This is a genomic window from Cohnella hongkongensis, from assembly GCF_042654645.1.
GTDB lineage: Bacteria > Bacillota > Bacilli > Paenibacillales > Paenibacillaceae > Cohnella > Cohnella hongkongensis.
The window spans coordinates 1-57671 of the sequence record NZ_JBHSEP010000010.1 but is presented as its reverse complement, the minus strand read 5'-3'; the positions used below and the strand labels follow the sequence as shown (position 1 = coordinate 57671).

The following is a 57671-nucleotide window of genomic DNA, read 5'->3' as shown; positions in this document are numbered from 1 at the left end:
TTCCGAAATTATGACCAACGAAGAGAAGCGGCAAGCTGTGCTGGCGATTCAGCGCCAGCTCATCCAGCTCAAGTCGATGAGCCAATATATTGCCGATACGAGCGCCTACCTGCCCGATCTGGGCACGGTGATTACGGCCAACCAGACGTACCGCGACATCACGGCCTCCGAGCGGGAATCGCTGGAGCGGTTCGTCCGGCCTTCCGCCGCGGCGGTGATCGAGGAGAAGGGGCGTCTTTATATTTGCTATTCCAACTCCTATCTGTTCGGCGTGGCGATTCCGTCCTTCGTGCTGACGATCGAGCTTGACCGGGAGCGCCTGGCGGCGGCCATGGACCGATTCAAGTACAACGGCGTCGGCATCGCCGCGCTGCTTGGCTCCGAGGACGGCTGGCGAATCGCTTCGGACGGAAGCGGGGAGGAGCGCGAGAGCCTGCTGCGGGCGGCGGACGCCGCCGGAGGCGCCGGGCCGACCGGCGTCGAGACGCTGCGCACCGCACAAGGCGACTACCTTCATTACAGCGAACGCTCGGCGTTTCTGGGCGCGACGTTCGCCGTGCTCGTTCCGGAGAAGGAGGTGCTGGGCAAGCTCAAGGCGAACCGCGACCGCATCCGCTACGTCTCCCTCGTCTCCCTTCTGATTATCGCCGTCGTATCCTACGTCGTTTACCGGCTTGTCCATCATCCTCTGCGCAAATTGATCGTCGCTTTCCGCCAGGTGGGCAACGGCAACTTCGCCGTCTCGATCGAGCGAAGCAGCAAGGACGAATTCGCTTATTTGTACCGCCATTTCAACCAGACGATCCGCAAGCTGCAGGAGCTCGTATACGAGGTGTACGAGCAGAAATACCGGACCCAGACCGCAGAGCTGAAGCAGCTGCAATCCCAGATCAACCCGCACTTTCTTTACAACAGCTTTTTTACGATCTACCGGATGGCGAAATTCGGGGAGAACGACAACGTCGCTCAGTTCTCGAAGTATTTGGGCGAATATTACCGCTTCATTACGCGCGACGGCGCCGAGGAGGTAACCGTGCGGGACGAGTTCGTTCATGCGCGGACGTATACGGACATCCAATTATTCCGGTTCCACGACCGGATTTCCGTGCGTTTCGCGGACGTGCCGGAGGAGCTGGCGCGGATGTCCGTTCCGAGGCTGACTCTTCAACCGGTCATCGAGAACGCGTTCGTGCACGCTTTGGAAAAACGGGCCGAAGGCGGGCTGCTGGAAGTCGCGTTCTTCCTGTCGGAGGAGGAGGCGGTTATCGCGGTCGAGGACAACGGAACGGGGCTCGGCGACGCCGCTCTGGAGGCGCTGCGGCGCAAGCTGCAGACGGCCGGTCAGAGCGGGGAAACGACGGGCCTCGGCAACGTGCACCGCCGCTTGCGGCTTCGCTTCGGAGAGAAAGCCGGGCTGAGGCTCTCGCGCGGGGCACTCGGAGGCCTGAGGGTGGAGGTTGTGTTCCCTCCGCCAAAGCCGGCAAACCCTCCCTTTCGGAAAGCAACGGACTCCTGCGATCGCTAGTTCAACCTATATAGTAGAGATCGGAACAGAAAGTAGAAAGATTGCGATTTAACGGCGTCCGCCGCGATTCTACAATAGAAACAGATGATCATCTAGACTATAACGCAATCAAGGGGGACGCACATGAAACGCAAAATGGGATACGGCCTGATCGCCGTCATGCTGCTGCTGAGCGCATGCAGCTCCAACGGCAGCGGAGGAGAGGCGACGGGAAGCGCGGCGCCGTCCGGCTCCGAAGCTCCGGCTCCAAGCGGGTCCGGGGCATCGGCCGCGACGGGAGAGGCGCAGGATCCGCTGGGCAAATACGAAACGCCGATCGAGGTGACGACGGCCCGGAGCCTCGGGAGCACCGTAACGTTCGCCGAAGGCGAGTCGCTGGACAACAACGTATGGTATCGGGGCTATCAAGAAGATCTCGGCATCGTGTTGAAAAACGAATGGACCGTTCCGGAAGGCCAGTACGGACAGAAAATGAACGTCTCCATCGCTTCAGGCAACATTCCCGACATCGTGGCGGTCGATCTGACCCAGCTTCAGAAGCTGATCGAGTCGGACATGATCATGGATCTGACCGACGTCTTCGAGCAATACGCGTCCGAGCTGACGAAGACGACGCTCTCGATGGACGGCGGCGTAGGCTGGACGGCGGCGACGTTCGGCGGCAAGAAGATGGCGCTGCCTTCGACGGCTTCGGTCATCGACGGCACCCAGATGATCTGGATTCGCGAGGATTGGCTGAAGAAGGTCGGCATGGATGCGCCGAAGACGATCGACGACGTATGGAGCATCGCCGAGGCGTTCGTCAAGCAAAAACCGGGAGGCCAGGCGAAAACGTACGGGCTCGGACTCGGAAAGGACATTTATTCCGGTTACGGCGGCATCGGCGGGTTGGCGTACGGCTTCAAGGCTTATCCGAAGGCATGGGTGGCGGGAGCGGACGGCAAGCTGGCTTACGGCTCCGTCCAGCCGGAGATGAAGGCGGCGCTCGCTAAGCTGCAGGAGATGTTCAAGGCCGGGCTGATCGATCCCGAGTTCGGCGTCTACGATGCCAACAAGGTGAACGAGCTGATCACCTCCGGACAGATCGGCATGTTCTACGGACAGCACTGGAACGCGTTCTGGCCGCTGCCGGACAGCTTCAAGAACGACCCGGAGGCGAACTGGATGCCTTACCCGATCGTCTCCGCCGATGGCTCGCCGGCCAGCTCGCTCGCGGGCAACGGCGCCGTCTTCTTCTATGCGGTGAAGAAAGGGGCCAAAAACCCCGAAGCGCTCGTCAAGCTGATGAACTACAGTCTGGAAAAGCAGTACGGTCCGAACGGACGCGACAAGCGGTTTTTCAATAACGAGGACACGAATATGAACTTGTACGCTTACGCCGCGGTTACCGCTCAGGACCCGCTGCAGAACATCAACATCTACCGCGGAGTCAAGCAGGCGATGGAAACCAAGAGCGATGCCGGCCTGTCGTTCGACGCCAAGGACAACTACGAAAGCATTAACAAGTATTTGGCCGGGGACGAAGCGTTCTGGGGCAGCTACAAATGGGCGGGCCCGGAAGGGGCGCTCAGCGTGGAGGACGGATACGACAACGACGGGCTGGTCACGTTGAACGGCTTCCTTGGAGCGCCGACGGAGACGATGCTGAAGAAGGGGTCTACGCTCGATACGCTGGAGCTGGAGACGTTCACGAAGATCATCTTGAACGCCGCTCCGATCGATTCGTTCGATACGTTCGTCGCCAATTGGAACAAGCTCGGCGGGGAAGAGATGACCAACGAAGTGAACGAGTGGGCGGCGTCCAAATAAGCCGAAGGGAGGGGGCGATCCCCTCCTCTTTCTTTCCCTCGCGACGATAGGAGGTACGGAATTTGAAAATCCGCGAAAAGCAAGGCGGCGAAGCTTCGCTGCACCTGATGCTGCTGCCCGGCGTCCTGTTCGTGCTCGCGTTCTGCTATTATCCGATGATGGGCATCGCGATCGCTTTCGAGCATTTTATCCCGACCAAGGGCTTCTTCCGTTCGGAATGGGTCGGTCTGGAGCATTTCCGCTATTTATTTCAACTGCCGAACTTCGGGCCGGTTCTGCGCAACACCGTCTGGATTGCGACGATGAAGATCGTCCTCGGGCTGGTCGTGCCGATTCTCTTCGCTTTGCTTCTGAACGAAGTGCGCCGGACGGCGTTTAAGCGCTCGGTCCAAACGATGGTCTATTTGCCCCATTTTCTCTCCTGGGTCATTCTGGGCGGCGTGCTGATCGACATATTGTCGCCGTCTTCGGGCATCGTCAACTCCTTTCTCGGGTATTTCGGCATCGAACCGATCTTTTTCCTGGGGGACGAGAGATGGTTCCCTTACGTGCTGGTCGTCTCCGACGTCTGGAAGGAGTTCGGCTTCTCGACGATCGTGTTTCTCGCCGCCATCACCTCGATCAATCCGACCTTGTACGAGGCCGCGGTCATGGACGGGGCGGGCCGGATCAAGCAGACGATCCACGTCACCCTGCCCGGGATGATGCCGATCATCGTGCTGATGCTGACGCTCAGCCTCGGCAACGTTCTGAACGCGGGCTTCGACCAGGTGTTCAACTTGTATAGTCCTCAAGTGTACAGCACGGGGGACATTATCGACACGCTCGTCTATCGGATCGGGCTGGTCGACGCGCAATACAGCCTGGCGACAGCGGTCGGCCTGTTCAAGTCGGTCATTTCGTTGATCCTGATCGCGATTTCCTACACGCTCGCCTATCGGTTGGCGAACTACCGAATTTTCTAAACGAAGAAGGGATACGGATGATCTACAAAAACACATTCGGAAGACGAGCGTTCGATTGGGCGAACTGCGTCTTCCTCGGCGGAGCCGCGCTGCTGTGCCTGCTGCCGCTCATCCACGTGCTCGCGGTCTCGTTCAGCGCCAGCTCCGCGGCCACGGCCGGCTTCGTGAAGCTGTGGCCGGTCGATTTTACGCTGGCCTCGTACCGGTACGCCTTGAACAAGCCGCAGTTCATCGACAGCTTCCTCGTCTCGCTGCAGAGGGTCGCGCTGGGGGCGCTCATCAACATGACGCTGACGGTGCTTATCGCTTACCCGCTGTCCAAGGAAAGGCGACAGTTCCGGTGGCGTTCGGTATACGCTTGGTTTTTCGTCGTGACGATTCTGTTCTCCGGCGGTCTGATCCCCGTATTCATGGTCGTCAAGCAGCTCGGCTTGCTCGACTCGATCTGGGCGCTCGTCCTGCCGGGAGCCGTCCCCGTCTTTAACGTCATTCTGCTGCTTAACTTCATGCGCTCGCAGCCGAAGGAGCTGTACGAGGCGGCCTTCGTGGACGGAGCCGGGCATTGGTCGGTGCTGTGGCGCATCGCCGTTCCGCTGGCGAAGCCCGCGCTGGCGACGCTGCTGCTGTTCATCTGCGTCGGCCACTGGAATTCCTGGTTCGACGGACTGATCTATATGAACAAGCCGGAGCATTTTCCGCTGCAGACGTATTTGCAGTCGGTCGTCATTAACCGCGATCCGAGCCTGATGACGACGACCGAGGAGCTGAAGACGCTGTCGCAAATTTCCGACCAGACGACGAAGGCGGCCCAGATTTTCCTGGCCGCGCTGCCGATTCTGCTGCTGTATCCGTTTCTTCAGAAGCATTTTATTCAGGGGATTACGCTGGGCAGCGTGAAGGAGTAAGGCTGGACGGTCAAAGGGAAGGACGAGAAATCGTTAATCTAGAAAGGGGAATCCCGAGTGCAAGCGAAAACGGAAGTGGCCGTTTATTATTTTCCGAACTATCATCCCGATGCGCGTAACGACAAGTGGCATGGCCGGGGATGGACCGAATGGGAGCTGGTGAAGCGGGCGGAGCCCCGGTTCGAGGGCCATGCGCAGCCGAAGGTGCCCCTGTGGGGCTACGAGGACGAATCCGATCCGCGGGCGATGGCGCGCAAAATCGACGCCGCGGCGGACCATGGCATCGATTGCTTTATTTTCGACTGGTATTGGTACGAGGACGGTCCGTACTTGCAGCGGGGGCTGGAGGAAGGCTTTCTGCAAGCGGACAACGCGGACCGGCTGAAGTTTTCGATCATGTGGGCGAATCACGACTGGATCGACATTCACCCGCTGACCCGGGCGCTGCAGCCGGCGACGCTCGCTTCCGGCAAGGTGTCAGAGCAGGCGTTCGTCGCGGCGACCGAGCATATGATCGAGCGTTATTTTCGCCATCCGTCCTACTGGAGGGTCGGGGGCGGGCTGTACTTCTCGATTTACGAGCTGATGAACCTTGTCGAAGGTTTGGGCGGCTTGGAAGAGACGAAGCGGATTCTCGGCGAATTCCGCGAGCGCGTGCGCCGTGCCGGCCTGGGCGAGCTGCACCTGAACGCGGTCGTCTGGGGCGTGCAGATTTTGCCGGGCGAGAAGCGCATCGACAATCCGAACGAGCTGCTTGACCTGCTCGGCTTCGATTCGGTCACCTCGTATGTATGGCTTCATCACGTCGGACTTCCGGAGTTTCCGCAATCGGACTACGGGGCTTGGCGCGACGCGGCTGTCGACAAAATGTCGGAGCTGGCGGACGATTTCCGTTTGCCTTATTTTCCGAACGTGACGATGGGCTGGGACACGAGCCCGCGCACGGTGCAGTCGGACAAGTACGAGCCGATCGGATACCAATATATGGCCACGGTCGGGGGCAATACGCCCGCGGAATTCGAAACGGCGCTCAGACGGACCAAGGAGCTGGCGGAAGCGAAAAGCGACGGCTTGAACATCGTCACGATCAACGCCTGGAACGAATGGACGGAGGGCAGCTACCTGGAGCCGGACACGCTGAATGGCTTCGGCTATTTGGAGGCGATCAGAAGAGTCTTTGGATCCTCTAAGGGATAAGACCGCAGTTGTTGCTTACGGTGCCGGTTTCCGTTACTCTCTCTTCATGCCGCAATAGCATTCGTGGTTGGAGGAAATTCCCATGGAACGTCGAATTACATCCGAATGCGTCGAACTATTGCGGATGAAGAGGTTTGTGGAATGCGAAAGCGGACTCGTTCGGATGAGGATTTGAAGTCGATGTCGGAGTATGGGAGCAACTGGTTTTCTCTTATCATGTTGCAGGTTGGTTTTATCGGATTTTTCTGGCTATATCTATTCTTGTTGCGTATTGGCAATCTATCTTTGGTAAACGAATTGCAGTATTTACATCCATTGAAACTGACCGAAGATCCATGGAGATCTTTTGGTATTGCTGTTTTGGTGCTTTACTTTTATGTAGTGATGTCTGCCCTGAATATGCTGCTATTTAAAACGATAGATGTAAGGCCGATCTTGAAACAGTTCAAAATGTTCAAAAGCAGGGATTTGGGGATATGGTTTTTGTCATTTCTCTCTTTTTTAGGATGGGCAAAGCTTTCGGAAGTTTTAGATGAAACGAAAATCGTGTACGCCGTCGTTGCAACGATTATCATGTTGTGTTCTTCCTTCTTCTTTTGCCGATACATCATTAAATTAAAGGGATATTACAAATTTCTAGCGATTCTAATCCTCGCAGGTACATTTATATATTATATAACGATTGAGATTCGTGATAATCGATTAGGATCGGATTTTGACGTCCTCTTTTCTATTTTGAAAAGTCTCGCCTGGGTGCTTTTTGCGCAGTTTGTCATCATCTACGTATTGGTATTATTCAGTATGTTAATCTCCTCTGCAATTAACGAGTATCGGTCAGCGCAATTGGGGAAAGAGAGCCAATTCCGTAAATTAATGATGGAAAGCTTAGGGGATCTTTTCAATAAACAACATAGGCGTCTGAACAGCAACTTGACAGGAAAGCCTTTTTCTCGTCAGATGCTGCAGGATCTGTTCAAAGAGATCTTTAACCTCAAGGGTTTGGCTTTCTATGAGAGATTAACTCTCATCAAAAAGATCGTACAGACGGATGTATCCTTGAAATTTCCTGCTGTTAAAGCCAAATACCTTCAATTTAGGAACAAGCTTAACCTCTACGTCTCGATTGTTTTTTTGCTTAATATCATAGTAATCGTACTATTCGTGCTGCCTTATCTGGATCGGAAAAGCGATGCGTTGCTTATTCTGTTGATTATGATGGCGACCCGATTATTTCAGCGTACGATCGAGATTGGCTGGGCCTTTTATCAAGATATTACCTCGGAAAAGCCGAAGAGCTCAACGCTTACAGGCTCCAATCGTCTGATTCTTGCCGTTAAGAGCATTATTGAAATGATGATCACATCGGCTTTGTTTTATTTCTTGTTTGATTCATTGGGAAAACTGGAAGCGGTCAAAAAGCCGTTTCAAGAAGGGTATGCCGAATACGTATGGATGACGCTGGTGAAAATGGCGGAAACGTCTGTGGGGAGCGTAGCGGTTTCGTTTTTTAACGTATCCTTGCCCCTGGATTCCGACAATCCGTTTACTTTCAGGACGATTATCCATATTGTTCAGGTCGGCATTAGCATCATTCTCATTACGCTATCGATTGCCAACTACTTGAATATGAAGAAAAATGCGTATCAATATTCGGTCATTCGAGAGGAAGACCGCTACGTCGCCTATTACTATCTTCAATTGCCTGGCGAGGAGCCGATTAAACGGGAAATCGCGAGGGGAACCAGTAAAGTGGAACTCAAGGAAAAAGTTAAAGCGATGTGGCAGGAGCAGAAGATCGAAGATGCGGAGTTTGCGAGCGTGATCGCTTGTCTCGACAATGAAAAAAACGAATTAGAAAGCGGCAAGGCCGAGATCGAGAAGCTGCGCGACATGAATTATCAGCAATTGGATGGCTACGTGAGGCAAATGCTGAAAGATCATCCGCACAAGTCGAATAAATCGATAAGGCTAATCGAAGCGAAGGGGGAAACAGACCGACGAAAGCCCGGCTTCGGCAGTCTGTAGACACAAATCGCCGCGAACCCAGTCACGACAAGGCCGGTTCAATCGCGCGTCCGGCCGACATGCGGATGCCGACGAGCAGACTGCGGGAGATCAGACCGGCCATGCTCATAATGAGATGCAGCCGGGTGCTCTGCAGCGCCTGGTAGCCGAGAAGGCCTCCGACGTTCACGATGCCGGACACGTGAATGTGGCCGACCGGGGGCAGCTGCTTGTTGACGCCCGCGCCCGGGCGCAGCGGACCATCGCCGATCAGGACGGCTCCGATGCTGGCGGCCTGCCCAAGGCAGGCGTCGACGCCGATGACGAACGGATCGCGGTAACGGGACGAGAGCTTGTCCATCGTGTCCTCCAGGTTCATCGCGTGAACCGGAGTTTCCAGCGTGCCGATAATATCGAACTCGGGAGAGCGGTATTTGCCGAGCAGCGTGCCCGTCAGCGGACCGAGCGAGTCGCCTGTGCACCGATCGGTGCCGATGCAGACGACGACGATGCGGCGGCCCGGCGCAAGCGCGCCGAAATAAGCGGCGAACCGGCCCGCCAGCTGCACGGAGGCGGACGGATCGGTATGGACGACGTGGAAGGCTCTGGGCGGGATGGACATGTTTTCACCTCAAGTTTAGGCTGCCGTAATGTTCTCCGATCGAGAGGGGAACAAGATGATGATACGATATGTATCATAAAAAGGCTGTCGCAATTTCGCCCGGACGGGCAAGCAAGTTGCGCGATCGTTCGACATACCGTATTTCGGAAGAACGCCGCTTCGGCCGGAACTTTCGCCCGACCGGGCGAATACCCTGCTATCAGATCGATTGATGGAGGGTTGCTCGATGGTTCCCGGATATCCTTACTACGGACAGGAGACGAAGTGCGAGCAGGTGCCGATTACGTTCCCGCCGCAGCATCAGGAACGCCAGCCCGGGCTCGAATACAAGATGGCTCCCGCGCCGATCTCCGACAACCCGGCCTACCGGGGGAGCGGCAAGCTGGCCGGCAAGGTCGCGATCATTACCGGCGGCGACAGCGGCATCGGGAGAGCGGTGGCGATCGCCTTCGCCAAGGAAGGGGCGGACGTGACGATCGCCTACCTGTACGAGCGGGAGGACGCGATGGCAACGCAGCGCATGGTCGCCCAATACGGCAGAAGATGCTTGCTCGCAGAGGGAGATTTGCGCCGTCCGGCGTTTTGCCGCGAAGTCGTGCGCCGAACGGTCGAGTGCTACGGCCGACTCGATATTCTGATCAACAATCAGGCCGTGCAGTTTCCGCAAACCTGCATTGCGGACATATCGGACGCGCAGCTCGAGGATACGTTCCGGACGAACATCTTTCCGATGTTCTACCTGACGAAGGCCGCTCTTCCTCACCTGTGTCCGGGAAGCGCCATCGTGAACACGGCGTCCGTCACCGCTTATGCGGGGGCGCCGCTTCTGGTGGACTATTCCGCGACGAAGGGGGCGATCGTCTCCTTCACGCGCTCGCTGTCCCTCCAATTGGTAGGCGCGGGCATTCGCGTCAACGCCGTCGCGCCCGGTCCGATCTGGACGCCGCTCATCGTCTCGAGCTATTCGGCCGACTACGTAAAGACGTTCGGGCTGGAGACGCCGATGAAGCGGGCGGGCCAGCCGTTCGAGCTCGCGCCGACTTACGTTTATTTGGCTTCCGACGACTCCTCTTTCGTTACCGGCCAGGTGCTGCACGTCAACGGCGGCATTATGACGGAGACCTAACGTCCTGTCTTCGGCCGCTTTCCCCCAGCAAGCTCCGCAAGGGGCTTTTTTTTTTAGTGATTTAGAAAGTTGTAAATATTGAAAGCTGTATCCGAAAAAAACCAAAAGGATCGGGCCTCGCGACGCCGAATGTATACCGTTCAGCATTACGCCAACAGACAGAAGGAGCCTAACCCGGTGATAGCCAAATTCGCGCGCATGGCGCTGCACCGCCTGCTGAATCGGAAGAGCATCCAGTTCCAACTCTTCCTGACGTTTATGATCATCAACCTTGTCCCGATCGTCGTCATCGGCTATTTTACGTTCCGCGTATCGTCGGCGACGATCTCCGAGGAAGTAAAAAACAGCAACGAGCAGCTGATGGGGGAGATCGTCAGCAATTACGAGCTGTACTTCCGCAATATCGAGATCGACGCGAACAAGTTCGCTTCCCAGATGGTGAACAACAATATCCGCTTAAACGAAAAGGTGTATTTCTTCGATACGTTCATCGTGGAAAACATTATGGAGATTAACGACTACTTGCACAGCACGTTCGAGGCGACCGGCAACTTTCTGAGCATCCGCGTCTTTTCCGACAACGGCCATTTCATCAGCAGCGCGTTTAACCAGGAGACGTACGAGGTGTATTCGTACAATTCGGACGAGGATCTGGCCTGGCGCGAGGCGATGCTGAACAATCGGGAGAACAAGCTGATCTTCGACGTGCATCCGCTGAACCGGGAAGGTCTGCTCAGTCTTGTGGCGTCCAAGCCGGTCATCAATCCGTTCAGCGGCAAGCGGATGGGCTACGTCAGCTTCGACAAGGAGATGGATTCGTTCGCCTCTCTGTTCCAGCCGTTCGAGCAGAGAGCCGGCAGCACGATCCAGCTCGTGTCCACGGCCGGCAAAATCCTGTATCATACCGACATGAATCGGATCGGAACGACGGTCGACCCGATCTGGCTGTCCCGGATCACGGCATCGTTCGACGCTTCGAACGGGGAGATCGAGACGATCGACAAGGACAATATGGTGCTGGCCAGCCGAATGCCGAATCAGGACGCCTACATGATCAGCTCCGTCCCGCTTGCGCTCATCAACAGCCAGGTCGAATCGATCCGCAACCTGACGATCTTCGTCATGCTGCTCTCGGTCGTGCTCGTGTTCGGCTTGTCCTTCCTCCTGTCCGTCTACATCTCCAAGCCGATCAAGCAGCTGAGCAAAGCGATGCAGCAGGTGGAGAGGGGACGTCTGAACGCGCCGATTCCGCTCATGGAATCGAATCTGGAGACGTGGCGGCTGGGCAAAAGCTTCGAGTCGATGCTGGCGCGGATCAACGAGCTCGTCAAGACGCAGTACGAGATGGAGCTGCACAAGAAGGACGCCGAGCTAAAGGCGCTCATGATGCAGATCAATCCGCATTTTCTGTACAACACGCTGGAGGTGATCAGCGGCATCGCGGATTACGAGCAGGTGTCGCAAATTTCGGAAATTACGCAGTCGCTGAGCCGGATGCTGCGCTACAACATCGATCTGAAGACGGAGGAAGTGCGGATTCTGGAGGAGATCGACAACTGCAGCAACTTTTTTCTCATTCTGAAGAGCCGCTTTGGCGACAAGCTTCATGTGGAGCAGAGCATCGATCCCGAAGCGCTGCCGTACAAAATATTGAAGATCACGCTCCAGCCGCTGATCGAGAACGCCGTGAAGCACGGCGTGGAGAAGAAGCTCGGAGATGCGACGATCAGGCTCTCGGTCGCGAAGCAGGACGGCGAGATCGAAATCCGCATCTCGGACAACGGAACGGGCTTCGACGCCGACGCGTTGGAAGCGTTCGAGGCGTTCAAGCGGCAGTCGGCGTCCACGTTCTACGAGCCGGGCGACGCCAAAAAAGTCGGGCTGAAAAACGTCTATTTGCGGCTTCGGATTCTGTTCGGAGACCGGCTCGGCTTTGACATTGACAGCATAGAGGGGGAGGGCACGGATATTACGATCCGCTTTCCCGCCATACCCGCAAAATAATGGAGGTTGACGCCATGCGGCAGCAGACGTTCGCAGCAAGAATATTGGTCGTAGAGGACGAGATCGGAGTCAGGCGCAGCTTGATCGGCAAGCTTCGGGGCATCGAGCTTCCGATCGAGATCGCCGGAGAAGCGGAGAACGCCGAGCAGGCGCTGGAGATGATGGAGAAGGAGACGCCGGATATCGTACTGCTCGACATGCGCATGCCGGGCATGGGCGGCTACCGGTTTCTGCCGATTTTGCAGCGGCGGTTTCCCGGCGTCAAGACGATCATATTAAGCGGGTATTCCGACTTCGAGTACGTGCTGCAGTCGCTGCGCAGCGGCGCGGTCGACTACTTGACGAAGCCGGTAATCAAGGAAGAGCTGGAGAAGGCGCTTCAGAAGACGCTCCGGACGATCCGCGCCGAGCAGGAGAGGAGCGAGCGGGACATCGCCACCGGCCTGCTGCTGAATCAGGCCGTTCCGCTGCTGAAGCATCAGATCATGAACCGGCTGTTGAAGCCGATGTCGTCTCAGGCGGCCGCGGAGAAGCTGAGCCGGCTCGGCATCCGGCTGGAATTCCCGCGCTATGCGATGCTCGTCGTCCGCATCGCCGATTACGCGAACGTGAAAGCCCAGTTCATGCAGGACGCCGGGCTCGTCTTCTTCGTCTTCGAGAACATCGCCCGAGATACGCTGGATTGGCCGTTCTACGGCTTTCCCCGGGAAGGGAGGGAAGGCGAATATGTCAGTCTGCTCGGCCTGTCGTCTTCCGATGCCGCGTTCGAGCGGACGGCCTGGCGGCAGCCGATCGAGCGGCTGCTGGACAATCTCCGGCAATACGGCCGGTTCGGGGCGCGCATCCTCGTCACCCCGTCCTTCTCCGGCCTTCAGGCCGCCGGCATGGCTTACCGGCAAGCGGAGGAGCGGCTGAAGTTCGACGGCGATTCGGAGGAAGAAGCGGTTCACCTGCTGTCCGACGGGGACCAGTGGGGCTGGCAGGCCGGGGAAAGCGTCGAATTGGACGGGGAAGCGCTGGAGGAGGCGATCGTCGGCAGAAACGTCAAGGAGCTTCAGGAGACGATCAAGGCGTTCTTCGACAAGCCTGTGCCCGCTAGGCATGCGGCGTCGGCCGTCTATTACGCGCTTGATCAGACGCTCGACCGGCTGTTCGTGGAGCCGGAGCCGATGAGGAGAAAGCTGCCGGAGCTGGCGAGGCTGCTGGAACGGACGTCGGATGCCGCCGAGCTGAAGGAGGAGCTGCTCGTGCTGGCTGTCCAGATTGCGGAGGCGGCCTCGAAGCGCAACCAGGGAGAAGCGCGTCACATGATCCAGCAGGCTCAGAAGTATATCGACGAATGTTATTTCGAGGAGATTACGCTGGAGGCGCTGTCGAAGAAGTTTTACTTGAACCGGACGTACTTCAGCGAGCTGTTCAAGAACGAGACCGGCTGGACGTTCAAAAAATACTTAAACCACGTGCGCGTCGAGAAGGCGAAGCAGCTTCTCGTCGATCGCGAGCTGCGCCCGTCGGTCGTCGCCGAGCTCGTGGGAATGAAGGATCCGGTCTATTTCTCCGTCCTGTTCAAGAAGCTGACCGGCTGCCCGCCGGGCGAATATCAGAAAAAAATGGCGGGCATGGGCCTCTAGCGGATGTTGATGAAGTAATCGACATTTTCCTGCGTCACGAGCCGGTAAGGGATGAAATAGCTTTTCGCCACATGGCCGTTCTGGGCGATATTGATCGCCAGGTTCAGGGCCATTTTGGCTTGCCCGGTGGCGTCCTGGAAGACGGTCGCCGCCATTTTCCCGTCCTTCACCGCCTGGAGCGCGTCGGGGATGGCGTCGACGCCGATAATCGGGATGCGAAGGCCGGCTTCCTCCATATAATCGAGCGCCCCGAGCGCCATCCCGTCGTTATGGGAGACGACGGCGCCGATCTTAGAACCGTGCTTGGCGTGCCATTTTTTCATCAGTTCGTACGCTTCCGTCCGCGACCAGTTGGCCGTCTCTTCCTCCAGCACGCGAATGTTCGGGTACCTGTCCAGCACGTTCAGAATGCCTCTGGCCCGCTGAATCTGCGACGATTGCTCGACCAAACCTTTGAAAATGACGATGTTGCCCTCCCCGCCAAGCGTTTCCGCGATGTACTGCATTTGGATCTCTCCGGCCTGGATGTCGTTGGAGCCGACATAGGTCGTCAGCCGGTCGGTATCCGGAATCGTATTGATGCCGACGACCGGTATGCCCGCGCCGATCGCCAGCTGGACGGCTTCGTTGGACTTGGCCGCGTTCAGCGGATTCAGGATGATGACGTCCACCTTCTTGGCGATCATGTCCTTGACGTCCGCGATTTGCTGCTCCGCATCGACGTTCCCCTCATATGAAAACAACTCGATATTTTCCCTCAAAGCGGCTTCCGCTTCCAGCTTGATCTTGATCATATCCGTGAACTCGAAGCTTCCCAGCACGGTGAAGCCGAGCCGAATCGGCGCCTGCTTCGTTGCGGCCGCCGTCGGGGAAGACGAAGGCATCGCCGAGTAGCGAGGCTCGCCCGGGGCGCTTCCGAAGCAGCCGGTCAGCGCCAGGCTTAACAAGAGGAGGAGCAGAGACGCTTTTCGCATAAAGCCGGGCACCCCCGTTTACAATTTCGCACCTCATTAGATTACCACAGACGTCCCGGCTTTGCCGGGGGGAAGCGCCGTTCCCGAAAAAAACAAAGCCGATTCCCGAAGCGGGATAAAGCCGGGTCGACGGCGGCTCGCAGAGCAGAACGGATTACAAGCGGGATCTGAAGAAATCGAAATGTTTTCGCGGGGCATCCGCTATAGAATTCGGGTTAGGCAAGACGAAGAAGCCAATATCGAGCAGTCAGGGTGATGACATGAATGGCGATGCGGTCGTGCTGGAGATGCGCAACATCTCCAAATCTTTTCCGGGCGTTCATGCCTTGAAAAATGTAAGTCTCTCCGTCAAGAAAGGAACCGTGCACGCCCTGATGGGCGAGAACGGGGCCGGGAAGTCGACGCTGATGAAAATTTTGATCGGCATGTACACGCAATATGAAGGCGATATCGTCTACAAAGGCCGCAAGCTCGTTCACGCGAGCATCCGCGACGCGATCAACGCAGGAATCGCGATGATTCACCAGGAGCTGTCCTACGTGCCCGACTTGACCGTCGCGGAAAATCTGTTTCTCGGCAACGAGCCCCGAAGCGGGTGGGGCGTCATCGACCGGAAAAAGCTGCGCGAAGACACGGTCAGCTACTTGAAGCTGGCGGGCGTGGAGATCGATCCGGCCGCCCGGATGAAGCAGCTGAGCGTCTCCGAGCGGCAGATGGTCGAGATCGCCAAAGCGATCTCCTACCAGTCGGACGTCATCATTATGGACGAACCGACCTCGGCGATCTCCGACCGGGAGGTGGAGCGGCTGTTCAAGCTGATCGAGGGCTTGAAGAAGCGGGGCGTCGCAATCATCTACATTTCTCACAAGATGGACGAGATTTTCCGCATCGCGGACGAGTTTACCGTGCTGCGGGACGGCACTTACGTCGGCACGGAGCCGATCGCGGGCGCGGACATCGGCCGGATGATCTCGATGATGGTCGGACGGGAGCTGAAGGAGCTGTTTCCCCCGCGGACGCCGGCGTACGGTCCCGCTGTTCTATCGGTGCGCGGCTTGACGCGCAAGGGCGTGTTCGAGAACGTGTCGTTCGACGTCCGCAAGGGCGAGATTGTCGGCATCGCCGGCTTGATGGGCTCGGGGAGGACGGAAGTCGTCAACTGCATCTACGGGCTGGACGGCTACGACGCCGGCGAGATCCGGATCGGCGGCGCTGCGGTTCGCATTCGTTCGCCGAAGGACGGCATCGCGCAGGGGATCGGGCTCGTCAGCGAGGACCGCAAAACGCAGGGGCTTGTGCTGCAGCTGTCCGTGAAGGAAAACATGATGCTGTCCAACTACCGGCTGGTCTCGCGCGCCGGCGTCGTCTCCAACGCGAAGGAGAAGCGGATTGCCGACGATACGATCGGCGAGCTGGCGATCAAGACGCCCAGCCGCGAGCAGAAAGCGAAAAACCTGAGCGGCGGCAACCAGCAGAAAATCGTGATCGGCAAAGTGCTGCTGGGCAATCCCGACCTGCTCATTCTGGACGAACCGACCCGCGGCATCGACATCGGCGCGAAGTCGGAAATCTACAAGCTGATTTCCAGGCTGGCCGACGAAGGGAAGGCGGTCATCGTCGTCTCGTCGGAGCTTCCGGAAATTATCGGGCTGAGCGATCGGATTATCGTCCTGCACGAAGGCCGAATCGCAGGGGAGCTGTCCCGGGACGAGGCCAGCGAGCAGAACATTATGGCGCTCGCCTTCGGCAAGCAAACGCAACAGATGAACACGTAAGGAGACGTGCACATGAGCCATGCGATGAAATCCGCACTAACGGGCGATTGGTTGAGAAAATACGGGCTGCTGCTGGCGCTGGTCGTTCTATGCGCCGTATTCGCCTCGATGTCGCCGGTGTTTCTAACCGAACGAAATTTGCTGAACGTGCTTAATCAGGTGTCCATCAACGCCACGCTGGCGATCGGCGTCACCTTCGTCATTCTGATCGGCGGAATCGACCTCGGACTCGGTTCGTACGTCGCCTTAACCGGCTGTCTGGCCGCGCTGTTCGCCAGCTCGGGCGAAGGCGCGTTCGTTCCGATCGTGCTCGGCGTCGCCGGCGGTCTGCTGATCGGACTCGTGAACGGGGTCACGATAACGAAAGGAAAGCTGGCCCCGTTCATCGTCACGCTGGGCATGATGACGATCGCGCGGGGAGGCGCGCTCGTCATCAGCGAAGGGCGGCCGATCTCCAACCTGTCTCCGTCGTTTAACGCGATCGGGGGAACGGTGTTCGGCGTCCAGATTCCGGTGCTGATCGTGCTCGTCGTTTTCCTCCTCTCGCTGTTCGTGCTGAACAAGACGGTATTCGGACGCTACGTGTACGCCGTCGGCGGCAACGAGGAGGCGGCCCGGGCGTCGGGCATTCACGTTCACCGCATCAAGCTGTACGTGTACGTGCTTTGCGGCGGCCTCGCCGGTGTGGCGGGCATTATGCAGACGGCGAGAATCGAGACGGGCCAGCCCAATATCGGGGTCGGCTACGAGCTTGACGCGATCGCCGCAGTCGTCATCGGCGGCACGAGTCTGGCCGGCGGCTCGGGCCGGATGACGGGCACGATTATCGGAGCGCTGATCATCGGCGTCATTAACAACGGTCTGGATCTGCTCAACGTGCCTTCCTATTACCAGCAGATCATTAAAGGGCTGATCATCGTCGGCGCCCTGCTGATCGACCGCAAATCCTGACGGCGCATGCCTCCGGCGTCCCCGATTAAGGAGGTGAGCGCGGCGTACGGGACCGGAGCGGGAAAAGAGCCGGAGCAGCAGTTGAACCGATAAGCTTCACGCAAGGCAGTGATTCTATTCAACATTCTAGGGAGGTCATGAAAGATGAAAAAACGGATGAGTCTATCGATCGTACTTGTACTGGCATTGCTTCTGGCGGCTTGCGGCGGCAAGGAGGAGACGGGCGGGGAAGCGTCCGGGTCGGCTCAGGCCGGCGGCGGAGAGAAGCAGATTACGATCGGCGTCAGCATCTTGAATCTGGCCAACGAATTTACGGCGACGCTGGCGAAGGGCATCGAGGAGAAGGGCAAGGAGCTCGGCGTCAAAATTATCGTCAACGACGGGCAGAAGGACCCGAACAAGCAAATTCAGCAAGTGGAGACGTTTATCGCGCAGAAAGTGGACGCCATCATCTTTAACCCGATCGAAGCCGAAGCGTCGTCCCCGGCGGTCGACAAGGCGAAGGAAGCCGGCATTCCGGTCATTAACGTCAACTCGGTCACCAAGTCCGAACCGGATGCGTTCGTCGGGTCCCGGGACCAGGAGTCCGCGCAGCTCGCGATCGACTATCTGGCGGAGCGTCTCGGCTCCAAGGGCAACCTGGTCATGATGCACGGCCATCTCGGCCAATCGGCGGAGATCGACCGGACGGAAGGCGCGATCGAGGCGCTGAAAGCTTATCCCGACATGAAGCTGATCGCGGAGCAGACGGCCGAATGGAACCGGGACAAGGCGCTTACGCTGATGCAGAACTGGCTGCAGGCGCACGACGGCCAGATTCAGGGCGTGTTCGCCCAGAACGACGAGATGGGCATGGGCGCGCTCAAGGCGCTGGAAGACGCCGGCGTCAAGCAGGACATCGTGCTGGTCAGCGTAGACGCGATCGCGGACGCGCTGCAGGCGGTCAAGGATGGGCGTCTGGATGCGACGGTGTTCCAGAACGCGGCCGCGCAAGGGGGCGGAGCGGTGGAAACGGCGCTTAAAATCATCCGTAACGAACCGTACGAGAAGGAAGTGTTCGTGCCGTTCGAGCTCGTCACGCAAGACAACGTCGATCAATATTTGAAGTAACGGAGGCGACGGAACCATGAAGGTCAGCGACAAATTTCGTCTCGACGGCCGCGTCTCCATCGTGACGGGAGGAGCGGTCGGGCTCGGCAAGGCTATGGCGCAGGGGTTGGCTCAGGCGGGCTCGCATCTGGTCATCGCCGACCTTCGACTGGAGGCAGCCGAGAAGACGGCGGCCGAACTGCGGCTGGAAGGCGTGGACGCGATCGCCGTTCGAGCGGACGTGACCGATCCGGCGAGCGTTCGCGCGCTGGCGGACGCTGCACGGGAGCGGTTCGGCCGGATCGACGCCCTCTTCAACAACGCCGGCATCACCCTGCACGTTCCGGTCGAGGAGATGCGGCTTGAAGATTGGCAGAACGTGATGAACGTCAACCTGACGAGCGTATTTCTCGTATCCCGGGAAATCGGGAAAACGATGATCGCCCAAGGCGGCGGCGCGATCGTCAACATCTCGTCGATGTCGGGACTCGTGTCCAACGTACCGCAGCATCAGGCCGCCTACAACGTGTCCAAGGCGGGCGTCATTATGCTGACGAAGAGCATGGCATCGGAATGGGCGCGCTACGGCATACGGGTCAATACGATCGCGCCCGGCTACATGAAGACGGAGATGACCGCCCCTTATTTTGATGAGAACGGCGACATGGTCCGGACATGGATGGGCGGGACGCCGATGGGCCGTCCGGGAACCCCGGACGAGCTGCAGGGAATCGCCGTCTATCTTGCTTCGGACGCGTCGTCCTATGCGACGGGCGGGGTGTTCGTCATCGACGGCGGCTATACGATACGATGAACGGCTTAAGAAAGGAGAACGGATATGAGCGACAAGTTAAAAGGACAGACGGTCATCGTGACCGGAGCGAGCCGCGGGCTCGGGCGCGCGGTATGCGCCCATCTCGGGAGCTTGGGCATGAAGGTGGCGGCGATCGCCCGCAGCGAAGCCGAGCTGCAGAGCTTGCGGAAGGAGCTGGAAGACCAGGGGACGGAGTGTCTGACCTTCGCCCTGAACGTCACCGACTACGACGGCCTCGGCCGGGCGGTGGCGGAAGTGCACCGGACGTGGGGGAGCGTCGACGTGCTCGTGAACAATGCGGGAGCGGGCGTGGATACGTCGTTCGAGGAGATCACGAAGGAAGACATCGACATGACGATCGATGTCAACCTTAAGGGCGTCATCTACGCTTCCAAGCATGTCGCCCCCTACATGATGAAGCAGCAGCAAGGCCATATCATCAACATCTCGTCGATTGCCGGAACGCGCGGCCTCAACACGAAGAACAACAACAACGGCATCTATACCGCGACGAAGTTCGGCGTGAACGGCTTCGGGGACGCGATCTCCAAATATTTAATGAAGGACAACATCCATGTCGTGACGCTGTGCCCCGGCGGCATCGACACGAGCTGGTGGGACCGCTGGACGTGGCTGCACGAGAAGGACGCGCTGATCAAGCCGCACGATATCGCGTCGCTGATCGCCTTTATTTTGAACGCCCCGAACAACATTTTGTACAAAAAGGTGCTGTTTCACCCGACCGTCGAGGTCGATTCCTGGTAAGCGAGGAGATACGAGATGAGCAAAGAAATCGGCGCCAAGCAATGGATCATTCCGGACGGCTTCACCCCGGTGCGCAGCTCGGGCGCGCTGGAGAGCCACGAGGCGATCTGCATCGTGAACTGCTCCGCTTCCAAGGCGACGGTGAGCGTGACGGTGTACTTCGAGGACGAGAGTCCGATCGGAGAGATTACGTTCGCCGTGGACGGACAGCGCACGAAGCACGTTCGAACCGATACGTTGGAGAAAGACGGCGCGAAAATTCCAAAAGGCGTCCCGTACGCGATGAAAGTGGACAGCGACATTCCGATCGTCGTGCAGTACAGCCGGATGGACGCGACACAGGCGGAAAATACGTTAATGACGACGATGGCTTATCCCGTCTAAGAAAGAGAGGTTAGGAAACGATGAGCAAAAGAGCGCTGGCGGAAAAGCTGTTGGAGGAAGGCCAAGGGGTGCTGAGGCTGGCTCCGGCCTGGGTTCCCCGCTCGTTCTGCCGTCCGGGCAGACGAATCAAGCTGCATCCGGACGACTACTTCGTGCTCGGGCTGGCCCGCGGCGGCATCGACGAGCGCTGGTTCTCCTCGACGACCCGCGCCGAGAACGGGCCGGACACGCCGGAGGACGAAGGGATGAGCTACGTCGTCTCGGCGGACGGCCGCGAACGGATGCTGCTGAAGGATGCGGTCGACGAACTGAAGGGCGGGGCGATCGGCGAGGCGATCTGGGACAAGTACAAGGGCTGGCCGATTTACTCCAAGCTGTTCGACAACCTGAATCCGCTGCCGCACCACGTCCATCACGACGACGAAGCGGCCGCGCGCGTCGGTCAGAAGGGCAAGCACGAGATGTATTTTTACCCTTCTCAGTTGAACAACCACGGCGGCGAGTTTCCCTATACGTTTTTCGGATTTAATCCGGGCGTCACGAAGGAGCAGGTCAAGGAAACGCTGATGAACTTCGCCAAAGGGGACAACGGGATTACGAACCTGTCGCGCGCCTACAAGCTGACGCTCGACACCGGCTTCGACGTTCCGCCGGGCATTCTGCACGCTCCCGGCAGCCTCTGCACGTACGAGCCGCAGTTCGCTTCCGACGTCTACGCGATGTACCAGTCGGTGCTGCACGGCGAGCATGTCGTGCCGGAAGCGCTGCTGTGGAAGGATACGCCTCCGGAGGAAGTCGGCAACTATGATTACCTCATGGACATTCTCGACTGGGAGGCGAATACGGACCCGGACTTCTACCAGCGTTTCTTCATGTCTCCGAAGCCCGTGCGCGACCTTGAAGAGATGCGGGCCGAAGGATACGTGGAGGAGTGGATCTGCTACAAGAGCAAGCTCGTGTCGGCGAAGCGGCTGACCGTGCTGCCGGGAGCGACCGTCACGATCCGGGACGCCGCCGCTTACGGCCTGTACATGCTGCAAGGCCACGGCAGGCTGGGCGTCTGGGATCTCGAGACGCCCGCGCTGATCCGCTACGGCGAGCTGACGCACGACGAATATTTCGTCACCGCGCCGGCTGCCCGGCAGGGGATCACGATCTCGAACCCGTCGAAGACGGACCCGATCGTTCTGCTGAAGCACTTCTCGGAAAATCCGGATTTGACCCTGTAAGCCGTTCTGCGGAAGACAAAAACGTTATCCCGCCGATCCTAAGGACGGCGTAAGCCGTTTATGCTTGGTTACAGAAACGAGAACGGGCTGTCCCTCAATCCTTTCAAGAAGGCAGCAATCGATCAAAAGCCAGAAGTGGCGGTGCAGGGATCCCCCCTAGCACCGCCACTTCTTTATTTTTTTGCCGATTTCCTTCAAGCGAGCAGACCTCCTTTGGGGACCGCCTCTTTTTGGCGTCCTTCCGTCACGAAGGCCGCATTTCAGTCGAGGAGTGTACATTTCCAGTCGCAGAGTCCACTATTGCGCGTAAAGTCCTTGCTATAATAAGCGATGTAAGCGCTATTACAGATAGAAAGGGGGAGATATCGTGGTCCGAAAATGGCAGTCTGCCGCCAAGGCCGGCGTCGGGGGAAGCGTCTCCGCCGACAAAACCTTGCTGCAAAGCATCGTCAAGCACCGCACCTTATACCTGATGTTTTTGCCGGTCGCTGCCTATTACGTTATTTTCAGATATTGGCCGATCGCCCTTGCCTGGATTGTCGCCTTCAAGGATTTGCGGCTTGGCATGGGCGTCTTCGACAGCGAATGGGTCGGCTGGGCCAATTTCAAAGTCATGTTCGACGATCCGGAGATCGTGAACGTTCTGACGAACACGGTGGAAATCAGTCTGCTGCGGCTGATCGTCGGATTCGTGCCGCCGATTGCGCTGGCGATCATGTTCCACGACCTTGCCTCTAAGCGGCTTAAAAAATGGCTGCAAAGCGCGGTGTACATCCCGCACTTTTTCTCCTGGGTCATTATTTTCGGAATCGTATTCGCTTTTTTTTCCACCGGCTCGGGATTCGTCAATAACGTGCTGGAACGCTTCGGAATGGAGCGCTACGAATTTTTTCTCTCCGAGAGCTGGTTTCGCCCGATTCTGGTCGGCTCCGCGTTATGGAAGGAAATCGGCTGGAGCACGATCATCTACCTTGCGGCGCTCAGCACGGTCGATCCGCAACTGTACGAGGCAGCCAGAATCGACGGCGCGGGTCCGCTGAGGCGCATTGTCTCTATTACGCTGCCGGGCATCCTGTCGGTCATTACCTTCGTGCTCTGCCTCAGCCTCGGCAACATTTTGTTCGCAGGGGGCGAGCAGATTCTGCTGTTCTACAACAAGGCCGTTCTGGATACGGCTGACGTCATCGAAACTTGGGTGTACCGCGAAGGACTGGGCAGACTGCAATTCAGCATCGGCACGGCGGTCGGCATCTTCCAATCGTTCATCGGCATGGTCGTGATCGTGATCAGCAACAGTCTGGCCAAACGGTTTACCGGCCGGGGCATCTGGTAGAGGAGGGGTCAAGTGCATTACAAATCGGCTAGCGAGCGAACCTATCAGATCGTCATCCATCTCGTCGTCATCGCCGTGGCGATATCCGCCGTGTTCCCGCTGCTCTACGTCATCGGGATGTCGCTGACGACGAAGGCGGAGATGATCGAGCGCAACTACTTCGTCATCATTCCGCTGGAGCCGACGCTGGAAGCCTACAAGCGGTTGCTGGCCTCCTCGGTCATCTGGAACGCCTTCGTCGTGTCCACGGGGCGAGCCGTCGTCGGACCGCTGCTGACGCTGCTGCTGACGACGATCGGCGCCTACGTGCTGGCGCAGCGGACGCTGCCTGGCCGCGGCATCTTCCTGTTCTTTATCCTTGCGACGATTCTGTTTAACGGAGGGTTGATTCCGACCTATCTCGTGATCAAAAATTTGGGACTCATCGATTCCTATTGGTCGCTCATCCTTCCGATCATGGTCGACAGCTTCGGGCTGCTCGTCATCAAAATTTTTATCGAGAACTTGCCGGACGGCTTGACCGAATCCGCCAAAATTGACGGCGCGGGGGAATGGAGCATGCTGCTGCGAATCATCATCCCGCTTGCGGCGCCCGCGCTTGCGGCCATCGGCTTGTTTAATCTGGTCGCGCACTGGAACAGTTGGTTTGACGCGCTGCTGTATTTGAACGACAAGCAGATGTATCCGCTGCAGATGGTGCTTAAGAACATGCTGACGATCGATTCCGTCAGCGGAGATTCGATGAACGCCGTGCTGAAGTCGTCGCAGTCGATCAGTACGGAGACGCTTAAGATGGCCGCGGTCGTCATCGGCATTATTCCGGTGCTGTGCGTCTATCCTTTTTTGCAGAAGCATTTTGTCAAAGGCATGTATATGGGATCGGTCAAAGGCTGACCCGCGATGTTCGGAGGCGACTCAGGCGCTTCTTGACATAAAAAATAGAGATCGAAAGGGGAAACACGAATGAAGAAAGGACATTGGTCTTATACGGCGATTGCGCTGCTCATTGCTTTATCGGCGGCGCTTGGCGCTTGCTCGTCGGGCGGCAATAAGGAGAACCAGGCCACACCCGGCGGCGAAGCGCCGAACGCTTCGGGGACGAGTCAAGCAAGCCCCGCCCCGGCGAATGCCGACGATGCCGGACCGCCGATCAAGGAACTGGTTTTCCCGGCGGCCTTCCCCGAAGTGCCGAAGGCTGTGGACGCCTCAAGCTATGCGTATGACGACCTTAGCCAGAAGTACGAGCTCGATCTGATGGTGGCCGGCGCCTTTAACCAGCCGGTGCCGGAGGATACGATCAAAGCGTATCTCGAGGAGAAATTCAACGTATCGATTAAATTTACGAGCATGACCGGCGAGGATTTGAAGAACTCCGTCAGCGTGCGATACGCTTCCGGTTCGGAGCCCGACCTCGTGATGTTCTCCTACAAGGACGTAGCGCGCTCCCTCTTCGAAAGCGGTCAATTGCTCGATGCCAGGGAAATTCTGCCGTACATGCCGCAGACGATGCAATACGTCACGCAGGACTACGCCAATTGGGCGACCGTCGACGGAAACATGATCGGCATTCCGCGATATCCGATTTTCCCGAACAACTGGGGGTACTTCATCCGTCAGGACTGGCTGGAGAAGTTGGGCATGAGCATGCCGACCAACGAGGACGAATTGTTCGCTTACGCCAAAGCGGTAGTCGAACAGGATCCCGACGGGAACGGCAAGCCGGACACCTGGTTTATGGCTACGGCCGGCGGGGGCAACGGCTGGAACATGCTGGACGCGCTTAAAGCGATGTACGGCCATCCGAGCTGGAACGTGGCCGACGGCAAGATCAACCATCCGATGCTGGACGGCACGACCAAGCGTTTTCTGGAATTTGTGAAAAAGCTGTACGACAACAAGCTGCTCGCTCCGGACTGGTATACGATCGGATGGGAGCCGTTCAAGGCGTACAGCCTGAACGACCAGATCGGCATGGTCTGGTATCCGGGCTGGAACATTATCGACGAGCAGTACAACGCGAAGAAGAAGGACCCGAACGCCGTCCATTTGTGGGCGCCGATCCAGCCGCTCAAATCCAATGACGGCAAAGGCGGCATGTACGGTCCGGGCGACAATCCGGGAGGCATCTTCATCATCTCGAAGAAGGTGGCGAACGACCCCGGCAAGCTCAAGCGCCTCGCTCATCTGATCGATTCGATGATGTATCCGAACGTCAATTACTGGGCCGTATCTCAAGGCGGCGGTCCGGAAATTTATCCGGGAGAATCCAGAGTGGAGTTGAACGAAGACGGCACGAACATATTTGCCATCGCGCCAACCCACGTTCAGCTTGCCAAGCCGGAATATCAGTCGCTGGCTGATTGGCAGTTTTTCGGCTACAGCCTCATCTGGCAAGTGTACGACGACGAGCCCGTCGGCGTGCTGGGCAGCAAATACAATCAGGAGATCATCGCCATGCCCCGCTACAAAAATTACGATATGAACCTTACGCTGGACGGTACGACATCGACGAAAATCGCCGATTTCCAAAACAAGAACGAAATTTCCTTCGTGCTGGGCAAACGTTCGTTGGACGAATGGGACAGCTACGTGGAAGAGTGGAAGAAGGCCGGCGGTCAAAAATTGATCGACGAGGCGGCCGAGCAGCTTCAGGTTTCCAAGCCTTAGCCTGCGGTACGGGTCCGCAGCCCTATACTCACGAACGCTTGTACGTATAAGCGTTCGTGAGTATACTTCTATGTATGCCGGGTGAGAGGGGCGAGCTTAGGTGAGAGGGTATCGGATGAGTTCGCGCAACAAACTGATTTTGCTCCTTGTTGTCCCGGGTACGTTGTTCGTAATAATCGTGACGCAGATCGCCAAAGACTACGCGCTCGAATTTCTGCGGGAGACGCAGAACGAAGCGCTGGCGGGCATGTCCGACCAGGTGGTGCACTTGATCGGTATTTATAACAACGAGATTACGTACAATATGCTGGAAATGGAAGAGATCATCAAGCAGGAGGGCGGCCCGGGGGACCGGCTGTACGAGGCTATGCGCACGGTGGCGATGATTCGGGCCGATTTCGTGCGCGGCGTCGTGTACATGGCGAAGGACGGGGACATTACCGGCTACCCGATTACGTTCTGGGGCAACTTCTCCGCCAAGGAGGAGGCGCTGATTCTCGAGCAGGCCGAGCGGAGCCGCGGGGTGTTCGAGTGGTCCAATACGATTCGCTCCGATATCGGGCGCTCGGGGACGTTCGGGCCGACGAGCATCGTGACCAAAACGGTGTTCGATACCGGCGGCCGGCCGCTCGGCTATTTGGCTTTCCTCGTCGATTTGTCCGCGTTTCTCGAACGGAGCGCCGCCTTCGCCGGCGCCTATGAAACCCAGACGCTGCTGTACGACCGCGAGGATCGCCTGATCGATTTTATGGGGGCGATCAATGTGACGACCCCTGTGCTGATTTCTGAAGAATACGTGCAGACGTTTTCTTCGGCGCTTTCGTATTTTCGCAGCGAGGGGATCTACCACTCCGTCGGGACGATGGAGGCGAACCTCGGCTGGAAAATCGTCGTCGTCGGCGACGTGGAGAAGCTGGAGTCGCGATTCGAGCCGCTGAGCCAAATCGCGTGGGCCATCGTGCTGTTCGGCATGCTCGGCTTTCTATGCATCTATGTGGCGGTATCCTGGTGGTTTACGCGTCCGGTAATGCTTCTTACCAAGGGGATTCGGAAGGTGTCCAAGGGGGATCTCGACAGCAAGCTGCTTATTCGCCAGCAGGACGAATTCGGCGAGCTGGCCGTTCAGTTCAATCGGATGACGGCCACCATCAAGGCGCTGATCGTCGATCTGCAGGCGACGGAGGAAGCGAAGCGGAAATCCGAAATGCAGACGCTCTTGTCGCAAATCAATCCTCATTTTCTGTACAACACGCTTAATACGATCGATATGATGGTCGATTTCAGTCCCAAGTCGGAGCTTCACGAGATGATCAACGTGCTGTGCAGGCTGCTCAAGTACAGTCTGGACAGCCGCAGCGAGGAGCGCACGCTGGAGGATGAGCTGCAGTATACGAAAAATTACTTATACATTCAGTCCGTCAGATACGACAATCGATTCGAGATCGCCGTCTCTCCCGTGAGCGAGCGGCTGGGCGCCGTGAAGGTATTGAAGCTGATTCTCCAGCCGATTGTGGAAAACGCGCTGTTCCACGGCATGCATCCGCTTGAAGGGCGGAAAGGACGCCTCGTCATCGAGGCAGAGGAGAGGTCCGGCGACCTGGTTTTGACCGTAAGCGACAACGGCGTCGGCATGTCCGGGGACAGGTTGTCCGCCGTGCGCAGCGCCTTGTCCGGCACGGAGGCGGAGGACGGCATCGGCATCGGCGTGCTTAACGTACATCGCCGAATTCGCCTATACTACGGCGCGGAATACGGGCTGGCCGTCGACAGCGCCGTCGACATGGGGACGACGATTACCGTGACGCTGCCGCTTAGAAATCCACCGCTTGCGGCAGACAAAGAGAGGTTAAACCGATGAACGATGATGCGGAGCAGGTCAGGCTCAAGCTGCTGATCGTCGACGACGAGCCGATGGCCAGAAGGAAAATCCGCTCTTTCTCCCCGGAGCGGCACGGCTTCGAGATCGTCGGCGAAGCGGAGAACGGCAATCAAGCCTGGAATAGGATACGGGAGCTGGCGCCGGACATCGTCGTCGCGGACATCGGCATGCCCGTGCTTAACGGTCTGGAATTGCTGGAGCGGGTACACGGGATGAAGGACCCGCCGAAATTTATCTTGCTGACCTGCTATGAGGATTTCGACAAGGTCCAGGCGGCGCTCCGTTACGGGGCCCACGATTACATTACGAAGCTGCTGCTCTCCGAACGGGATTTTATCGACTGCCTGAACAAGGCGGCGCTGGCCATCCGCCAGGAAAGACGCAACAGGAAAAAGGCGCTGCGCCAGCTCCTGCTGGAAAGGCTGATGTCCAACGACGACGCGGACGCTGCGGCCGATCAGCTTGCGGCGCTGTCCTTTCCTTCCCGGCGGCATGTGCTGGCGCTGATCCGCTTTGCCCCCGAGCATAATCGGGCGATGTTCGGCGCCTCCTCGGCTCTGGAACATTCGGAGGAGGACAACTTGTCGCTTGCCGTGCAGATCGAACCGGGATTATGGGCGATGATCGCCGCCACGGACGAACGAGGGCGAGGCTCTGCGTTCTTCGGTTGGGCGATGCAGACGCTGCGCCGCGGTTATGAGGCATGCAAGGCCAATGGGATTGCGGCGCTCCAAAGCGTATCCGACATCCGGGACGGTCTGCCGCTTTCCGCATCGTTGGTTCAGTGCCGCCAACTGATGGATGAGGCGTATTATTTGCCGATCGGGGTTCCCGCCGTTGCCGGCAGGCCCGGCCGCACTTCGACGTACCCTCCCGACGTCTTCGAAGCCAGGAAGAAGGAATGCCGCCAAGCGGTCGAGAGGGGAGACGCGGAGGCGGTGGCGCAGCTGCTGCTTCGCTGGGTGGAAGAGTCGGAACGGCAGTATTGGCCGAAGCCCGCGCAGCTGTGCATGATGGGCGCGGCATTGGCGGGATGTCTGAGCGACGATTATACGTGCCGCCATACGGACGGCTTCGTTCCGCTGCGGCTTTGGCTGCAGAAGCGCATAGAGGAAAGCTGCCATATTTCGGAGGTTAGGGCGGCGGTCGAGGAGGCGGCGGACGCTCTGCGGGAAACGCAGACGTCTCTGCGAGGCGTTCGCTCGGAAGTGTTGAAAGCGCTGCGTTTTGTCGAGCAGCGCTACAGGGAGCCTATCGATGCCGCGGCTGCAGCCAGTCACGTCAATCTAAGCCCGAGCTGGTTCGGTACGCTGTTCCGCAACGAGATCGGCTGCAGCTTCTCCGACTATTTGCAGACCTATAGGCTCGAGCAGGCCCGGGAGCTGCTGCTGCGCACGGATCTGAAGGTGTACGAAATCGCGGAGCGGACGGGTATTCCGAACTATCGCTACTTCTCCAAGCTGTTCTCCGGCAAATACGGGCTCAAGCCTCAGGACTTCCGCTACAGGCTGCGCGGCGGGGAGCAGGAGTGCGACAAGCCATCCATGGGCGAGGCCAGAATGTAGTCTAATCGATTTACGCGAAGGTCTGACTTCGCAAACGGATCGGCGGACAGGCTTGACCCGGATAAAACATAGAGCTGCGGCTTTCGAGGTGACGTCATGCGACGATAGTCGTATGGCGTCTTTTTTTTGCTTTACAGCAAACTTTCCGAAGATTCGCCGGGTAATACTTATAGAACAGCAGGAAAGAGGGGATTCGAGTGGACAACCGGTGGATCGAACGCATTCTCCAAGGAGATCGCAGCGCGTTTCGGTCGCTGTACGACGAATATTTCGATTATGCGATGCGAACCGCCAAGCTCGTGACGAAAAACGAGGAGTGGGCGAAGGACGCGGTGCAGGAAACTTTTCTCCGGGTATACCGGAACGTCTGGCAGTACGACAGGAGCAAGCCGTTTAAGCCATGGTTCTACTGTATTTTGCTCCGCGAGTGCTACAGGGTAATGGAACGGGAGAAGAAGGTCGTGCCGCTTAGCGAACAGCTGGAGAAAATCGCGGTGGAGCAGCGGCTGCCCGACGCGTCGGTGGACGTCTACGGGGTGCTGCAATCGCTGGACGATCTGTACCGCATTCCGCTGATTTTGAAATATTTGCACGACTATAGCGAGAGGGAAATCGCCGACATGCTGGACGTGAACGTGAATACGTTGAAGTCGCGCTTGCTTAAGGGACGGGAAAAGATGAAGAAAGGGCTGGGAGGCGAACGCTATGGAACGGAATCTTAAAGACAGAATGCTCGAAGAGAGCCGTTACGCCGCAGGGACGAAGGAAGAAGTCTGGAACCGGATCGACGCGCTGCTGGACAGCGAGCCGGCAACGCCGACGAGAACGGGAACGAGAACGAGGACGAGAACAGGGACGAGATCGCGGGCGTCCCGGCAGCAGACAGGAAGGGGTAAACCAACGATGAGAATGTTGAAGCTGGCGATGGGCGTCGCCGTCGTGTTTATGGCTTTCGGAGTATACTTGGCGATGCCGGCCGGGACGGCTTTTATGGAAGAGGTCAAACAGTGGTTCGCGCCGGAAAAGAAGGTTGAAGTGGAGGTCGAGGGTCAGAAGGAGGAAACGGACCAGAAGCTGCATCAGAACGAAGAGAGCTCGTACATCATCTATTACGATCAGGAGCGCTACAAGCTCGTTCAGGAGGACGGCCGGGACGTCATTACGACGAAGGAGCCGCTGCCCGAGCGTTATCCCGAAGTGTCGATGACGATCGAACAGTATAAAGACGAGAAGCCGGAGGAGTTGATCAAGCGGCTGAGCGAGGAGCTGGCGGGCAAGTATGAAGACGTGCGCGAGGTCGAAAAGGTGTCGGAGCCGGTACAGGGTTATACCGTCCGGGCGCTGGCCGGCAAGGAATGGGACAGCGAGGTCGTCGTCATCTACGTCGTGGACAATCTGAAGCAGGGCAGCTTCGCGATTACCGAAAAGTACTTCCTGGAAGCTGCGGAAGGGCACGGCGCCCGGTTCCATCAGATGCTGACGGAGTTCAAGGTGCTGGAGGAATAGGACGGGAGTCTTCGATCGGGAGCCTGCCGGGAAGCAGGAGCGCACCATCGGAAGCAAAAAAATGGCGATGCCGGGATCACCCTGGCATCGCCATTTTTCAGTGATTCAGAAAGTTAAAAATTCGTTATCCTTATCTGAATCCCCTACGACATAAACGTTATCCCGCCGATCCTAAGGACGGCGTAAGCTGTTTATGCTTGGTTAGTTATCCGAACCCGGGGAGCGGGTTAGTTCCCTCTGCGCAGGTGACGGCGGCCGACCCACAGACCGGCGGCGATGAGCGCGGCTCCTCCTGCGTAATACGGAAGCGGGCTCGCCTCTCCGGTCTTCGGAAGAACGCCGGGGCCTGCGGGAGCCGGCGTTCCCGAACCCGATCCCGAACCCGGCTCGGGCTCCGGACCGCCGAGCGGAACGTCCTCCTCCGGAATATCGACCTCTTCCGGGGCGCCGGGCTCCTCCGGAGCTTCAGGCTCGACCGGATCTACCGGTTGGCCAGGCTGCTGCGGATCGCCCGGATTTCCGGGGCTCTCCGGATCTCCAGGGTTCCCGGGATCCCCAGGATTCCCCGGATCGCCGGGATCGCCCGGGTCACCGGGACTGCCGGGATCCCCCGGGTCGCCCGGATCTCCAGGTCCTCCCGGGGTCTGCGTTCTGCTGTTCGTTACGGTCATAACGACCGTCTTCGCTCCGTCCACGGTCGTGCTGTCGATGGTCACGTCGTACAAGGTCCGATCGATCGTATATCCTGCCGGCGCCTTCGTCTCTTCCAGCACGTAGTCGCCGTACAGCAGATTGGCGAAGAGAAGCTCGCCGTTCCCGTCGGTCGTTCCGATTCGCGGCGCGCGGGCGCCCGACTTGTCGATCAGCTTGAATTCGGCGCCGGCCAGCACCCTCGCAGCATCGGCGGCATCGACCTTGATCACCTGCAGCGCGCCGGTCTCGCCGCTTCCGGATCCCGAGCCGGACGACGTGCGCACAACGATTTCCTCGAACTTCTCCCGAAGCTCCGTCGTCAGTCCGTCGCCTTCCAGGTAGACGGTGTTGCCGACCTTTTCTTTATCGTTAGCCCGGATCAAGGAGCTGTACTTCAGAATGAACGGCCGGCTGATCGGTTCCCGGAACGCCAGCTCGAACGACTGGGCGCCATTTGCGTCCGTGTGGATCTGAAGCGTGTAATCCTCGTCCTTGATTTTCTCATCCGACTCGACGATCGAGCCGTCGGCTCTGACCGTCGTCTCGAACAGACGGAAGGAGTCCGCCACAAGCTCCTGGTTCGGCGTCGGCGTGTCGATCACTTTGGCGTTCGTCAGATAGGACTGTCCTTCGTTAATCCGGATCGTCCAGTCGATCGATTTGCCGTTCTGAACTCCGAACTTGCCGACATACTGGCCGCCATTGGGCACGTTCGCCTTGGCGTTCCATGTCGTCTTTTTGCCGTCGTTCACAAAATCCGCGTAGTTCCAAATTTCTCGTTCGATCAGCGATCCTTCCAGCGTCGTCTTGAACTCGAGCCAGTACGAATTCGTGCTGCCTTCAGGCAACCTGACGGTCAAGACGTTGCCGTTGTCCGCGGTCGGGAGATCGGTATCGTAGTCGTCTTCGGACAATGCAGGCTTTCCTTGCTCCACGCCTCCGCCGGATTTCACCGTCATCGGGTACAGCTTCACGGAGCCGGGAACCAGCTTCTGGCCCTGCAGCAGCTTGTCGGAGACGCTTGCGCCGACCAGCTTGTCGAAGTTGTAGTTGATCAGGACGCTCCAGGTGATTTCCTTGGTTGCCGCGTTATAGGAACCGGATTTTCCGCCGTTGTTTTTCGCATAGCGGTTCAAGTCAAACTCGGCTTCCGCGGCCGCTTCCTTCCGATTGTCGTACTCGTCCGTCCAGGTGACGACGGCTTTGTTGTTGATCCGTTTGCCGAGGTCTCCCACCCATTGAACGTCGAATTTCGTCTCGTACTCGATCGTATACGTGTCCTCAACCACGATTTTGAAGGCAATGTCGAAGCCGCTGCGCGGCGGATCCGCGTAGACGAGATCGAAGTCTCGGCCGCGCTCCAGTTCGCGGCCCTGGGAATCTCGGATCTTCAGACTATCCGGGATCAGCTCCAGTCCGCCGTTCGTGAACTTATCGGCGATGCGGACGTCCTTCATGACGTACCGGCTGTCGTCCGGCTTCTTGTCGGTGTTGATTTTAATTTCCCACTTCGCCGTTTTCTCCGCGTAATTCATCGACTTATGAGACTTGACGATCGCGCCCTGAGCGTGCCCCTGGCTAGCTTCCCCCGTTCCGCCAAGGCCGTCCGTCACGACGTTCTTCACCGTCTCCCCGGCTGTGGGTCGACCGGCCGGCTGCGTCTGATATTGAATCGTATACGGCGAAGTCACATCGCCGAGGAATTGCAGCTCGAAGCCGTGCGCCGACTCGTCAAGCGCGTAGTGCTGCGCACCGAGCGGCTCTCCGGTATCGCCGGAGATCACCTGGAACGAATTCGGCACAAGCGTATGCGCGCTGCTGAACTCATCCTTCAGCCAGGCCCGATCTTGAGGAATCGAGTCGCGGCTGAAATTGTAGCGAATGACCCAAGTGATGACGCCCGTGGACGAGTCGTAATGCCCGACCGCCTTCTCCAGACGCTTGCCGCGGTCCACCGTTACGCTGGCGGACGCCTGCACGTCCTCGATATTCGTCCCCGACAGCGTGGCCGTATTGACGAATTTGCTCTGCGAGCCCGCGACGTCCGTGGAATACTCGATCCGGTAAGCCCGATCGATCGGATCGGCAAACTTCAGCTCGAACCGGTCTTCGGTCGCCTCCAGCGAGTATGTGGACGGCTCCACCGGAGCGCCCTTGACCGTCGAGCCGTTCGCATTCACCTGCAGCCGATACACCTTGACCGAATCGGCGAGCAGCTTCAGCCCCTCCGGCATCGGGTCGGCTACGGTCGCCTGTTCGATCATCTCAAGCTTCTTGTTGATGTCGATCGTCCAGTCGATCCGGCTCTTGTCGGCCGCCAGACGACCCTGCTTCTCGATCGTCGTTTCGACGTCCGGCTTCCATACGATCACGACCGTCTGCACGCCGTCCCGAATCGGCACGGGAATGACGACTTCCTCTCTGCCTTGAACGATTTCCACCTTAAACTCGGTAACGATCTCCAGTCTGCCCTTGACGTTGGAATGATTCTCCACATAATCGTAGAAGGTCATGACGACTCGTCCGTCCCGGTCGACGGTGAAGGAGCCGACCGTGCCGTCGTCATTGGCCAGCGTTCCGTCGATCTCCGTATAGATGGCGAACTCCGGCGGAAGATCGAACGAGAACGTATCCCCTGCCTTGTAGCCGTGCCCGTTCGGCAGCTCCCATTCGAATTCCAGGTGAACCGCGGAGCCGATCTCGAACCGGTAGTCCGGATTGTACACCGCGTCGACGACCGAGCCCTGGGCGTCCTTCAGTATCACCTTGGTCAAAATATTTTCCTCAATTGCCGCGGCGGGCCTGCTCTCGGCAGCTTGCTCCGCTGCGGCTTCCGCCTGCCGTCCTTCCGTTGCGGGACTCGGAGCGCCGTCGGCCGCATACAGCGCCGAGCCGCCGACGAACACGTTAAACATCAGCAGCATCACGATTCCCATGGCGTACATTCTTTTCTTCATTTCGTTGCTTGTTCTTCCTTTCTTTACTGTTCTCCTTCAGCGGTTCTTGCACGTGCTTCCAAGTCTATCCCGTTCCCTGAAGAGCTGTCGATGTGCCCGCAAGCTCCGCTGCTTGAGCCATTATAATCGAACGATCTGAATAAAAAATGAACAACATCCAAATCCTGGTCCGAGTTGTCCGGGATGGATGCTGTCCATGGGAAGGCGCCGCGAATTAGATCAGCCTGCGGGCGGTGACGAATCTTTTTTTCCACTTGTCGTCGAACTCGCCGATGTGGACGCCCTTGTCTTTGGAAAAGGTGTGCAAGATCCGATTGTCGCCGGCATAGATGCCAACGTGACCGATGTCGAGACCGCGCGCTCCGAAGAACAGCAGATCGCCGGCGCGCAGCTCGTCCAGGCCGATCTCGCGGCCTTCCTTCGCCTGGTTGTACGATACGCGAGGCAGGTCGACGGCCAGCACTTCCTTGAACACGTGATGAACGAAGGAGGAGCAGTCGAAAGTCTCGGTCTGCCCGAGCGCAGCGCCGAATTCGTAAGGCGCGCCCAAGTATTGCTTGCCGAAGGCGATCAGCTCGTCGCCTTGCAGCGCGGCAAGGGAAGGGCTCTCGTAATCGGTGTAAAGCGGCTTGGCCGAGACGAAGCCGATTCTGTCGTCTTCCGTGCGAACCTCCAGCCATCGGGCGTCGATCTCGCGAAGCACCTGGAGGCTCTCGCCCTTGGCCAGCATGCCGCGTACGGTCGCATCGGAGCCGCTGTCGGGCTCGGACCGGAGGTTCACGCCGTAAGTGACGGTGTGGGGATACTCCCGAATGGTGGAGATGGCAATGTCGTTGGCGTAGGCGTGCCATTGGACGACATGCCCCATCGCTTCGCCGAGGAAGCGCAGCGGCAGCATCGCCGTACCGTTCGAGACGATCCCGGGCTGGGTTAGCGCGACGGCATCGCCGTTGAGGAAAGCCGTACGGTCGCCGATTCGATAAGTAAAAGAAAAACCGTCCTTGGCGGCGCTCACCGTCTGCGTCGCGTTCGTCCACGACACCTCCGCACTCTGCGCCTCGAAAATGTCGCGCATCGGCACGAGCGTTGCGCCGGCAACGACGATCGGGTCGGCGGCCAATGTCAGCCTTTTCCCGTCTATGTAGATGTCCGGAGCGCCGTCCGCCGCCGCGTGCGCGGGCGGCGCTTGCCCGAGCAGCAGACCGAGCAGGACGACGGATCCGATTCTCGTTCGCATGTGTCCGTCTCCTCTCCTCTTTTAATCTATAAGCTTTAACGCAGGGAAAGGCGGCAGGTTGTGTGGGAAATGATGGAGGCGCCAAATTACGAACTTAAATTATTTATTTATGTTAAAATTAATGAAATTTTATTTCTAATTCCATTGACGAAAAAAAGGCCCCGGATTATGATTACGACAGAAATAAGCCGGATACAGATCAGGGGGGAACAAGATGAACGCTAACGGGTTGCGGGCGGCCGGCCCGCGCGGCCGGAGAGCCGGCGAGGAGGATGGGAGCCGAAGCGTCCGCGTCGCGATCGGCCTCATGTCGGGCACTTCGGTGGACGGCATTGACGCCGCGGCGATCGAGATTCGGGAGGGGGACGGCGGACGGCCGCAAGTCCGGCTGCTCTCGTTCGAGAACGTTCCCTATCCTCCCGCCGTAAGGGAGGAAATCTTCGCGCTGTTCGATCCGAGCGCTGCGACGGTCGACCGGGTCGGGAGGATGAACGCGCTGCTGGGCGAGCTGTACGCGGAGGCGGCGCTGTCGGCCATCCGCCGGGCCGGCCTCGAACCGGAAGAGGTCGATGTCGTCGGCTCGCACGGCCAGACGATCTATCACGCTCCCCAGCCGCATTCGAGCCAAGGGTACGAGCTGCGCTATACGGTGCAGATCGGAGAGGGAGCGGTCATCGCCGCCAGAACGGGCATCCCCTGCGTATCCGATTTTCGCGTCGCGGATATGGCCTGGGGCGGACAGGGGGCGCCGCTGGTTCCGTTTACCGAATATTTGCTGTACGGCGAGCCCGATCGTACGCTGCTGCTGCAAAATATCGGCGGCATCGGCAACGTTACCGTGCTGCCGGCCTCCTGCGCGCCCGAGGAGGTGTACGCCTTCGACACCGGCCCGGGCAACATGGTCATCGACGGCGTCGTGTCGCGGCTGTTTCCCGGCATGTCGATGGACGTCGGAGGCGCGAGGGCGAAGGAAGGGAACGTCGATCAGGAGCTGCTGGCGCAGCTTCAGGAGGAGCCTTACTTCGCTCAGGCGCTGCCCAAGTCGACAGGACGGGAGCTGTTCGGTGCTGCTTACGTGGACAGGCTGATCGCCTATCGGGACGAGCGCGGCTTGCCGCCGAACGATCTGGTCGCCACGGCGACGAAGCTGACGGCCTGGTCGATCGGAGACAGCTATCGCCGCTACATACGCCCGAAGCATTCGGCGGCGGCGATGATCGTCGGCGGCGGCGGGAGCTATAATCCGACGCTGCTCGGCATGCTGAAGGAGGAGCTGGAGCCGATGGGCGTTCAGGTGATGACGCAGGAGGATATCGGGCAGAGCAGCGACGCCAAGGAGGCGATCGCCTTCGCCCTGCTCGCGGATTACGCCATCGCCGGCAGGCCGAACAGCCTGCCGGGCGTTACCGGGGCCAGACGGGCGGCGGTGCTGGGCAAAATCTCCTATTAAAATCGACTGGAGAGAGGCGGGTGCACGCGGATGGTACGCAACGGCATCGATTGTATCGAGAAATACGCTCATCTGTTTAAAGGAAAAAGACTGGGGCTGATTACGTCGCCGAGCGGGCTGACCGCCGAATTGGAATCGACGATACGCGTGCTGCACGAGAGGTTCGAGCTTGCCGCCCTGTTCTCGCCCGAGCACGGCGTGCGCGGCGATCTTCATGCGGGCGTGCCGGTGGACGACTACGAAGATCCGATCACCGGAGTGCCGGTGTACAGCTTGTACCGGGGGGATTCCAAAAGGCTTACTCCGGAGATGCTGGACCAGGTGGACGTCGTCGTATATGACAACCAGGATATCGGCGTGCGCTACTATACGTATATCTACACGATGCTCTACGCGATGGAGGACTGCGCGAAGGCCGGCAAGCCGTTCGTCGTGCTGGACCGGGTGAATCCGATCGACGGCGTTACGGTGGAGGGGAATGTTCTGAGGCCTGAATTCCGCTCGTTCGTCGGCAACTATCCGCTGTGCGTGCGCTACGGTCTGACGGCGGGCGAGGTGGCGACGATGGCGAACGCCGAGACGGGTTGGAACGCGCAGCTCAGCGTCGTGCGCCTCGAAGGCTGGGAGCGGGAGATGCTGTTTCCGGAGACCGGCCGCATCTGGGTTCCGCCTTCGCTCGGCATGCCGCGCTTCGAGACGGCGATGCTCTATTCCGGGACGTGCCTGTTCGAAGGCACGAACGTATCCGAAGGCCGCGGCACGACCTCTCCGTTCGAGATCGTCGGCGCGCCGTTCGTCCGGGCGGAGGAGCTGGCGGACGAGATGAACCGCAAGCGGCTGCCGGGGGTCCGGTTTCGTCCCGTCTACTTCAATCCGACGTTCTCCAAGCACGAGGGCAAGCTGTGCGCGGGCGTGCAGCTTCACGTAGTGGACTTCCGGGCGCTGCGGCCGCTCGAAACCGGCGTGAGGCTCATGTACGAGCTGAAGCGGCGCTATGAGCAGTTCGAATTTCTGCCGCCCGTTCGGGAGAACGGCAGGCCGTTCATCGATCTTCTCGGCGGCGACCGCTCGTACCGGGAAGAAGACGACGAGGAAGCGCTTCTGGAGCGGTTTCGCGAAGAGAGCCGGACGTTCTCCGAACGCAAGCGGACGTATCATCTATACTAGAGGAGGAACAACGAATGAGATACGTGGCGGGAATGGACGGCGGCGGGACGAAAACGGCGCTGGCGATCGCGAGCGAACGGGGAGAAGCCGTGCACCGCTTCGTCTCCGGGCCGATCAATTACAACGGCCAGGACGAGGAGAGCATACGCCGCAGCTTCCGGGAGATGTTCGCCGAGATCGAGCGGGTATGCGGCGGGCTGGCGAACTGCGCGCGGCTCTGCATCGGCGCGGCCGGCGTCAGCCATCCGACGGTCGTCTCGCGGATGACGGAGCTCGTCCGGTCCTGCGGCTACGAAGGCGGCCTGATCATCGCGGGCGACCATGAGACGGCTTTGCGCGGGGCGCACGAGAGCCCGCACGGCATCATTCTCATTGCCGGAACCGGCTCGATCTGCTTCGGCAGGAACGAAGCGGGAGCCGAGCATCGCACGGGCGGCTGCGGTTATCTGATCGATGACGAGGGGAGCGGCTACAGTATCGGACGAGAGCTTCTCTCCGCCGTCGTCCGGGCCGGCGACGGGCGTCTGCCGCCCACGGCGATCACTTCCCTCGTCTTCAAGCGGCTCGGCATCGATTCGGTTCGGCAGGTTATCGGGTTCGCGCACGACAAGACGACGAATAAGAAGGACATCGCCGCCCTCGCCTCGCTGCTGCCGGAAGCCTGCGCGCTCGGGGACGACGCGGCGAGGGCGATCGTCCGCAAGAGCGCCGATGCGCTGCTCGAGCTGGTCGTTCCTGTCGCGGAGAAGCTCGAATTAGGCGGCGGAAGGCTGGCGCTCGCCGGCAGCGTGCTGCTCCGCAACGACGACATCCGGGAGGCGCTGCTCGCCCGGTTGAAGCGGGAATATCCGGCGATGGCGGCGTATCCCGCGAAGCAGGAAGCTTCGTGGGGAGCCGTGCTGATGGCGCTTGAATAGAGACAGCTTCCGGTCCGCTTGTACGGACGTCGGAAGCTGGCGGGGCACCGGCTTGGCGCTTATCGGCGGCCGGGCGACTCGAGAGCCTCCCGCAGCACCTGCTCGACTTTGCTCAGATGCTCCGAGACGAGCTCGTTCGCGCGCCGCTTGTCCTGACTGGCAATCGCTTCGAAGATGGAACGGTGTTCGGCGAGAAGCCGGGCCGCCGTCGCTTGCTCGCGGTAGAACCACAGCTCGCGCGTCTGCCGGATCGATCCGGCGAAGCGGTCGGAGAGCGACTCCATCAGCTGCACGAACAGCGAATTTCCCGACGCCGCCGCGATGGCCATATGGAAGTCCGCATCGGCGCGTTCGCCTTCGGACGTATCGTGGCGGTCCAGACAAGCCTCCATCGTCTCGATCAGCCGGCGAAGCTTGGCGAGATCGGCGGGCGTTCGCCTCTCGGCGGCCAGCGAAGCGGCGCCGATCTCGAGGGTGCGCCGAACTTCCAGCAGCTCGATCAGCGAGGCTGCCCCCCGGAACAGCCGATCGGCCCCGTTTCTCGCATCGTTCGGGAGCTCCTCCTTGACGAATGTGCCGCCCCCGTGCCGCACGTCCAGCCAGCCCATCGCTTTTAACGCGCTGGCGGCCTCGCGAATCGTCGATCTCCCAACGCCGTAAGCCTCCGCGAGCTCGACGACCGAGGGCAGGCGCTGCCCGGGCCCCCATTCGCCGTCCCGAATACGGCGCACGATATCCTCCGCAACGAGTTCGTGCCCTTTGGGCGTTTCTATTTTTAATGGCCGCATTTCCGAACCTCCCTACCGCCAGATCCTAAGCTTGCCGGATTCCGGCCGCGTGTTGCACCTATTGTCTATACAATACTATAAATTTGAAATATAATGAACTCAAAGTCATCAGATGACCTGACTAATTAAAGGGGGTTTCAAGCATGCTGGATGCGGCTGTGGCCCGACGACTGCGGGAGATCGTGGGGGAACCGTATTTCAAGGACGATCGGCAGTCGCTCGTCGCGCATTCCTATGACGGCACGCCGATGCTGCAAAGTCTGCCCGACGGCGTCATTTATCCGGAAAACACGCAGCAGGTGTCGGACATCATGAAGGTGCTGTCGGAGCATCGCATTCCCGTCGTCTCCAGAGGGTCCGGCTCCAATCTGTGCGGAGGCACCGTTCCCGTGCAGGGGGGAGTGGTAATGGTCATGCATCGCATGAACCGGATCGTGGAAGTGGACATGGAGAACTTGACGGCGACGGTGCAGACGGGAATCATTACGGCGGAGTTCATCGCGCATATCGAATCGCTCGGGCTGTTCTACCCGCCCGACCCGAGCAGCATGAAGATTTCCACGATCGGGGGCAACATCGCCGAGTGCTCGGGGGGGCTGCGCGGGCTGAAATACGGGACGACCAAGGATTATGTCATCGGCCTGGAGGCGGTGCTGGCCAGCGGCGAAATTCTCCGCACCGGAGGCAAGCTGATGAAGGACGTCGCCGGCTACGACCTAACGAAGCTGCTCGTCGGCTCCGAAGGGACGCTGGCGATCGTGACGGAGGCGACGCTGAAGCTCGTGCCGCCGCCGAAGAGCAAGAAGACGATGCTGGCGATGTACAAGGACTTGTACGGCGCGGCGAGAACGGTGTCGCGAATTATCGAGGCCAAGATTATCCCAGCGACGCTGGAGTTTATGGACAACCCGACGATCCGGGTCGTCGACGATTTCGCCAAGCTGGGCCTGCCGAGAGATATGGAAGCAATTCTGCTGATCGAGCAGGACGGCGACCCGGCCGCGGTGGAACGCGACATCGAGCGGATCCGGGAAATCTGCGAAGCGGAGCGGGCCGATCGGCTGGAGGTGGCGGAGACGCGGGAGCAGGCGGAGAAGCTGCTGACGGCGCGCCGCAGCGCCTTCACGGCGCTGGCCCGGCTGCGTCCGACGACGATTTTGGAGGATGCGACCGTTCCGCGCTCGCGCATCGCCGATATGGTGCTGCGCATTAACGAGATCGCGCGCAAGCACGGCGTCACGATCGCCACGTTCGGCCATGCGGGCGACGGCAATCTGCATCCGACGGCGACGACGGACGCGCGCGACCGCGAAGAGGTGCATCGCGTGGAGCAGGCGTTCGAGGAAATTTTCGAGGCGGCGATCGAGCTGGGCGGCACGATAACGGGAGAGCATGGCGTCGGCCTCGTAAAGGCGCCGTTTCTGGAATGGAAGGTCGGCAGTGCCGGCATCGAGCTGATGAAGGGGATCAAGGCCGCGTTCGATCCGAACAATCTGCTGAATCCGGGCAAAATGTTCGCCAAGGAAACGAGGAAAAGGGTGGTCATCAACCGTGGCTAACGAGAACGCAGCGGCAACGATACCGAAGAAGCCCGACATCGAGCACAGTAATCCGATGGCCAAGACGCTGCTGGCCAAGCTCGATTACGATCAATTGACGAACTGCATGCGCTGCGGCTTCTGCCTGCCCGCCTGTCCGACGTTCAGGGAGACCGGACTGGAGCCGGAATCGCCGCGCGGCCGCATCGCGCTCATGAAGGCGGTGGCCGACGGGCTGATGGACCCCGATCAGGCGTTCCAGGATCAGATGAATCACTGTCTGGGCTGCAGAGCCTGCGAGCCGGCCTGTCCCGCCGACGTGAAATACGGGCAGCTCATCGAGCAGGCGCGGGACGCGATCGAGGATCATGCCGAGCACAGCGCTCCGATCCGGGGCGTTCGCAAGCTGATGTTCAAGGGCGTATTTCCGCATCGCGGAAGGCTGAAGTGGCTGGGCCGCTCGCTTGCCCTTTATCAGAAATCCGGGCTTCGCGCAATCGCCAGAGGCACCGGGATTATGAAGCTGTTTCCGAAGCATCTGCGCGAGATGGAGCGGATTTTGCCCGACGCGACCGGCAAGGGCGTCGTCGAGCGGCTCGGCACGATCTATCCGGCCAAGGGAGAGAAAATCGCTCGCGTCGCGCTGTTCCGCGGCTGCATTATGGACGTCATGTTCGCGGACACGAACGTCAACACCGTTAAGCTGCTGGCCGAAGCCGGCTTCGAGGTCGTTATCCCGGAGGCTCAGGTCTGCTGCGGCGCGCTTCATGCCCATAGCGGGGAGATGGATCAGGCGCGGGATTTGGCCCGCGTCAACGTCAAGGCGTTCCGCGAGGCGGGCGTCGAGTACATCGTCTCCAACGCCGGAGGCTGCGGCGCGCTGCTCGTCGAGTACGATCACCTGCTGCACGGGGACCCGGAATATCGCGAGCTCGGCGAATGGTTCGCCCCGCGCGTCGTCGACGTCAGCAAGCTGCTCGTGGAGAAGGGGCGCATTCCCGATTTCGCGGAGGCGGATACCGCTGCAGCTGCCGAACCGGTCACGATCACCTATCAGGATTCGTGCCACCTTCGCAACGTCATGAAGAGCTCGACCGCGCCGAGAGAGCTGATGAGCCAGGTGGCGGGAGCCCATTTCTGCGAAATGAGAGACTCGGATCGCTGCTGCGGCTCGGCGGGCATCTATAACGTGACGCAGCCGGAGATGGCGGGACAGATTCTCGAGCACAAAATGGAGCACGCCAACGCGACGAACGCCCGCTACCTGCTGACGAGCAATCCGGGCTGCCTGCTGCAGATGAAGCACGGGATCGAGAAGCACGGCGCGAAAGACAGGATGGAAGCGATGCATATCGTCGATTATTTATACGAAAGAATAGCGGAGCGGGCCGATCGTTAGGATGGACGGAGCCGGCCGTTTCTGGTATCTTAAATTCCATGCGAACTAACGGAGGGCATCGGAATGATATTGGAAGTTATCGCTACGAGCGTATTGGACGCCAAGCTGGCCCAGAAGCACGGGGCGGACCGGATCGAGCTGATCTCGGGCATCGCCGAAGGCGGAGTCACGCCCAGCGCGGGCTTGATCGAGCAGGTCGTGAAGGCGGTCGACATCCCCGTCAACGTCATGCTGCGGCCCCACGCGAACAGCTTTCGCTACGACGAGGACGATCTGGCGGTTATGCTGCGCGACGCGCGGAGGATTCGCGAGAGCGGGGCGGCCGGCATCGTGATGGGGATGCTGGACGGGAAGGGCGGCGTCGATACGGCCGCGCTGGAGCTGCTGCTCGGCGAGACCGGCGAGCTGGCCGTCACCTTCCACCGTGCGTTCGACGAGCTGGAGGACCGACGTGCGGCGCTGGAGCTGCTTAGCCGGTATCCGACGATCCGCAGAATTTTGACCTCGGGCGGTCGGCCCAGCGCGCTGGACGCCAGGGACGAGATCGCAGAGCTCGTTCGGCTGAGCGAGGGCGGCGCTCCGGACATTCTGGCCGGCAGCGGCCTCGTGCTGGCGTCGCTCGACGAGTTCATCCGGCATACACGGGTCCGAGAGGTTCATATGGGAACCGGCGTTCGCGTGAACGGCCGGGCGCTCGAGCCGATCGATCCGCTCAAGCTGCAAGCGGCGGCGGCGATCGCAGGCAAGTATAAGTAACGGCAGCATACAGAAGACTCCCGCACCCTTCCTCGAGGGCGGCGGGAGTTTTCTTCGTGATGCCCGAGGGACGGACGGAAACGATTTTTCCGACATTTACGTACCATTTCCGGGAGACAGGGGATAGCATTTCGCCGGCTTGCCGTTATAGTTAGAGTAGAAAAGGCTTACAACGGATTAGCCATCAACGATAAGGGGTCGACCTTATGGTTCAGCGAGCGATGAGATTTACGAGAGAAATGAATTTGCGATCCAAATTGCTGCTTCTGTTCACGCTGCTCATTTTGTTTCCGCTCAGCCTGCAGGGAGTCGTGACCTACCGGCACTTCTCGGCCACCGTCGATCAGAAGACGGAGCAGTTCACCGTCGACATCGTCCGCCAGATCAACGCCAACCTCGACCGGCTGCTGAAGGACTTCGAAAGGCTGTCGATGATGCCGCTGTACGATCAGATGGTGCTGTCGATTCTCGGCAAGTACGACGGAGAAATGGGCTCGGGCGTATGGGCTTCTTCGGACGACTACATGAAAATGAAGCTGTACACGTCGGCCAACGCTTACGACCGGGCGGAAATACACGGTATTCATCTGATCAGCAACAGCGGCATTTTTTTCTCCAATGTCGATTCCATGGCCGTCGACTCGGTGTGGGACAGCCGTCAGGACGAATGGTTTTCCGAGGTCGACCGCTCCGACGGAGCCTGGGTGCTCATACCGCCTCACGCGCCTTCCTATTACAGCGTTAACTCCGGCGAACCCTACATTTCCGTCGGGCGGAAAATTCGCGATCCCGACACGCTGCGCCCGCTCGGCTTCATTCTGATCGATATCAAGCTGGACGCTTTTCGGAGCATTTTGTCCAATCTGAATTTCGAGCAGGACGCGAATGTCATCGTAATGGACAGCCGGAGAAGACTGATTTTCAACTACCCCTCCGAAGGCGCCCCGTCTGCTTACGCCGACCTGCTGAAGCATCATCAGCCGCAGCCGTACGAAAGCAATCGGAAAATCGTGCTTGGCGGCCAGCCCTACTTGTACGTTCAACACCATTCCGGCTATTCGGGCTTGTCCGTCGTCAGCTTGACGCCGATCGGCGTCATTCAGAAGGAGTCGCGCGAGCTGGGGACGTTCACGCTATGGTTCGCGGCGCTGTGCGTCGCGGTCGTAACGCTGCTCGCGGTCATCGTCTCCTACCGCATTACCCGGCCGCTTATCGAGCTGAAGAAGAACATGATTCGCGTCGAGCAGGGGAAATTCGACCGAAGAGTCGCGGTATACAGCAAGGACGAATTCGGCCAGTTGGGTCGCGGGTTCAACAAGATGACCGAGGAAATCAACCGGCTGTTCAACGAGGTGTTCGTTCTCGGAATTCGGGAGAAGGAAGCGGAGCTGGCCGCCCTGCAAAGCCGGATCAATCCTCACTTTATCTACAACACGCTGGAATCGATCAGCATGACGGCGATCCGCAGCAACAACGCGGAAGTGTCCGACATGGTGTCCGCGCTCGGCAAGCTGCTCCGATATACGATCGACAAAGCCGACCGGCTGGTGCCGCTGTACGAGGAGATCCGTTTCGTGCAGTCCTATGTCCGGATTCAGCAGCTTCGGTACGGGGAGCGGCTGAAGGTGGAATACGACATCGACGATAAGGCCAACCTGATCGTCGTTCCGAAGCTGATCCTGCAGCCGCTCGTGGAGAACGCCGTATACCACGGGATCGACGAGGCGGAGCGGGGCGGAACGGTCTGGATATCCGCGCTGCGAATCGCGGACATGCTGCTGATTACCGTCAGAGACGACGGAAAAGGGCTGCCGGAGCAGGAGATCGCTGCGCTGAACGAGCAGCTGCGGACGCCGCCCTCCTATCAGGGCTGGCAGCGGGACGACGGGGGCGGTCTCGGGCTGGTCAATATCGCCCAACGGATTATGCTCATTTACGGAGACCGGGGCGAGCTGACGGTGGACGGAAGCCCCGGTCAGGGGCTGGCAGTCACGATCTCGATACGGCTTGGCGAGACGGAGGGAGAAGCGAATGTATAAAGTGCTGCTCGTGGAGGACGAAACGGTGATCCGGCAAGGGCTCAGGGAGCTGATTGGGCGATCGACCGGTCATTTCGAGGTGGCCGCCGAAGCGGCTAACGGGCAGGAAGCGCTGACGTATCTCAGAAGCGAGCTTCCCGATCTGCTCATTACGGACATCCGCATGAGGGAGATGGACGGGCTGACGATGGTGGCGCAAGTCAAGGAGATGTACCCGAGTCTGCCTGTCGTCATCATTAGCGGCTACGGCGAATTCGAGTATGCGAAGAAGGCGATCGCTTACGGCGTATGCAACTATCTGCTGAAGCCGATCGAGCGGCTGGAGCTGGTCGCGACGCTGGACAAAATCAAGCTGACGCTTGACCGGGAGCGGGGCATCGCCGTCTCCCCTCCGCCGGGACACGCGCCCGGCGATTCGCCGGAAAGCGGGGACGCGAGGAAGATCATTCGCGACGTTAAGGAGTTCGTCAAGCTGCACATCGACGGAGATTTGCGGCTGCAGACCGTTGCGGGTCAGGTTCATCTGAACGCCACCTACCTGAGTCAGCTGTTCAAGGCGGAGACCGGAATGAATTATTCCGATTACGTGTCCGAAGCCCGGATGGAGCGAGCCAAATGGCTGCTGGCGCATACGCGCCTGAAAATCTACGACGTGGCGCGCCTGTCGGGACATCAGAGCCCGAAGCACTTCATGCTCGTGTTCAAGCAGCAGGTCGGAATGACGGCGGGGGAATTCCGGGATCGCCACGGCCAGCCGGGACCGGGGGAGACGGCCGGAGAGAAGCTATAAAGATATCGTACCTTTTCTTGATTCGGCGTGATTTAGGCGAACGCCGCGCCCCCGTTATACTTTTTGATGAAGGGCCCATTCATAATCACTCAAGGGGGATGGATATGAGAAGAGCAAAGCTTTCTCTCGTGTTGGCACTATTGGTAGCGCTTTTAATCGGTTGCAGCAGCAACGGCAATTCCGGCTCCTCTGCCGCCACAGGCTCCGACGCGAGCGGCAGTCCGGGACAACAGGCAGAAGTCGAGCTGAAGTTCATGATGTGGGGCAACCAGGCCCATATGGACGTCTACGACAAGCTGATCGAGGGCTTCCAGCAGGAGAACCCGGGCATCCGGGTCACGATGGAATCCGTTCCGTTCGCCGACTACCAGCAGAAAATTTCCGTGCTGGCGGCCGGGAAATCGCTTCCGGACGTCGCTTGGGTGGCGGAGCGAATGGTGCCGCAATTTATGGACAACGGCATTCTTGCCGACGTATCGGAGTTTAAGGACGACGCGGAATTTAATCTCGCCGACTTCATTCCGAGCACGCTCGATCTGTTCCGCGACGGCGACAAGCTGCGCGGGCTGCCGTTCTCCACGCCGCCGGTCGTTATGTTCTACAACAAGACGCTGTTCGACAAGGCGGGCCTGACCGATCCGAATACGCTGGCCAAGGAAGGGAAGTGGACTTGGGCGGAGTTCGAGAAATCCGCGCAAACCATCGCCAGCAAGGACGCGAAAAACCGCGTATACGGCGCGAACTTCTTTCGCGACTGGACGAATTGGGTAACGCTGTCCTCCTATTCGTGGTCGAACGGCAGCGGACCGTTTAATAAAGAGATTACGGAATTCACGTGGAACGACCAGTACGGAATCGAGACGTTCCAGATGCTCGAACGGATGATGTTTACGGACGAATCGCACCCGAAGGCGGGTGAGCAGGTCAGCTTCGACGCCGGCAATTTGGCGATGTTCTTCGACGTGTACAGCTACGTGTCCAGAGCGAGAGAAATTCAGGATTTCGAATGGAGCATCGCGCCGACGCCGTCCGGCTCGCAAGGCAGCGTTCCGATGCTGGGACAGGCCGGCTATGCGCTGTTCAACGACAGCAAGCATCCGGAGGAAGCGAAGAAGCTGTTGAAGTATTTCGCCAGCCAGGAAGGCATTCAGGCGACTTCGACCTATTTCGTGCCGCCGCGCACGACGGTGCTGAACTCCGACGAGTTCATCAACCAGCCGAACAATCCGAGCAAGGAGCATATTCTTCAGGCGGTTATCGACGAGATGCCCAAGGCGCGCATTCTTCCGGGACACGTCCGCTGGCAAAATATCGATAACGCCATTCTGCAAGGCTTCGACCGGCTGTTCGGCAAAGTGTCGTCGGCGGAGGACAATCTGCAGAAGATTGCCGATGAAGTGAATGCCATCATGAGGGGCTAACGATGGCGAGACTGAACAAGGCTTTGCATGCGCGGAGGCTTACGCTCGTCGTAAGTCTCCCCGCCAATGACGTCGAATTGGCCCGTGCGGCGCTGGAGGCGGGCGCCGACGGTTTGAAGGTGCATATGAACGTCGGTCATCGGGCAAGCGGCAACCGGTTCGGACCGCTCGCCGAGTACGAGGCGGCGTTCCGCGAGATTCGGGCGATGTTCGAAGGACCGCTTGGCATCGTGCCGGCCGGAAGCGTCGAGGAGGCCAAGCCGGACGAGATTCGGCGGCTGGCGCCGCTGGGCTTCGATTTCTACTCGATCTACGCCCAGCATCTTCCGTCCTTCATGCTGGACGGAACCGGTCTGGACCGAACCTTCGCGGTGAACGAGCATTCCGATCTCGATCTTCTGTCCGCGGCCAGCCACTACGGCATGACGGCCGTCGAGGCGTCGATCGTGCCGGGCGCGGAATACGGAACGCCGCTCAGCTTCGCGGACGTGCTGAAGTACCGGCATATCGTCGAACGCGCGCAGGTGCCGGTGCTGCTGCCCTCCCAGCGCAAGCTCGTCCCGGACGATATCCGCGTGCTGGGCGAGACGGGCATTAAAGCGGTTATGCTGGGAGCGATCGTCGTCGGCACGACGGAGGAAACGATTCGCAGAGCGGTGGCCGGATTTCGCGATGCGATCGACAGATGGAATTAAGAGGCGGTGAACCGATGAGCGACAAAAGAAAACGGCGGTCCAGAGGGCCGCTTGCCCGCGAGGCGCAAATCGCCGGATGGCTGTTTATTTCTCCGATGGTGCTGGGCTTTACGCTGCTGCTGCTGTTCCCGATGGGACTGGCGCTGTATATGAGCTTTACGGACTGGCCGCTGCTGGGCAGCCACCGCTACATCGGCGTCGACAACTACCGGCACATTATGAACGACTCCCTGTTCTGGCAGGTGCTCGGCAACACGGTTTATTTCACGGTCGGGCTGGTGCCGCTCAACATTGTGCTGGCGCTGCTGCTCGCGCTGCTGCTGGCGAGAAGCATGAAGGGCATCGGACTGTTCCGGACGGCGATCTTCGTCCCGGTCATGACCTCGCTGATCGTCTGGTCGATCGTGTGGAAGTACATGTTCGCGACCGATTCCGGGCTGATCAACCAGCTGCTCGCCGTATTTAATATGAAGGGCCCCGCCTGGCTGTACGACACGAGTCTGGCGATGCCGGCCGTCATCGTCACGAGCGTGCTGAAGAACGTCGGCCTGAATATGGTGCTGTTCATCGCGGCGCTTCAGCAGGTGCCCGCATCGCTCTACGAAGCCGCCAAGCTGGACGGCGCAAGCCGGACGAAGTCCTTTTTCAACGTGACGCTTCCGATGATTACGCCTACGATCTTCCTCACCGTCATCATGACCGTGATCGGGTCGCTGAAGGTGTTCGGGCAAATCTTCGTCATGACGCAGGGCGGGCCAAGCAACAGCACGAAGGTGCTCGTCTACTATATTTGGGAAAAGGCGTTTAAGCTGTTCCAGCTCGGCTACGCTTCGGCGCTGGCCTTCGTCCTGTTCTTCGTCGTGCTCGTCTTGACGCTGGTGCAGTGGCAGCTTAGAAAAAGGTGGGTGTTCAATGAGAGCGACGCATAACGGCTCCGGTTCCTGGCGCAAGTCCTTGGGCACGGCGGGGACCTACGCGGTTCTCGGCGCGATCTCGCTCGTGATGATGGTTCCGTTCCTGTGGATGATTTCGACCTCCTTCAAGGAGCCGCAGGAAGTGTTCAAGTATCCGCCGCAGCTCATTCCTTCGACGTTCCGGCTTCAGAACTATGCGGACGTGTTCGACCTGATCCCGTTTCAATGGTTTTACTTCAACAGCGTATATATCGCCGCGCTCGTCGTAGGCGGCACAGTGCTGTTCGCGTCGCTGGCCGGGTACGCCTTCGCCAAAATTCCGTTCGCGGGCAGGAACGCAGTTTTCCTCGTGCTGCTCAGCGCGATGATGATTCCGCACGAAGTGACGGCGATCCCGATGTTCCTGTTCATGCGGGAGATCGGCTGGATCGACACGCATTTGCCGTTGATTTTGCTGCCGATTTTCGGAGCGGGCGGCGTGTTCGGCATTTTCGTGATGCGGCAGTTTTTCATTACCGTTCCGAAGGAGCTGGAGGAGGCCGCGATGATCGACGGCTGCAGCCGGCTGCGGATTTACGCCCGGATCATGATGCCGATCGCCAAGCCCGGGCTGGCGACGCTGACGATTTTTACGTTCGTGACCAACTGGAACGAGTTTTTCGATCCGCTGATCTTCATTAATACGCGCCGCTTGATGACGCTGCCGCTCGGCTTGTCCCTGTTCACGGACGAGGTCGGGACGGCCTGGCATCATCTGATGAGCGCGACGGTGATGGCGACGTTGCCGCTGCTGATTATTTTTTTCCTGGCGCAGCGGCAGTTTATCCAGGGCGTGGCTATGACGGGGTTAAAAGAATAGAGAAGACGGGAGTGGCTTCAAGTGGCTGCAGACATGAAAAAGGTAGAGGCGGACGTCGTCGTCGTCGGGGGAGGCCCCGCGGGCGTAGTCGCGGCGATCGCCGCCGGACGGCAAGGCGTGAGAACGGTGCTGGCGGAGAGGTACGGCTTTGTCGGGGGCATGTCCACGGCGGCGATGGTATACCCGTGGATGACCTTCCATGCCGACAGCGGCGAGCAGGTCATTCGGGGCATCGCGCAGGAGATTGTCGACCGGCTGATCGAGCGCGGAGGCTCTCCCGGACATCTGCGCGACACGGTGGGCTTCGTGCATACGGTAACGCCCTACCATCCTGAAATCTATCAGGTGGTGGCGATGGAGATGCTGCGGGAAGCGGGCGTACGGCTGTTCCTTCACAGCTTCGTCGACGAGGTCGACGCCAGGGACGGCACGATCCGCGCAGTGCGGATGACGACGAAATCCGGAAGGATCGAGCTGACCGGTCGCGTCTTCGTGGATACGAGCGGCGATGCCGACGTGGCCTATCTGTCGGGCACCCCGACGCTGCAGGGGAGAGACGGGGATCTGCAATCTCAGCCGATGACGATGAAATTCCGGATGCGGGGCGTCGATCTGAAACAGGTCAAAGCGTATATGATCGCCCATCCCGACAATTTCTACAAGAAGACCCCGATCGCGGAGCTGCCCGATTTGCCGCTGACGGGCGTGTGCGGCTTTTATTCCCAGTGGAAATCTTCGGGCGTGCCGATCAACCGCGATCAGGTGCTGTTCTTTACCGGGCCGGCGGAAGACGAGGTACTCGTCAACTGCACGAGGGTGCAAGGACTCGACGGCACGAACGTGGAGGACCTGACCCGCGCCGAGGAGGAAGGGCGCAAGCAGGTGCTGATGATGGCGGAGTTTCTGAAGCGGGACGTGCCGGGCTTCGAGGGCGCTTCCGTCTCGGCCGTCGGCACCCAGATCGGCATTCGCGAGACGCGGCGCATCGTCGGCCACTATTCGCTGACGAAGGAGGATGTGATCGCCGGCCGGAAGTTCGAGGACGCGATCGCCAGAAGCGGGTATCCGATCGATATTCACGATCCGTCCGGGAAAGGCGTATCCGCCTCCTGGATCGCAGGAGACGGCACCTACGATATCCCGTACCGCTGTCTCGTGCCGCAGACTACCCGCAACCTGCTGGCGGCGGGAAGATGCATCTCCACGACGCACGAAGCGCTCGCCACGACGCGGCTGACGCCGAGCTGCATGGCAACCGGCCAAGCCGCCGGCACGGCCGCCGCGCTGGCCGTTCTGGAAGGCGCAACGCCTGGCGAGGTGGACGTGCAGCAACTGCGGGAAGCGTTGAGGAGAGAGAAGGCGTATCTTTGAGCAGTTCGCGATTTAGCGTCTAGAGGACGCCGAAGGCGTTTTTGCTTAGTAAAAGGTAAGCGTAAAGGAGAGGATTTGCGCATGACAAGAAAGCCCATATTTCCCAAAGGGAGAATGGGCTTTCGCTTCTCACCCTGCCGCTTCCCTTTTCCGGAAGAAAGTCTTCAAAGCATTGTAAATCTCGCCCTTTTCCTTAATGACGTAATACAGAAACTGCTGGTGCTCCAGATGCTTGTAAGCCGACATCAGCGTGCTGCTTCGATTGTACTGGTTCACTTCCCCGTAGCCGAAAATGTTAGACCGCTCCAGCAGCTCCCTGATCAGCCGCACGCAACGCTCGTTGTCGCTCGTCAGGTTGTCTCCGTCGGAGAAATGGAACGGATAGATATTGTACAGCGACGGCGGATAACGGCTGTCGATAATTTCGAGCGCCTTGACGTATGCGGACGAGCAGATCGTGCCGCCGCTCTCGCCCCTCGTGAAAAACTCCTCCTCCGTCACCTCCTTCGCTTCCGTATGGTGCGCGATGAAGACGATGTCCACCTTTTCGTACTGCCGGCGCAGAAAGCGGGACATCCAGAAGAAGAACGACCGCGCGCAATACTTTTCGAACGAGCCCATCGATCCCGAAGTATCCATCATCGCCAAGATGACCGCGTTGTTCTGCGGCTTAACGATTTCCTCCCACGTCTTGAACCGCAGATCGTCGGGAGAGATGCCGCCGATCTGCGCTCTGCCTTCCCGCGAGTTGCGGCGCAGGTTTTCGAGAATCGTCCGCTTCTTGTCGATGTTGGACATGATGCCCTTGCGCCTGACGTCGGTAAACCGCACGTCTTTGACCTCGATCTGCTGTTTGTCTTTTTTCTTCAGATACGGCAGCTCGAGCTCCTCGAACAGCATCGACTCCAGCTCGGCAATGGAGATTTCCGCCTCCACGACGTCGTCGCCCGGCTCGGAGCCGGCGCCCTCTCCTTTGCCGCCGGCCGGCGTCGGATCGACGCCCAGCACGTCGCCGACCTGGCTGTCTCCGTTTCCTTGTCCGACATGCTTCTTCTTGTTCGTATTAAATATAAATCGGTATTCGTCGAGGCTGCGAATCGGGATTTTAATAATTTGGCGCCCATCGGACATGACGATGTTTTCTTCGGAGACGAGGTCGGGCAAGTTCTGCTTGATTGCCTCCCGGACTTTCTGCTGATGGCGCGCCTGATCCTGATAGCCTTTGCGGTGCAGCGACCAATCCTCCCGGGATAAAATAAACGAGGGATGATTCATGGGCAACCCCCTATCGTTTCGTGATTTAAAGGATGTATTACTCAATATATTCAAGATCGGCCAAACGATGTGTATCCATATCCCGGACAAGTCAATTTGGGACAGCAAGCGTCATTTTCCAACTGTAATCCCGGCTTCGATAGATTAAAATAATGATAGCTTGTTCGATAGACACATAGGACATAGGAAAATATCAGATAGGGGGGACAGCGCCTCATGAAGTTCATACATACCGCGGACTGGCATCTGGGCAAGCTTGTTCAGGGCGTCTATATGACGGAAGATCAGCGCCACGTGCTGGAGCAGCTCATGGAAACGATAGAAAGGGAGCGGCCCGACGCGGTCGTCGTCGCCGGGGATTTGTACGATCGGGCGATACCGCCGACGGAGGCCGTCGAGCTGCTGGACGAGCTGTTCGAGCGCATCGTAATCGGGCTGGACACGCCGCTGCTGGCGATCTCCGGCAACCATGACAGCCCGGACAGGCTGTCGTTCGGCACGGCGATCATGGAGGCAAGAGGGCTGCACCTCGCCGGTCAGCTTAAGCCGGAGCCTAAGCCGGTCGTGCTGAGAGACGGTCATGGAGAGGTTCATTTCCACCTCGTTCCTTACGCCGATCCGGCTCAGGTCCGTTACCTGCTCGGAGACGAGAGTATACGTACGCACGACGAAGCGATGAAGGCGGTCGTCGCCCGGATCGAAGCGACGATGGACCGCACCGCCCGGCACGTGTTCGTCGGGCACGCCTTCGTGACGCCGGGAGCCCGGCCGCAGGAAAACACGAGCCAGTCCGAGCGGCCGCTGGCGATCGGCGGCGCGGAGCATGTGCATGCGGAATATTTCGCGGGCTTTCATTACACGGCGCTCGGCCATCTCCACCAGGCGCATCACGTGGCCGACGAGCGAATTCGCTATGCCGGATCCCCGCTCAAATATTCGATATCCGAGGAAAGCCACCGCAAAGGCTTCCTCTTGGTGGAGCTGGACGGGGCCGGGAACGTATCCGTGGAGAAAAGGGAGCTGAAGCCGCTTCGCGACATGCGCCGAATCGCTGCTCCGATCGAGGAGATCGAGCGTCACCCGGTATGCGACGATTACGTGTTCGTGACGCTTCTGAACGACGATCCGGTGCTGTTTCCGATGGAGAAGGTTCGCGCGTCTTACCCGAACGCGCTGCATGTCGAGCGCAGGACGACAGCCACCCCGTGGCAGGGCGGCGCGAACGAAGCGGAGGGCAGGCCGGTACGGCGGGAGGCCGACCCGGTCGCGCTGTTCGCCGCGTTCTATCAGGAAGTGAAAGGGCTGCCGCTGTCCCCGGATAAGCGGAAGCTGTTCGCGGAAGCGTATGCGGCCGTATGGCAAGAGGAAGGTGGAGCGGAATGAGGCCGATTCGATTAAGCATGACGGCGTTCGGTCCTTACCGGGACGCCGAGACGATCGATTTCGGGGCGCTCGGAGACCGGAGGCTGTTCGTGATCTCGGGCAACACCGGAGCGGGCAAGACGACGATCTTCGATGCGATCTGCTTCGCGCTGTACGGGAGCGCCAGCGGGGAGGATCGCGCGGAACCGCGGATGCTGCGAAGCCATTTCGCGGATGACGACGTACATACGTCGGTGGATTATCATTTTGCGGTTGGGGCGCGGACGTATCGCGTATTCCGGCAAATGCCCCATCGGCGCGGCACGAATAAGAGCGAGACGGGAGGCAAAGCCGAACTGTACGAGACGACAGGCGGCAGCGAGACACCCTGCGTCGACCGGTTCACCGTCTCGGATGTGAACGCGAAGATCGAGTTGCTGCTCGGCTTAAGCCGGGACCAGTTCGGTCAGATCGTCATGCTGCCGCAAGGAGAATTTCGCAAGCTTCTGACGTCCGATACGGAAAATAAAGAAGACATTTTGCGCCGCATTTTCAGGACGGGCTTGTATCAGAAGATCGAGGACCGGTTTCAGCGGCAAAACCGCGAGCTCCAGGAGGCGCTTAAGCAGGCCAAGGCGATGCAGGACGTCTACGCCAAACAGGCGCAGCAGTCGCTGCCGCAGCGGGAGGGGAGCGCGCTCGCGGCGACGCTCAGCCAGGAGTACAGCAGCATGGCGCAAGTGTCCGACGGGCTGGCGCAGGAAATCGCTTATTATGAAGCCGCTGCCGAGGAGATCGGCCGCAGCAAGGCCGAACTGGAAGGAAGGCTGCAGGAGAACGAACGAGCTTTGCGCGAAGCGATGACGCTGGAGTCGAAGTTCGCTCAGCTGGCGGAGAAGCGCGAGCAGCTCGAGCGGCTGGTGCAGCGCAAGGCCGAGGCGGACGAGAGCGAACGGCGGCTGAAGCTGGCCGAGCGGGCCGCGAGGCTGCTGCCCTATGAGGAGCAGGCGTTGGAGGCGTCGCGCCAGGACGAGCAGAAGCGCGGGACGCTCGAGCGCAAGCAGCGCGAAGCGGCCGAAGCCGAGCGCGCGCATGCGGAAGCCGAGCGGCGGTACCGCCGCGAGGAAGAGCGGGCCGAGGAGCGCAAGGGCGCTGAGCGCGAGCTGTCGCGGCTGGCTGAGCTGCAGCCGATCGTGCGGACACTGGAGGAACGCCGGCTGGAAGTCGGGCGTCTGGCGGCACAAGAGCGGGCGGCGGCGGAGAAGCGCGAGACGCTGGAGCGGCAGCTGGAGTCGCTGCGCGAAGAGAGGCGCGCGGTCTTCGACGTCGTCAAACAGGCCGAGACGGAAGCGGCTGCACTGCCGGAAGCGCTCGAGCGTTACGAGAGATTGAAGAGCAAGTACAAGCTGCTTAAGGAGCTGGCCGAGCTCGATCAGCGGCTGGAGAACGGGTCGCGGCTGGAGGAGCGGCTGACCCGGTCGCTGGCGGAGCTCAAGGCCGAGCACGACCGCGCGGAGCTGCTCTGGCTGGAAGGGCAAGCCGGCCTGCTGGCCGAGCATCTGCACGACGGCATGCCGTGTCCGGTATGCGGAAGCGAGTCGCATCCGGCAAGAGCCGTTCCGGCAGCGAGTGTCCCGACGCGCGAACAGCTGCAGGAGGCGAAGGAGAAGCTCCGCGCTGCCGAACGCGAACTGGGCGAAGCGCGGGCGCAGGCAGCGGCGACGGGCGCCAGCCGAGCCGGCCGTGCGGAGTTGATCGCCGAATACGGCATTACCGCAGAGCCGCTTGGCGAGCAACTGATCCGGGCCGAGGAGGAAGGCAAGCGCGTACGTCAGGAAACCGACCGCTTGAAGCAGCAGGCCGAGGCCGTCCGAAGCCGCCGGCAGGAAGCCGAGAAGCTGGAGGCGCAGCTTGAACGCCTGCAGGCCGAGCGCGAGCGGCTGCTCGCCGAGCAGCACGTTCTGTCGGTGGAGCGCAGCTCCAAGCAGTCCGTGCTGGAGAACGAGCTGGGCCGCGTACCGGAGCCGTTGCGCTCGCCGGACGCGCTCGCGGTTCGCCATCGCGAACAAGCGATGCTCGTCGAACGGTTGAACGCCGAATGGTCGGATGCGCAGCGGGGACTGCAGAGCGCACAGACCAAGCTCGTAGAGGAGAAAACCAACGTCGTTCAGGCGTCCAGCCAGCTGCAGGAAGCCGAGCGGCAGCGCCAGCAAGCCGAGCAGCGGTTCGCCGAACAGCTGGCAGATGTCGGTTTCGACACGGCTGAGCATTACCGCGCGGCCAAAATGGCCGAGCCGGAGCGGGAGCGGCTTGCCGGCATGCTCGAGCAGTTCCGGCTTCAGCTGTCCGCCTTGAGCCAGCAAATCGCCGAGCTGGAGGACGATCTGACCGGCAAGTCCCGCCCCGACGCCGTTTCGCTCCAGGAGGCGATGAACGAGCTGAAGGCGCGATTGGAGTTGGTCGTCGCCGAACTGCACGCCGTCGCAGGGCACGAACGCGAAGCCCGAAGACTGCTCGCCGCAATCGCCGAGACCGAGGCGCAATTCCGCGAGCTGGAACAGCAGCAGCAGCAGGTCGCCGATATTTATCAGATGCTCAAGGGCGACAATCCGTTGAAAATTTCGTTCGAGCGCTACATCCTGATCGAATTTCTCGAGCAGATACTGCATGCCGCGAACGCCAGACTGACCGACCTGTCCAATGGGCAATTTCGGCTGGAGAGAAGCGACCGACTCGAATCCCGCGGCAAGCAAAGCGGCCTCGGACTCGACGTGTACGACGCCTATACCGGACTGAATCGCGACGTCAAGTCGATGTCCGGCGGGGAGAAGTTCAACGCCTCCCTCTGCCTGGCCCTTGGGATGACCGATGTTATCCAGTCCTATCAAGGCGGCGTCTCCATCGAAATGATGTTCATCGACGAGGGATTCGGCTCTCTGGACGAGGACTCCCTGAACAAGGCGATCGCCGCGCTCGTCGATCTTCAGCAATCCGGCCGCATGATCGGTGTCATCTCGCATGTGCAGGAGTTGAAAATGGCGTTCCCCGCCGTCCTGGAAGTCAGCAAGACAAAGGATGGCCACAGCCGGACGGCATTTATACTTAAATAGTCGGAACCGGGTTAGGCGACTGAGGGCTTTTGCCCTCCTCTATCGGCCGCTACTCTCTCCGCCGGGCCGCTGCTTGTTCGAGCCATTCGAAGCCTCCCGTACTCGTTATGCGTATAGATGGTGGCGCAGGCGCTCGTAGCCAGCATCATGAACGCCCCGGAGGGATTGTGGGCGTGGGTGCTGCGGAAGCGATATTCGCAAAAGTAGTACGGCC

The 57671-nt window shown here is 59.4% G+C and carries 45 protein-coding genes (1 of these 45 running past the window's edge); 38 read left to right on the top strand and 7 right to left on the bottom strand.

All coding sequences use genetic code 11. The annotated features are described in order from the left end of the window. The 6 genes from ACFO3S_RS14730 to ACFO3S_RS14705 all read left to right on the top strand — a co-directional run. Positions 1-1525, top strand: the 3' portion of a protein-coding gene (locus ACFO3S_RS14730; protein WP_378097424.1) for a sensor histidine kinase. Its footprint begins 254 nt before the window's first position; the window shows 1525 of its 1779 coding nt (coding positions 255-1779); its start codon lies off the left edge, out of view; its stop codon occupies positions 1523-1525. A 123-nt stretch (positions 1526-1648) separates the two neighbouring features. Then, positions 1649-3334 carry an extracellular solute-binding protein gene (locus tag ACFO3S_RS14725; protein ID WP_378097421.1) on the top strand — a complete coding sequence of 562 codons (1686 nt, stop codon included), beginning with the start codon at positions 1649-1651 and terminating at the stop codon, positions 3332-3334. Positions 3335-3441: 107 nt separating this feature from the next. Beyond that, positions 3442-4299, top strand: a complete 858-nt coding sequence (locus ACFO3S_RS14720) for an ABC transporter permease (protein WP_378097790.1) — start codon at positions 3442-3444, stop codon at positions 4297-4299. A 17-nt stretch (positions 4300-4316) separates the two neighbouring features. Beyond that, positions 4317-5204: a carbohydrate ABC transporter permease gene (locus ACFO3S_RS14715; protein ID WP_378097418.1), complete on the top strand. Its 888-nt coding sequence runs from the start codon at positions 4317-4319 to the stop codon at positions 5202-5204. Between the two features lie 57 nt (positions 5205-5261). Further along, positions 5262-6401, top strand: coding sequence for a glycosyltransferase WbsX family protein (locus ACFO3S_RS14710; RefSeq protein WP_378097415.1), 1140 nt, complete (start codon positions 5262-5264; stop codon positions 6399-6401). 141 nt (positions 6402-6542) lie between these two features. Then, positions 6543-8426 carry a hypothetical protein gene (locus ACFO3S_RS14705; protein ID WP_378097412.1) on the top strand — a complete coding sequence of 628 codons (1884 nt, stop codon included), beginning with the start codon at positions 6543-6545 and terminating at the stop codon, positions 8424-8426. A 22-nt stretch (positions 8427-8448) separates the two neighbouring features. On the opposite strand, the gene yyaC is transcribed toward ACFO3S_RS14705, so the two are convergent. Then, positions 8449-9027: a spore protease YyaC gene (yyaC, locus tag ACFO3S_RS14700; protein ID WP_378097409.1), complete on the bottom strand. Its 579-nt coding sequence runs from the start codon at positions 9025-9027 to the stop codon at positions 8449-8451. 226 nt (positions 9028-9253) lie between these two features. Between yyaC and ACFO3S_RS14695 the strand changes: the two genes are divergently transcribed. From ACFO3S_RS14695 to ACFO3S_RS14685, 3 genes are all read left to right on the top strand, one after another. After that, entirely contained in the window at positions 9254-10153 is a 900-nt protein-coding gene (locus ACFO3S_RS14695) for an SDR family oxidoreductase (protein WP_378097407.1), read from the top strand. Positions 10154-10330: 177 nt separating this feature from the next. Next, positions 10331-12157: a sensor histidine kinase gene (locus ACFO3S_RS14690; RefSeq protein WP_378097404.1), complete on the top strand. Its 1827-nt coding sequence runs from the start codon at positions 10331-10333 to the stop codon at positions 12155-12157. Between the two features lie 14 nt (positions 12158-12171). Next, positions 12172-13788, top strand: a complete 1617-nt coding sequence (locus ACFO3S_RS14685; protein ID WP_378097401.1) for a response regulator transcription factor — start codon at positions 12172-12174, stop codon at positions 13786-13788. On the opposite strand, the gene ACFO3S_RS14680 is transcribed toward ACFO3S_RS14685, so the two are convergent. Continuing rightward, positions 13785-14762, bottom strand: coding sequence for a substrate-binding domain-containing protein (locus ACFO3S_RS14680; RefSeq protein ID WP_378097398.1), 978 nt, complete (start codon positions 14760-14762; stop codon positions 13785-13787). The genes ACFO3S_RS14685 and ACFO3S_RS14680 overlap by 4 nt on opposite strands. A gap of 260 nt (positions 14763-15022) precedes the next feature. On the opposite strand from ACFO3S_RS14680, the gene ACFO3S_RS14675 reads away from it, so the two are divergent. From ACFO3S_RS14675 to ACFO3S_RS14610, 14 genes are all read left to right on the top strand, one after another. Next, complete coding sequence (locus ACFO3S_RS14675; protein WP_378097395.1) at positions 15023-16537, top strand: sugar ABC transporter ATP-binding protein; 1515 nt, start codon at positions 15023-15025, stop codon at positions 16535-16537. Between the two features lie 12 nt (positions 16538-16549). After that, positions 16550-17488 carry an ABC transporter permease gene (locus ACFO3S_RS14670; RefSeq protein WP_378097392.1) on the top strand — a complete coding sequence of 313 codons (939 nt, stop codon included), beginning with the start codon at positions 16550-16552 and terminating at the stop codon, positions 17486-17488. Positions 17489-17632: 144 nt separating this feature from the next. Further along, on the top strand, positions 17633-18598 hold the full coding sequence (locus ACFO3S_RS14665) for a substrate-binding domain-containing protein (protein ID WP_378097389.1): 966 nt from the start codon (positions 17633-17635) through the stop codon (positions 18596-18598). Positions 18599-18614: 16 nt separating this feature from the next. After that, positions 18615-19391 carry an SDR family NAD(P)-dependent oxidoreductase gene (locus ACFO3S_RS14660; RefSeq protein ID WP_378097386.1) on the top strand — a complete coding sequence of 259 codons (777 nt, stop codon included), beginning with the start codon at positions 18615-18617 and terminating at the stop codon, positions 19389-19391. A 24-nt stretch (positions 19392-19415) separates the two neighbouring features. After that, positions 19416-20156: an SDR family oxidoreductase gene (locus ACFO3S_RS14655; RefSeq protein ID WP_378097383.1), complete on the top strand. Its 741-nt coding sequence runs from the start codon at positions 19416-19418 to the stop codon at positions 20154-20156. Between the two features lie 15 nt (positions 20157-20171). Further along, on the top strand, positions 20172-20540 hold the full coding sequence (locus ACFO3S_RS14650; RefSeq protein WP_378097380.1) for a sensory rhodopsin transducer: 369 nt from the start codon (positions 20172-20174) through the stop codon (positions 20538-20540). A gap of 20 nt (positions 20541-20560) precedes the next feature. Then, positions 20561-21769 carry a hypothetical protein gene (locus ACFO3S_RS14645; protein WP_378097377.1) on the top strand — a complete coding sequence of 403 codons (1209 nt, stop codon included), beginning with the start codon at positions 20561-20563 and terminating at the stop codon, positions 21767-21769. Positions 21770-22136: 367 nt separating this feature from the next. Further along, entirely contained in the window at positions 22137-23102 is a 966-nt protein-coding gene (locus ACFO3S_RS14640; protein ID WP_378097374.1) for an ABC transporter permease, read from the top strand. Positions 23103-23114: 12 nt separating this feature from the next. Further along, the gene (locus tag ACFO3S_RS14635; protein WP_378097371.1) at positions 23115-23996 is read left to right on the top strand and encodes a carbohydrate ABC transporter permease; all 882 of its coding nucleotides are present in this window, start codon (positions 23115-23117) and stop codon (positions 23994-23996) included. Positions 23997-24065: 69 nt separating this feature from the next. Next, on the top strand, positions 24066-25769 hold the full coding sequence (locus ACFO3S_RS14630) for a type 2 periplasmic-binding domain-containing protein (protein ID WP_378097368.1): 1704 nt from the start codon (positions 24066-24068) through the stop codon (positions 25767-25769). 115 nt (positions 25770-25884) lie between these two features. Next, entirely contained in the window at positions 25885-27627 is a 1743-nt protein-coding gene (locus ACFO3S_RS14625; RefSeq protein WP_378097365.1) for a sensor histidine kinase, read from the top strand. Further along, positions 27624-29213, top strand: a complete 1590-nt coding sequence (locus ACFO3S_RS14620) for a response regulator transcription factor (RefSeq protein WP_378097362.1) — start codon at positions 27624-27626, stop codon at positions 29211-29213. Before ACFO3S_RS14625 ends, ACFO3S_RS14620 begins: the two co-directional genes overlap by 4 nt. Before the next feature lie 197 nt (positions 29214-29410). Beyond that, entirely contained in the window at positions 29411-29935 is a 525-nt protein-coding gene (locus ACFO3S_RS14615; protein ID WP_378097359.1) for an RNA polymerase sigma factor, read from the top strand. Continuing rightward, positions 29919-30719, top strand: coding sequence for a hypothetical protein (locus ACFO3S_RS14610; protein WP_378097356.1), 801 nt, complete (start codon positions 29919-29921; stop codon positions 30717-30719). Before ACFO3S_RS14615 ends, ACFO3S_RS14610 begins: the two co-directional genes overlap by 17 nt. A gap of 227 nt (positions 30720-30946) precedes the next feature. Here ACFO3S_RS14610 and ACFO3S_RS14605 read toward each other — a convergent pair whose 3' ends face one another. Then, the gene (locus ACFO3S_RS14605) at positions 30947-34369 is read right to left on the bottom strand and encodes a collagen binding domain-containing protein (protein WP_378097353.1); all 3423 of its coding nucleotides are present in this window, start codon (positions 34367-34369) and stop codon (positions 30947-30949) included. Between the two features lie 214 nt (positions 34370-34583). Beyond that, on the bottom strand, positions 34584-35606 hold the full coding sequence (locus ACFO3S_RS14600; protein WP_378097350.1) for a C40 family peptidase: 1023 nt from the start codon (positions 35604-35606) through the stop codon (positions 34584-34586). Positions 35607-35820: 214 nt separating this feature from the next. On the opposite strand from ACFO3S_RS14600, the gene ACFO3S_RS14595 reads away from it, so the two are divergent. Genes ACFO3S_RS14595 through ACFO3S_RS14585 form a run of 3 tightly spaced genes read left to right on the top strand, consistent with a single transcriptional unit; the run spans position 35821 to position 39140 of the window. Next, a complete protein-coding gene (locus ACFO3S_RS14595; protein ID WP_378097347.1) occupies positions 35821-37056 on the top strand; it encodes an anhydro-N-acetylmuramic acid kinase in 1236 nt (411 codons plus the stop codon). Positions 37057-37086: 30 nt separating this feature from the next. Continuing rightward, a complete protein-coding gene (locus ACFO3S_RS14590) occupies positions 37087-38223 on the top strand; it encodes an exo-beta-N-acetylmuramidase NamZ family protein (protein WP_378097344.1) in 1137 nt (378 codons plus the stop codon). A gap of 14 nt (positions 38224-38237) precedes the next feature. After that, a complete protein-coding gene (locus ACFO3S_RS14585; RefSeq protein WP_378097341.1) occupies positions 38238-39140 on the top strand; it encodes a BadF/BadG/BcrA/BcrD ATPase family protein in 903 nt (300 codons plus the stop codon). A gap of 59 nt (positions 39141-39199) precedes the next feature. Here the strand turns inward: ACFO3S_RS14585 and ACFO3S_RS14580 are convergent, their stop codons facing one another. Beyond that, positions 39200-39928, bottom strand: coding sequence for a FadR/GntR family transcriptional regulator (locus ACFO3S_RS14580; RefSeq protein ID WP_378097339.1), 729 nt, complete (start codon positions 39926-39928; stop codon positions 39200-39202). A gap of 143 nt (positions 39929-40071) precedes the next feature. Between ACFO3S_RS14580 and ACFO3S_RS14575 the strand changes: the two genes are divergently transcribed. The 10 genes from ACFO3S_RS14575 (at position 40072) to ACFO3S_RS14530 (ending at position 51710) form a co-directional block, all read left to right on the top strand. Next, a complete protein-coding gene (locus ACFO3S_RS14575) occupies positions 40072-41487 on the top strand; it encodes an FAD-linked oxidase C-terminal domain-containing protein (protein WP_378097336.1) in 1416 nt (471 codons plus the stop codon). Positions 41488-41542: 55 nt separating this feature from the next. Continuing rightward, a complete protein-coding gene (locus ACFO3S_RS14570) occupies positions 41543-42865 on the top strand; it encodes a (Fe-S)-binding protein (RefSeq protein ID WP_378097787.1) in 1323 nt (440 codons plus the stop codon). Positions 42866-42928: 63 nt separating this feature from the next. Then, on the top strand, positions 42929-43621 hold the full coding sequence (locus ACFO3S_RS14565) for a copper homeostasis protein CutC (RefSeq protein WP_378097333.1): 693 nt from the start codon (positions 42929-42931) through the stop codon (positions 43619-43621). A 206-nt stretch (positions 43622-43827) separates the two neighbouring features. After that, complete coding sequence (locus ACFO3S_RS14560) at positions 43828-45660, top strand: sensor histidine kinase (RefSeq protein WP_378097331.1); 1833 nt, start codon at positions 43828-43830, stop codon at positions 45658-45660. Next, positions 45653-46450, top strand: coding sequence for a response regulator transcription factor (locus ACFO3S_RS14555; RefSeq protein ID WP_378097328.1), 798 nt, complete (start codon positions 45653-45655; stop codon positions 46448-46450). The genes ACFO3S_RS14560 and ACFO3S_RS14555 overlap by 8 nt, the downstream gene beginning before the upstream one ends. Before the next feature lie 104 nt (positions 46451-46554). After that, complete coding sequence (locus ACFO3S_RS14550; RefSeq protein ID WP_378097325.1) at positions 46555-47871, top strand: ABC transporter substrate-binding protein; 1317 nt, start codon at positions 46555-46557, stop codon at positions 47869-47871. 2 nt (positions 47872-47873) lie between these two features. Further along, complete coding sequence (locus ACFO3S_RS14545) at positions 47874-48566, top strand: beta/alpha barrel domain-containing protein (protein WP_378097322.1); 693 nt, start codon at positions 47874-47876, stop codon at positions 48564-48566. A gap of 14 nt (positions 48567-48580) precedes the next feature. Continuing rightward, positions 48581-49495: a carbohydrate ABC transporter permease gene (locus ACFO3S_RS14540; RefSeq protein WP_378097319.1), complete on the top strand. Its 915-nt coding sequence runs from the start codon at positions 48581-48583 to the stop codon at positions 49493-49495. Then, the gene (locus ACFO3S_RS14535) at positions 49479-50339 is read left to right on the top strand and encodes a carbohydrate ABC transporter permease (protein ID WP_378097316.1); all 861 of its coding nucleotides are present in this window, start codon (positions 49479-49481) and stop codon (positions 50337-50339) included. The genes ACFO3S_RS14540 and ACFO3S_RS14535 overlap by 17 nt, the downstream gene beginning before the upstream one ends. A 33-nt stretch (positions 50340-50372) precedes the next feature. Continuing rightward, positions 50373-51710: an FAD-dependent oxidoreductase gene (locus ACFO3S_RS14530; RefSeq protein WP_378097313.1), complete on the top strand. Its 1338-nt coding sequence runs from the start codon at positions 50373-50375 to the stop codon at positions 51708-51710. A 129-nt stretch (positions 51711-51839) separates the two neighbouring features. On the opposite strand, the gene yhbH is transcribed toward ACFO3S_RS14530, so the two are convergent. Beyond that, positions 51840-52985 (bottom strand): sporulation protein YhbH, encoded by a 1146-nt coding sequence (gene yhbH, locus ACFO3S_RS14525; protein ID WP_378097310.1) that lies wholly within the window; start codon positions 52983-52985, stop codon positions 51840-51842. Between the two features lie 216 nt (positions 52986-53201). Between yhbH and ACFO3S_RS14520 the strand changes: the two genes are divergently transcribed. Together ACFO3S_RS14520 and ACFO3S_RS14515 are read left to right on the top strand one after the other, a co-directional pair. Next, entirely contained in the window at positions 53202-54368 is a 1167-nt protein-coding gene (locus ACFO3S_RS14520) for an exonuclease SbcCD subunit D (RefSeq protein ID WP_378097308.1), read from the top strand. Next, positions 54365-57457, top strand: coding sequence for an AAA family ATPase (locus ACFO3S_RS14515; protein ID WP_378097305.1), 3093 nt, complete (start codon positions 54365-54367; stop codon positions 57455-57457). Before ACFO3S_RS14520 ends, ACFO3S_RS14515 begins: the two co-directional genes overlap by 4 nt. An 11-nt stretch (positions 57458-57468) precedes the next feature. On the opposite strand, the gene ACFO3S_RS14510 is transcribed toward ACFO3S_RS14515, so the two are convergent. Beyond that, positions 57469-57671, bottom strand: a 203-nt coding sequence (locus tag ACFO3S_RS14510; RefSeq protein WP_378097302.1) for a hypothetical protein, incomplete at its 5' end; no start/stop codon positions are given.

Excerpts from the sequence above, each read along its gene's own strand:
- ACFO3S_RS14725 (WP_378097421.1), top strand. The coding sequence starts at position 1,649 with ATGAAACGCAAAATGGGATACGGCCTGATCGCCGTCATGCTGCTGCTG.
- ACFO3S_RS14720 (WP_378097790.1), top strand. The coding sequence starts at position 3,442 with ATGCTGCTGCCCGGCGTCCTGTTCGTGCTCGCGTTCTGCTATTATCCG.
- ACFO3S_RS14715 (WP_378097418.1), top strand. The coding sequence starts at position 4,317 with ATGATCTACAAAAACACATTCGGAAGACGAGCGTTCGATTGGGCGAAC.
- ACFO3S_RS14705 (WP_378097412.1), top strand. The coding sequence starts at position 6,543 with ATGCGAAAGCGGACTCGTTCGGATGAGGATTTGAAGTCGATGTCGGAG.
- yyaC (WP_378097409.1), bottom strand. The coding sequence starts at position 9,027 with ATGTCCATCCCGCCCAGAGCCTTCCACGTCGTCCATACCGATCCGTCC.
- ACFO3S_RS14695 (WP_378097407.1), top strand. The coding sequence starts at position 9,254 with ATGGTTCCCGGATATCCTTACTACGGACAGGAGACGAAGTGCGAGCAG.
- ACFO3S_RS14685 (WP_378097401.1), top strand. The coding sequence starts at position 12,172 with ATGCGGCAGCAGACGTTCGCAGCAAGAATATTGGTCGTAGAGGACGAG.
- ACFO3S_RS14680 (WP_378097398.1), bottom strand. The coding sequence starts at position 14,762 with ATGCGAAAAGCGTCTCTGCTCCTCCTCTTGTTAAGCCTGGCGCTGACC.
- ACFO3S_RS14675 (WP_378097395.1), top strand. The coding sequence starts at position 15,023 with ATGAATGGCGATGCGGTCGTGCTGGAGATGCGCAACATCTCCAAATCT.
- ACFO3S_RS14670 (WP_378097392.1), top strand. The coding sequence starts at position 16,550 with ATGAGCCATGCGATGAAATCCGCACTAACGGGCGATTGGTTGAGAAAA.
- ACFO3S_RS14665 (WP_378097389.1), top strand. The coding sequence starts at position 17,633 with ATGAAAAAACGGATGAGTCTATCGATCGTACTTGTACTGGCATTGCTT.
- ACFO3S_RS14660 (WP_378097386.1), top strand. The coding sequence starts at position 18,615 with ATGAAGGTCAGCGACAAATTTCGTCTCGACGGCCGCGTCTCCATCGTG.
- ACFO3S_RS14655 (WP_378097383.1), top strand. The coding sequence starts at position 19,416 with ATGAGCGACAAGTTAAAAGGACAGACGGTCATCGTGACCGGAGCGAGC.
- ACFO3S_RS14650 (WP_378097380.1), top strand. The coding sequence starts at position 20,172 with ATGAGCAAAGAAATCGGCGCCAAGCAATGGATCATTCCGGACGGCTTC.
- ACFO3S_RS14645 (WP_378097377.1), top strand. The coding sequence starts at position 20,561 with ATGAGCAAAAGAGCGCTGGCGGAAAAGCTGTTGGAGGAAGGCCAAGGG.
- ACFO3S_RS14630 (WP_378097368.1), top strand. The coding sequence starts at position 24,066 with ATGAAGAAAGGACATTGGTCTTATACGGCGATTGCGCTGCTCATTGCT.
- ACFO3S_RS14625 (WP_378097365.1), top strand. The coding sequence starts at position 25,885 with ATGAGTTCGCGCAACAAACTGATTTTGCTCCTTGTTGTCCCGGGTACG.
- ACFO3S_RS14620 (WP_378097362.1), top strand. The coding sequence starts at position 27,624 with ATGAACGATGATGCGGAGCAGGTCAGGCTCAAGCTGCTGATCGTCGAC.
- ACFO3S_RS14610 (WP_378097356.1), top strand. The coding sequence starts at position 29,919 with ATGGAACGGAATCTTAAAGACAGAATGCTCGAAGAGAGCCGTTACGCC.
- ACFO3S_RS14605 (WP_378097353.1), bottom strand. The coding sequence starts at position 34,369 with ATGAAGAAAAGAATGTACGCCATGGGAATCGTGATGCTGCTGATGTTT.
- ACFO3S_RS14600 (WP_378097350.1), bottom strand. The coding sequence starts at position 35,606 with ATGCGAACGAGAATCGGATCCGTCGTCCTGCTCGGTCTGCTGCTCGGG.
- ACFO3S_RS14595 (WP_378097347.1), top strand. The coding sequence starts at position 35,821 with ATGAACGCTAACGGGTTGCGGGCGGCCGGCCCGCGCGGCCGGAGAGCC.
- ACFO3S_RS14590 (WP_378097344.1), top strand. The coding sequence starts at position 37,087 with ATGGTACGCAACGGCATCGATTGTATCGAGAAATACGCTCATCTGTTT.
- ACFO3S_RS14585 (WP_378097341.1), top strand. The coding sequence starts at position 38,238 with ATGAGATACGTGGCGGGAATGGACGGCGGCGGGACGAAAACGGCGCTG.
- ACFO3S_RS14580 (WP_378097339.1), bottom strand. The coding sequence starts at position 39,928 with ATGCGGCCATTAAAAATAGAAACGCCCAAAGGGCACGAACTCGTTGCG.
- ACFO3S_RS14575 (WP_378097336.1), top strand. The coding sequence starts at position 40,072 with ATGCTGGATGCGGCTGTGGCCCGACGACTGCGGGAGATCGTGGGGGAA.
- ACFO3S_RS14570 (WP_378097787.1), top strand. The coding sequence starts at position 41,543 with ATGGCCAAGACGCTGCTGGCCAAGCTCGATTACGATCAATTGACGAAC.
- ACFO3S_RS14565 (WP_378097333.1), top strand. The coding sequence starts at position 42,929 with ATGATATTGGAAGTTATCGCTACGAGCGTATTGGACGCCAAGCTGGCC.
- ACFO3S_RS14560 (WP_378097331.1), top strand. The coding sequence starts at position 43,828 with ATGGTTCAGCGAGCGATGAGATTTACGAGAGAAATGAATTTGCGATCC.
- ACFO3S_RS14555 (WP_378097328.1), top strand. The coding sequence starts at position 45,653 with ATGTATAAAGTGCTGCTCGTGGAGGACGAAACGGTGATCCGGCAAGGG.
- ACFO3S_RS14550 (WP_378097325.1), top strand. The coding sequence starts at position 46,555 with ATGAGAAGAGCAAAGCTTTCTCTCGTGTTGGCACTATTGGTAGCGCTT.
- ACFO3S_RS14545 (WP_378097322.1), top strand. The coding sequence starts at position 47,874 with ATGGCGAGACTGAACAAGGCTTTGCATGCGCGGAGGCTTACGCTCGTC.
- ACFO3S_RS14540 (WP_378097319.1), top strand. The coding sequence starts at position 48,581 with ATGAGCGACAAAAGAAAACGGCGGTCCAGAGGGCCGCTTGCCCGCGAG.
- ACFO3S_RS14535 (WP_378097316.1), top strand. The coding sequence starts at position 49,479 with ATGAGAGCGACGCATAACGGCTCCGGTTCCTGGCGCAAGTCCTTGGGC.
- ACFO3S_RS14530 (WP_378097313.1), top strand. The coding sequence starts at position 50,373 with ATGAAAAAGGTAGAGGCGGACGTCGTCGTCGTCGGGGGAGGCCCCGCG.
- yhbH (WP_378097310.1), bottom strand. The coding sequence starts at position 52,985 with ATGAATCATCCCTCGTTTATTTTATCCCGGGAGGATTGGTCGCTGCAC.
- ACFO3S_RS14520 (WP_378097308.1), top strand. The coding sequence starts at position 53,202 with ATGAAGTTCATACATACCGCGGACTGGCATCTGGGCAAGCTTGTTCAG.
- ACFO3S_RS14515 (WP_378097305.1), top strand. The coding sequence starts at position 54,365 with ATGAGGCCGATTCGATTAAGCATGACGGCGTTCGGTCCTTACCGGGAC.